The organism is Paenibacillus oleatilyticus (assembly GCF_018998565.1).
Classification (GTDB): Bacteria; Bacillota; Bacilli; order Paenibacillales; family NBRC-103111; genus Paenibacillus_G; species Paenibacillus_G oleatilyticus.
Genome location: NZ_JAHNZO010000041.1, coordinates 1 through 53,522 on the forward strand (window position 1 = coordinate 1; position 53,522 = coordinate 53,522).

76 protein-coding genes, 1 pseudogene and 1 riboswitch (1 of these 78 running past the window's edge) are annotated in these 53,522 nt (G+C 43.5%); of the genes and pseudogenes, 47 read left to right on the forward strand and 30 right to left on the reverse strand.

What is annotated here, in order from left to right; all coding sequences use genetic code 11:
- Window positions 1–224 precede the first annotated feature (224 nt).
- From KQX66_RS32930 to KQX66_RS32945, 4 genes are all read right to left on the reverse strand, one after another.
- Window positions 225–605 carry a VOC family protein gene (locus tag KQX66_RS32930; protein WP_216797756.1) on the reverse strand — a complete coding sequence of 127 codons (381 nt, stop codon included), beginning with the start codon at window positions 603–605 and terminating at the stop codon, window positions 225–227.
- A 1-nt stretch (window position 606) separates the two neighbouring features.
- Window positions 607–1,203 carry an SRPBCC family protein gene (locus KQX66_RS32935; RefSeq protein WP_253957598.1) on the reverse strand — a complete coding sequence of 199 codons (597 nt, stop codon included), beginning with the start codon at window positions 1,201–1,203 and terminating at the stop codon, window positions 607–609.
- A 71-nt stretch (window positions 1,204–1,274) separates the two neighbouring features.
- Window positions 1,275–2,240, reverse strand: coding sequence for a helix-turn-helix transcriptional regulator (locus KQX66_RS32940; protein WP_216797757.1), 966 nt, complete (start codon window positions 2,238–2,240; stop codon window positions 1,275–1,277).
- A 34-nt stretch (window positions 2,241–2,274) separates the two neighbouring features.
- Window positions 2,275–2,901: an HAD family hydrolase gene (locus KQX66_RS32945; protein ID WP_216797758.1), complete on the reverse strand. Its 627-nt coding sequence runs from the start codon at window positions 2,899–2,901 to the stop codon at window positions 2,275–2,277.
- A gap of 204 nt (window positions 2,902–3,105) precedes the next feature.
- A riboswitch (ZMP/ZTP riboswitch) is annotated at window positions 3,106–3,189 on the forward strand.
- 90 nt (window positions 3,190–3,279) lie between these two features.
- Between KQX66_RS32945 and KQX66_RS32950 the strand changes: the two genes are divergently transcribed.
- The 3 genes from KQX66_RS32950 (at window position 3,280) to KQX66_RS32960 (ending at window position 4,127) form a co-directional block, all read left to right on the forward strand.
- Complete coding sequence (locus tag KQX66_RS32950; protein WP_216797759.1) at window positions 3,280–3,417, forward strand: hypothetical protein; 138 nt, start codon at window positions 3,280–3,282, stop codon at window positions 3,415–3,417.
- Window positions 3,414–3,611 (forward strand): hypothetical protein, encoded by a 198-nt coding sequence (locus KQX66_RS32955; RefSeq protein ID WP_306665904.1) that lies wholly within the window; start codon window positions 3,414–3,416, stop codon window positions 3,609–3,611. Before KQX66_RS32950 ends, KQX66_RS32955 begins: the two co-directional genes overlap by 4 nt.
- 222 nt (window positions 3,612–3,833) lie before the next feature.
- Window positions 3,834–4,127: a DUF3817 domain-containing protein gene (locus KQX66_RS32960; protein WP_216797760.1), complete on the forward strand. Its 294-nt coding sequence runs from the start codon at window positions 3,834–3,836 to the stop codon at window positions 4,125–4,127.
- Between the two features lie 131 nt (window positions 4,128–4,258).
- Here KQX66_RS32960 and KQX66_RS32965 read toward each other — a convergent pair whose 3' ends face one another.
- On the reverse strand, window positions 4,259–4,864 hold the full coding sequence (locus KQX66_RS32965) for a DUF2087 domain-containing protein (protein WP_216797761.1): 606 nt from the start codon (window positions 4,862–4,864) through the stop codon (window positions 4,259–4,261).
- Between the two features lie 190 nt (window positions 4,865–5,054).
- Between KQX66_RS32965 and pdxR the strand changes: the two genes are divergently transcribed.
- A complete protein-coding gene (gene pdxR / locus KQX66_RS32970) occupies window positions 5,055–6,458 on the forward strand; it encodes a MocR-like pyridoxine biosynthesis transcription factor PdxR (RefSeq protein WP_216797762.1) in 1,404 nt (467 codons plus the stop codon).
- A 118-nt stretch (window positions 6,459–6,576) separates the two neighbouring features.
- On the opposite strand, the gene KQX66_RS32975 is transcribed toward pdxR, so the two are convergent.
- Window positions 6,577–7,554, reverse strand: a complete 978-nt coding sequence (locus KQX66_RS32975; protein ID WP_216797763.1) for a phosphotransferase enzyme family protein — start codon at window positions 7,552–7,554, stop codon at window positions 6,577–6,579.
- 305 nt (window positions 7,555–7,859) lie between these two features.
- Between KQX66_RS32975 and KQX66_RS32980 the strand changes: the two genes are divergently transcribed.
- Window positions 7,860–8,480, forward strand: coding sequence for a CmcI family methyltransferase (locus KQX66_RS32980; RefSeq protein ID WP_216797764.1), 621 nt, complete (start codon window positions 7,860–7,862; stop codon window positions 8,478–8,480).
- A gap of 23 nt (window positions 8,481–8,503) precedes the next feature.
- Here the strand turns inward: KQX66_RS32980 and KQX66_RS32985 are convergent, their stop codons facing one another.
- The 4 genes from KQX66_RS32985 to KQX66_RS33000 form a co-directional block, all read right to left on the reverse strand.
- The gene (locus KQX66_RS32985) at window positions 8,504–8,920 is read right to left on the reverse strand and encodes a bacteriocin immunity protein (protein WP_216797766.1); all 417 of its coding nucleotides are present in this window, start codon (window positions 8,918–8,920) and stop codon (window positions 8,504–8,506) included.
- Between the two features lie 22 nt (window positions 8,921–8,942).
- Window positions 8,943–9,569 carry a DUF3267 domain-containing protein gene (locus tag KQX66_RS32990; protein ID WP_216797768.1) on the reverse strand — a complete coding sequence of 209 codons (627 nt, stop codon included), beginning with the start codon at window positions 9,567–9,569 and terminating at the stop codon, window positions 8,943–8,945.
- A 14-nt stretch (window positions 9,570–9,583) separates the two neighbouring features.
- Entirely contained in the window at window positions 9,584–9,970 is a 387-nt protein-coding gene (gene imm48 / locus KQX66_RS32995; RefSeq protein ID WP_216797769.1) for an Imm48 family immunity protein, read from the reverse strand.
- 157 nt (window positions 9,971–10,127) lie between these two features.
- A complete protein-coding gene (locus tag KQX66_RS33000) occupies window positions 10,128–10,772 on the reverse strand; it encodes an SMI1/KNR4 family protein (RefSeq protein ID WP_216797770.1) in 645 nt (214 codons plus the stop codon).
- A 151-nt stretch (window positions 10,773–10,923) separates the two neighbouring features.
- Here KQX66_RS33000 and KQX66_RS33005 point away from each other — a divergent pair, with 151 nt between their 5' ends.
- The 5 genes from KQX66_RS33005 (at window position 10,924) to KQX66_RS33025 (ending at window position 13,585) form a co-directional block, all read left to right on the forward strand.
- Entirely contained in the window at window positions 10,924–11,178 is a 255-nt protein-coding gene (locus KQX66_RS33005) for a hypothetical protein (RefSeq protein ID WP_216797771.1), read from the forward strand.
- Between the two features lie 137 nt (window positions 11,179–11,315).
- Window positions 11,316–11,744 carry a universal stress protein gene (locus KQX66_RS33010; protein ID WP_216797772.1) on the forward strand — a complete coding sequence of 143 codons (429 nt, stop codon included), beginning with the start codon at window positions 11,316–11,318 and terminating at the stop codon, window positions 11,742–11,744.
- 358 nt (window positions 11,745–12,102) lie between these two features.
- A complete protein-coding gene (locus KQX66_RS33015; protein WP_216797773.1) occupies window positions 12,103–12,891 on the forward strand; it encodes a HEAT repeat domain-containing protein in 789 nt (262 codons plus the stop codon).
- Window positions 12,888–13,124, forward strand: coding sequence for a DUF6953 family protein (locus tag KQX66_RS33020; protein ID WP_010504029.1), 237 nt, complete (start codon window positions 12,888–12,890; stop codon window positions 13,122–13,124). Before KQX66_RS33015 ends, KQX66_RS33020 begins: the two co-directional genes overlap by 4 nt.
- A 14-nt stretch (window positions 13,125–13,138) precedes the next feature.
- Entirely contained in the window at window positions 13,139–13,585 is a 447-nt protein-coding gene (locus tag KQX66_RS33025) for a hypothetical protein (protein ID WP_216797774.1), read from the forward strand.
- Window positions 13,586–13,633: 48 nt separating this feature from the next.
- On the opposite strand, the gene KQX66_RS33030 is transcribed toward KQX66_RS33025, so the two are convergent.
- Both KQX66_RS33030 and KQX66_RS33035 read right to left on the reverse strand, forming a co-directional pair.
- Entirely contained in the window at window positions 13,634–13,948 is a 315-nt protein-coding gene (locus tag KQX66_RS33030; RefSeq protein ID WP_216797775.1) for a DMT family transporter, read from the reverse strand.
- Window positions 13,948–14,289: a DMT family transporter gene (locus KQX66_RS33035; RefSeq protein ID WP_216797776.1), complete on the reverse strand. Its 342-nt coding sequence runs from the start codon at window positions 14,287–14,289 to the stop codon at window positions 13,948–13,950. Before KQX66_RS33035 ends, KQX66_RS33030 begins: the two co-directional genes overlap by 1 nt.
- A gap of 131 nt (window positions 14,290–14,420) precedes the next feature.
- Here KQX66_RS33035 and KQX66_RS33040 point away from each other — a divergent pair, with 131 nt between their 5' ends.
- A complete protein-coding gene (locus KQX66_RS33040; protein ID WP_216797777.1) occupies window positions 14,421–15,275 on the forward strand; it encodes a LysR family transcriptional regulator in 855 nt (284 codons plus the stop codon).
- Window positions 15,276–15,288: 13 nt separating this feature from the next.
- Here KQX66_RS33040 and KQX66_RS33045 read toward each other — a convergent pair whose 3' ends face one another.
- Window positions 15,289–16,104, reverse strand: a complete 816-nt coding sequence (locus KQX66_RS33045; RefSeq protein WP_216797780.1) for a GNAT family N-acetyltransferase — start codon at window positions 16,102–16,104, stop codon at window positions 15,289–15,291.
- Between the two features lie 97 nt (window positions 16,105–16,201).
- Window positions 16,202–16,681 (reverse strand): hypothetical protein, encoded by a 480-nt coding sequence (locus KQX66_RS33050; RefSeq protein WP_216797781.1) that lies wholly within the window; start codon window positions 16,679–16,681, stop codon window positions 16,202–16,204.
- An 83-nt stretch (window positions 16,682–16,764) separates the two neighbouring features.
- Here KQX66_RS33050 and KQX66_RS33055 point away from each other — a divergent pair, with 83 nt between their 5' ends.
- Together KQX66_RS33055 and KQX66_RS33060 are read left to right on the forward strand one after the other, a co-directional pair.
- Window positions 16,765–17,214 (forward strand): macro domain-containing protein, encoded by a 450-nt coding sequence (locus KQX66_RS33055; protein WP_216797787.1) that lies wholly within the window; start codon window positions 16,765–16,767, stop codon window positions 17,212–17,214.
- Window positions 17,215–17,234: 20 nt separating this feature from the next.
- Complete coding sequence (locus tag KQX66_RS33060) at window positions 17,235–17,705, forward strand: aspartate-ammonia lyase (RefSeq protein WP_216797788.1); 471 nt, start codon at window positions 17,235–17,237, stop codon at window positions 17,703–17,705.
- Here the strand turns inward: KQX66_RS33060 and KQX66_RS33065 are convergent.
- Window positions 17,674–18,093, reverse strand: a complete 420-nt coding sequence (locus tag KQX66_RS33065) for an ankyrin repeat domain-containing protein (protein ID WP_216797789.1) — start codon at window positions 18,091–18,093, stop codon at window positions 17,674–17,676. The two genes, KQX66_RS33060 and KQX66_RS33065, sit on opposite strands and share 32 nt — an antisense overlap.
- A 205-nt stretch (window positions 18,094–18,298) precedes the next feature.
- Here KQX66_RS33065 and KQX66_RS33070 point away from each other — a divergent pair, with 205 nt between their 5' ends.
- Window positions 18,299–19,045 (forward strand): DUF1266 domain-containing protein, encoded by a 747-nt coding sequence (locus KQX66_RS33070; RefSeq protein WP_216797791.1) that lies wholly within the window; start codon window positions 18,299–18,301, stop codon window positions 19,043–19,045.
- 150 nt (window positions 19,046–19,195) lie between these two features.
- Complete coding sequence (locus KQX66_RS33075; RefSeq protein WP_216797793.1) at window positions 19,196–19,591, forward strand: hypothetical protein; 396 nt, start codon at window positions 19,196–19,198, stop codon at window positions 19,589–19,591.
- Between the two features lie 28 nt (window positions 19,592–19,619).
- On the opposite strand, the gene KQX66_RS33080 is transcribed toward KQX66_RS33075, so the two are convergent.
- On the reverse strand, window positions 19,620–20,048 hold the full coding sequence (locus KQX66_RS33080; RefSeq protein ID WP_216797794.1) for a hypothetical protein: 429 nt from the start codon (window positions 20,046–20,048) through the stop codon (window positions 19,620–19,622).
- Between the two features lie 221 nt (window positions 20,049–20,269).
- Between KQX66_RS33080 and KQX66_RS33085 the strand changes: the two genes are divergently transcribed.
- Genes KQX66_RS33085 through KQX66_RS33095 form a run of 3 tightly spaced genes read left to right on the forward strand, consistent with a single transcriptional unit; the run spans window position 20,270 to window position 22,237 of the window.
- Window positions 20,270–20,944 (forward strand): hypothetical protein, encoded by a 675-nt coding sequence (locus KQX66_RS33085; RefSeq protein WP_216797796.1) that lies wholly within the window; start codon window positions 20,270–20,272, stop codon window positions 20,942–20,944.
- A 13-nt stretch (window positions 20,945–20,957) separates the two neighbouring features.
- Window positions 20,958–21,542, forward strand: a complete 585-nt coding sequence (locus KQX66_RS33090; protein ID WP_216797798.1) for an SUKH-3 domain-containing protein — start codon at window positions 20,958–20,960, stop codon at window positions 21,540–21,542.
- 44 nt (window positions 21,543–21,586) lie between these two features.
- Window positions 21,587–22,237 (forward strand): hypothetical protein, encoded by a 651-nt coding sequence (locus tag KQX66_RS33095; RefSeq protein WP_216797799.1) that lies wholly within the window; start codon window positions 21,587–21,589, stop codon window positions 22,235–22,237.
- Between the two features lie 85 nt (window positions 22,238–22,322).
- On the opposite strand, the gene KQX66_RS33100 is transcribed toward KQX66_RS33095, so the two are convergent.
- Complete coding sequence (locus tag KQX66_RS33100) at window positions 22,323–22,604, reverse strand: hypothetical protein (RefSeq protein ID WP_216797800.1); 282 nt, start codon at window positions 22,602–22,604, stop codon at window positions 22,323–22,325.
- Window positions 22,605–22,704: 100 nt separating this feature from the next.
- Between KQX66_RS33100 and KQX66_RS38120 the strand changes: the two genes are divergently transcribed.
- The gene (locus KQX66_RS38120) at window positions 22,705–23,352 is read left to right on the forward strand and encodes a CPBP family intramembrane glutamic endopeptidase (RefSeq protein ID WP_216797802.1); all 648 of its coding nucleotides are present in this window, start codon (window positions 22,705–22,707) and stop codon (window positions 23,350–23,352) included.
- A gap of 60 nt (window positions 23,353–23,412) precedes the next feature.
- Window positions 23,413–23,841 (forward strand): DUF2262 domain-containing protein, encoded by a 429-nt coding sequence (locus KQX66_RS33110; protein WP_216797804.1) that lies wholly within the window; start codon window positions 23,413–23,415, stop codon window positions 23,839–23,841.
- 23 nt (window positions 23,842–23,864) lie between these two features.
- Here KQX66_RS33110 and KQX66_RS33115 read toward each other — a convergent pair whose 3' ends face one another.
- On the reverse strand, window positions 23,865–24,134 hold the full coding sequence (locus KQX66_RS33115) for a hypothetical protein (protein WP_216797805.1): 270 nt from the start codon (window positions 24,132–24,134) through the stop codon (window positions 23,865–23,867).
- Window positions 24,135–24,305: 171 nt separating this feature from the next.
- Here KQX66_RS33115 and KQX66_RS33120 point away from each other — a divergent pair, with 171 nt between their 5' ends.
- On the forward strand, window positions 24,306–25,085 hold the full coding sequence (locus tag KQX66_RS33120) for a polysaccharide deacetylase family protein (RefSeq protein ID WP_216797808.1): 780 nt from the start codon (window positions 24,306–24,308) through the stop codon (window positions 25,083–25,085).
- A gap of 17 nt (window positions 25,086–25,102) precedes the next feature.
- On the opposite strand, the gene KQX66_RS33125 is transcribed toward KQX66_RS33120, so the two are convergent.
- From KQX66_RS33125 to KQX66_RS33140, 4 genes are all read right to left on the reverse strand, one after another.
- Complete coding sequence (locus KQX66_RS33125) at window positions 25,103–25,891, reverse strand: class I SAM-dependent methyltransferase (RefSeq protein WP_216797809.1); 789 nt, start codon at window positions 25,889–25,891, stop codon at window positions 25,103–25,105.
- 62 nt (window positions 25,892–25,953) lie between these two features.
- Window positions 25,954–26,415: a GNAT family N-acetyltransferase gene (locus KQX66_RS33130; RefSeq protein WP_306665905.1), complete on the reverse strand. Its 462-nt coding sequence runs from the start codon at window positions 26,413–26,415 to the stop codon at window positions 25,954–25,956.
- Between the two features lie 112 nt (window positions 26,416–26,527).
- Window positions 26,528–27,100, reverse strand: coding sequence for a hypothetical protein (locus tag KQX66_RS33135; RefSeq protein ID WP_216797811.1), 573 nt, complete (start codon window positions 27,098–27,100; stop codon window positions 26,528–26,530).
- 52 nt (window positions 27,101–27,152) lie between these two features.
- A complete protein-coding gene (locus KQX66_RS33140; protein ID WP_216797856.1) occupies window positions 27,153–27,578 on the reverse strand; it encodes an NUDIX hydrolase in 426 nt (141 codons plus the stop codon).
- A gap of 232 nt (window positions 27,579–27,810) precedes the next feature.
- On the opposite strand from KQX66_RS33140, the gene KQX66_RS33145 reads away from it, so the two are divergent.
- Entirely contained in the window at window positions 27,811–28,407 is a 597-nt protein-coding gene (locus tag KQX66_RS33145) for a LysE family translocator (protein WP_216797812.1), read from the forward strand.
- Between the two features lie 6 nt (window positions 28,408–28,413).
- Complete coding sequence (locus tag KQX66_RS33150; RefSeq protein WP_216797813.1) at window positions 28,414–29,190, forward strand: AraC family transcriptional regulator; 777 nt, start codon at window positions 28,414–28,416, stop codon at window positions 29,188–29,190.
- Between the two features lie 69 nt (window positions 29,191–29,259).
- On the opposite strand, the gene KQX66_RS33155 is transcribed toward KQX66_RS33150, so the two are convergent.
- Window positions 29,260–30,474: a macrolide family glycosyltransferase gene (locus KQX66_RS33155; RefSeq protein ID WP_216797816.1), complete on the reverse strand. Its 1,215-nt coding sequence runs from the start codon at window positions 30,472–30,474 to the stop codon at window positions 29,260–29,262.
- Window positions 30,475–30,868: 394 nt separating this feature from the next.
- The gene (locus tag KQX66_RS33160; protein ID WP_216797820.1) at window positions 30,869–31,345 is read right to left on the reverse strand and encodes a hypothetical protein; all 477 of its coding nucleotides are present in this window, start codon (window positions 31,343–31,345) and stop codon (window positions 30,869–30,871) included.
- A gap of 168 nt (window positions 31,346–31,513) precedes the next feature.
- Between KQX66_RS33160 and KQX66_RS33165 the strand changes: the two genes are divergently transcribed.
- The 6 genes and pseudogenes from KQX66_RS33165 to KQX66_RS33190 form a co-directional block, all read left to right on the forward strand.
- The gene (locus KQX66_RS33165; protein ID WP_216797821.1) at window positions 31,514–31,999 is read left to right on the forward strand and encodes an NTF2 fold immunity protein; all 486 of its coding nucleotides are present in this window, start codon (window positions 31,514–31,516) and stop codon (window positions 31,997–31,999) included.
- A gap of 28 nt (window positions 32,000–32,027) precedes the next feature.
- Window positions 32,028–32,483 carry a 2-thiouracil desulfurase family protein gene (locus tag KQX66_RS33170; protein WP_216797822.1) on the forward strand — a complete coding sequence of 152 codons (456 nt, stop codon included), beginning with the start codon at window positions 32,028–32,030 and terminating at the stop codon, window positions 32,481–32,483.
- Window positions 32,484–32,752: 269 nt separating this feature from the next.
- On the forward strand, window positions 32,753–34,108 hold the full coding sequence (locus KQX66_RS33175; RefSeq protein WP_216797823.1) for a glycoside hydrolase family 19 protein: 1,356 nt from the start codon (window positions 32,753–32,755) through the stop codon (window positions 34,106–34,108).
- A 71-nt stretch (window positions 34,109–34,179) separates the two neighbouring features.
- On the forward strand, window positions 34,180–34,956 hold the full coding sequence (locus tag KQX66_RS33180) for a PdaC/SigV domain-containing protein (protein WP_216797825.1): 777 nt from the start codon (window positions 34,180–34,182) through the stop codon (window positions 34,954–34,956).
- 453 nt (window positions 34,957–35,409) lie between these two features.
- A complete protein-coding gene (locus tag KQX66_RS33185) occupies window positions 35,410–35,793 on the forward strand; it encodes a DUF2513 domain-containing protein (protein ID WP_216797826.1) in 384 nt (127 codons plus the stop codon).
- A gap of 948 nt (window positions 35,794–36,741) precedes the next feature.
- Window positions 36,742–36,822, forward strand: a pseudogene (locus KQX66_RS33190) (transposase); the annotation flags it as partial.
- A gap of 71 nt (window positions 36,823–36,893) precedes the next feature.
- On the opposite strand, the gene KQX66_RS33195 reads toward KQX66_RS33190, so the two are convergent.
- The 5 genes from KQX66_RS33195 to KQX66_RS33215 form a co-directional block, all read right to left on the reverse strand.
- Window positions 36,894–37,463, reverse strand: a complete 570-nt coding sequence (locus tag KQX66_RS33195; protein ID WP_216797828.1) for an SF0329 family protein — start codon at window positions 37,461–37,463, stop codon at window positions 36,894–36,896.
- A 584-nt stretch (window positions 37,464–38,047) separates the two neighbouring features.
- Window positions 38,048–38,767 (reverse strand): hypothetical protein, encoded by a 720-nt coding sequence (locus KQX66_RS33200; RefSeq protein WP_216797829.1) that lies wholly within the window; start codon window positions 38,765–38,767, stop codon window positions 38,048–38,050.
- Window positions 38,768–38,829: 62 nt separating this feature from the next.
- Entirely contained in the window at window positions 38,830–39,075 is a 246-nt protein-coding gene (locus KQX66_RS33205; RefSeq protein ID WP_216797831.1) for a hypothetical protein, read from the reverse strand.
- A gap of 259 nt (window positions 39,076–39,334) precedes the next feature.
- Complete coding sequence (locus tag KQX66_RS33210; protein WP_253957599.1) at window positions 39,335–39,676, reverse strand: low molecular weight protein tyrosine phosphatase family protein; 342 nt, start codon at window positions 39,674–39,676, stop codon at window positions 39,335–39,337.
- Between the two features lie 341 nt (window positions 39,677–40,017).
- The gene (locus tag KQX66_RS33215; RefSeq protein ID WP_216797833.1) at window positions 40,018–40,290 is read right to left on the reverse strand and encodes a hypothetical protein; all 273 of its coding nucleotides are present in this window, start codon (window positions 40,288–40,290) and stop codon (window positions 40,018–40,020) included.
- Between the two features lie 697 nt (window positions 40,291–40,987).
- Between KQX66_RS33215 and KQX66_RS33220 the strand changes: the two genes are divergently transcribed.
- The 6 genes from KQX66_RS33220 to KQX66_RS33245 all read left to right on the forward strand — a co-directional run bounded on the left by KQX66_RS33220 (window position 40,988) and on the right by KQX66_RS33245 (window position 45,617).
- On the forward strand, window positions 40,988–42,271 hold the full coding sequence (locus KQX66_RS33220) for a hypothetical protein (RefSeq protein ID WP_216797834.1): 1,284 nt from the start codon (window positions 40,988–40,990) through the stop codon (window positions 42,269–42,271).
- Window positions 42,272–42,287: 16 nt separating this feature from the next.
- The gene (locus KQX66_RS33225) at window positions 42,288–42,788 is read left to right on the forward strand and encodes a hypothetical protein (protein ID WP_216797836.1); all 501 of its coding nucleotides are present in this window, start codon (window positions 42,288–42,290) and stop codon (window positions 42,786–42,788) included.
- 295 nt (window positions 42,789–43,083) lie between these two features.
- On the forward strand, window positions 43,084–43,320 hold the full coding sequence (locus KQX66_RS33230; RefSeq protein ID WP_216797837.1) for a DUF6199 family natural product biosynthesis protein: 237 nt from the start codon (window positions 43,084–43,086) through the stop codon (window positions 43,318–43,320).
- Window positions 43,321–43,715: 395 nt separating this feature from the next.
- Window positions 43,716–44,258 (forward strand): hypothetical protein, encoded by a 543-nt coding sequence (locus KQX66_RS33235; RefSeq protein ID WP_216797838.1) that lies wholly within the window; start codon window positions 43,716–43,718, stop codon window positions 44,256–44,258.
- A 285-nt stretch (window positions 44,259–44,543) separates the two neighbouring features.
- Window positions 44,544–44,864: a hypothetical protein gene (locus KQX66_RS33240; protein ID WP_216797839.1), complete on the forward strand. Its 321-nt coding sequence runs from the start codon at window positions 44,544–44,546 to the stop codon at window positions 44,862–44,864.
- 174 nt (window positions 44,865–45,038) lie between these two features.
- The gene (locus tag KQX66_RS33245) at window positions 45,039–45,617 is read left to right on the forward strand and encodes an IS3 family transposase (RefSeq protein ID WP_284439875.1); all 579 of its coding nucleotides are present in this window, start codon (window positions 45,039–45,041) and stop codon (window positions 45,615–45,617) included.
- Window positions 45,618–45,962: 345 nt separating this feature from the next.
- Here the strand turns inward: KQX66_RS33245 and KQX66_RS33250 are convergent, their stop codons facing one another.
- On the reverse strand, window positions 45,963–46,421 hold the full coding sequence (locus tag KQX66_RS33250; RefSeq protein ID WP_216797841.1) for a hypothetical protein: 459 nt from the start codon (window positions 46,419–46,421) through the stop codon (window positions 45,963–45,965).
- Between the two features lie 377 nt (window positions 46,422–46,798).
- Here KQX66_RS33250 and KQX66_RS33255 point away from each other — a divergent pair, with 377 nt between their 5' ends.
- The 12 genes from KQX66_RS33255 to KQX66_RS33310 all read left to right on the forward strand — a co-directional run.
- Complete coding sequence (locus KQX66_RS33255) at window positions 46,799–47,743, forward strand: HNH endonuclease (RefSeq protein WP_253957600.1); 945 nt, start codon at window positions 46,799–46,801, stop codon at window positions 47,741–47,743.
- A gap of 51 nt (window positions 47,744–47,794) precedes the next feature.
- Window positions 47,795–48,112, forward strand: a complete 318-nt coding sequence (locus tag KQX66_RS33260) for a nucleoside triphosphate pyrophosphohydrolase (RefSeq protein WP_216797842.1) — start codon at window positions 47,795–47,797, stop codon at window positions 48,110–48,112.
- A 106-nt stretch (window positions 48,113–48,218) separates the two neighbouring features.
- Window positions 48,219–49,061: a hypothetical protein gene (locus KQX66_RS33265; RefSeq protein ID WP_216797843.1), complete on the forward strand. Its 843-nt coding sequence runs from the start codon at window positions 48,219–48,221 to the stop codon at window positions 49,059–49,061.
- A gap of 173 nt (window positions 49,062–49,234) precedes the next feature.
- Window positions 49,235–49,699 carry a DUF1643 domain-containing protein gene (locus KQX66_RS33270; RefSeq protein ID WP_216797844.1) on the forward strand — a complete coding sequence of 155 codons (465 nt, stop codon included), beginning with the start codon at window positions 49,235–49,237 and terminating at the stop codon, window positions 49,697–49,699.
- A 24-nt stretch (window positions 49,700–49,723) separates the two neighbouring features.
- Window positions 49,724–50,131 carry a hypothetical protein gene (locus KQX66_RS33275; RefSeq protein ID WP_216797845.1) on the forward strand — a complete coding sequence of 136 codons (408 nt, stop codon included), beginning with the start codon at window positions 49,724–49,726 and terminating at the stop codon, window positions 50,129–50,131.
- A gap of 264 nt (window positions 50,132–50,395) precedes the next feature.
- Complete coding sequence (locus tag KQX66_RS33280) at window positions 50,396–50,752, forward strand: hypothetical protein (protein WP_216797846.1); 357 nt, start codon at window positions 50,396–50,398, stop codon at window positions 50,750–50,752.
- A 41-nt stretch (window positions 50,753–50,793) separates the two neighbouring features.
- The gene (locus KQX66_RS33285; protein ID WP_216797847.1) at window positions 50,794–51,048 is read left to right on the forward strand and encodes a hypothetical protein; all 255 of its coding nucleotides are present in this window, start codon (window positions 50,794–50,796) and stop codon (window positions 51,046–51,048) included.
- Window positions 51,049–51,065: 17 nt separating this feature from the next.
- Complete coding sequence (locus KQX66_RS33290; protein WP_216797848.1) at window positions 51,066–51,431, forward strand: GIY-YIG nuclease family protein; 366 nt, start codon at window positions 51,066–51,068, stop codon at window positions 51,429–51,431.
- A gap of 49 nt (window positions 51,432–51,480) precedes the next feature.
- Window positions 51,481–51,756, forward strand: a complete 276-nt coding sequence (locus tag KQX66_RS33295; protein WP_216797849.1) for a hypothetical protein — start codon at window positions 51,481–51,483, stop codon at window positions 51,754–51,756.
- A gap of 321 nt (window positions 51,757–52,077) precedes the next feature.
- On the forward strand, window positions 52,078–53,001 hold the full coding sequence (locus KQX66_RS33300) for a hypothetical protein (protein ID WP_216797850.1): 924 nt from the start codon (window positions 52,078–52,080) through the stop codon (window positions 52,999–53,001).
- 101 nt (window positions 53,002–53,102) lie between these two features.
- Window positions 53,103–53,351 (forward strand): hypothetical protein, encoded by a 249-nt coding sequence (locus KQX66_RS33305; protein WP_216797851.1) that lies wholly within the window; start codon window positions 53,103–53,105, stop codon window positions 53,349–53,351.
- Between the two features lie 147 nt (window positions 53,352–53,498).
- Window positions 53,499–53,522: the start of a hypothetical protein gene (locus KQX66_RS33310; protein ID WP_216797852.1), read on the forward strand. Its footprint extends 543 nt past the window's final position; 24 of the gene's 567 nt are visible here — the first part of the coding sequence; it begins with the start codon at window positions 53,499–53,501; the stop codon falls past the right edge of the window.

Below are 53,522 nucleotides of genomic sequence, written 5' to 3' on the forward strand. Positions count from 1 at the left end.
CGAATGAGCGAGATAGAACGAGAAAACAGCATCATACTGAGGGAGGCGGACGTAAACTCTTACGGGATATACCCCACCTCTATTTTGTCTGAGATTTTCTACTTCTAGGTTTCTCAACACTTGGAGGGGCGGAAGCCCCTCTTTTTTAGGCTATGAAGAGGAGGCAGTGCGCCGTATGAGCGGCTCTGCGAAAGGAGATAGGCTCGCTCGAGCGGCGGACGGGCCTAGTTCAAGCGGTGAACGATTTCGTAGGCGTTGCCGCAAGGGTCCTCGAAATAGACCGAATAATAGGTCGGACTGATCGGGAACAGCTCCGGCCCGGCGGTGACGGTTCCGCCGCTTTCCTGTACGAGCTGCGCAATCGCGTCCACTTCCTCGCGGCCCTTCGCCCAGAACCCGATCAGGTTGCGGTTCGGCCGGTGCTCGGGGTCCTCGGTAATGGCAAAGTACGCGACGCTCGGCAATTCTCCTTCGGCGGCAAACACTCTCCAGTCCCCGCTGTGGTAAGTGTGCGTGAAGCCGAGGGCGGGAAGCAGCTTCTCATAGAACGGCAGGACGATTTCCATATGCGTTACCCGCAGGTCGATATGGCTGAATTTGTTCATGTCAGATTTTCTCCTCCAGCTTGGCGATGACTTGCTCCCAACGGTACTTCATTTCTTCTCTGCGGAATGCGTCTTCGAGCTTCTCTTGATGGAAGCTGATCCTCGTTTTTCCCGAGCTTGCCGGTAGCAGACGGATTTGAACGGTAGACGTATGCTCCCAGTCCTGAGGGTGCCAGGTCATACGGAGCTGGGACAGCGGCTTGAGCACCCGCAGTTGGCCGGACGTGCCGTCTTCGGTCAAATAGGCTTCTCCTTGCTGCGGGAGGGAGGATAGCCCGCCCAGCCACAAGCGCAGCCCTTCCGGCGCGGTCAGCAGCTCCCAGGCCCGTTCTGGGGAGACCGACAGCGTCCGGCGTACCCCAATCTGGAAGCCGGCCGAAGCCGTCATTCCCGCGGGCTTGCGGCCCCGCTTCTGCTCGAAGGCGGCGGCGATCGTCTCGCCCCAACGCGGCTCCACGTCATGCTCGTCGCGCAAATAGTTGACGATATCCTCGTAGGACCAGGCCTGGTCCACGGTTCTCTGCAAAATCATCAGCCACTCTTCCCACGTATGGCCGGTTTCGTCCGGTAAAGCTTGCTTGGAGATCGGGGTCGTCATCACTTTTTTCCTCCACAACGTTTGATAATCCTATTATAAACAAACTTCACTGACACGGACGGCCAGTGAAGTTATAAGGTTTCGTAATATTCGGCAAGCGCGGAGGCGATGCCCGCCATGCACTCTTTGAGGGGGAGGGGCTCGACGGCGAAGATCGATCCGCCGTAGCCGAGCAGCATGTAAGGCAAGCGGGTGTAGGCATACGACTCGGTGACTTGAAACTGCACATGATCGGCCGACCGTTCGACGAGCGTGTGACCGAGCAGCCAATGGTGGCATAGATCGTTAATCGCCTGCGGCTGCCCTTCGAGACGGACGGTCATCAGCGCTTCTTGCGTTTCGGGGCCCGGCAGCAGATCCTTCAGCAAAAACTGCCGGGCGGAAAACCCGCCCGGCCGCTCGAAGCTCTCCTCGGTGTGCGTCCAATCGCGGATACGGTCGACCCGGAAGCTGCGGATTTCCCGGCGGAGCCGGCAGTAAGCGACGATATACCATGCGCTCTTCCAATGGACCAGCCCGTACGGATCGATGTTCCGCTCTGTAACGTCGGATTCGTAGCCCGATTGATAGGCGATCCGCAGGGTAAGGCCTTCGGCGGCGGACTGCTCCAATACCTGCAGAACCGACTCGAGCCGGGGAGAGGCTGGCGGATGGATGACCTCCAGTCCCGATTCGCGCCGCTCCAGCGCATGGAGCTGCTCCTCGTTCGTGTATCTCTTGAGCTTGGCAATGGCCCGCTCCAGCGCTTCGCCGTAGGGATAGCCCGCCTGCTGGGCGAAAGCCGCCGCATGGACGAGCGCCGTCTGCTCCTCTAAATCAAAAAACAACGGGGCTTCGTTGAACGATTCGAGCAAGCTGTAGCCGCCATGATGCCCGGCGTCGGCGACGACGGGAACCCCGCTGGCGCACAAAGCGTCGATGCACCGGTAGACGGTGCGCACATGAATCTCCAGCTCGTCCGCGAGCTGTTGGGCGGTCATGCGCTTCCCCTTTTTAAGCAGCCACAGGATCGATAACATATTGTCCGCTTTGGACATAGCTTGATGCTCCTTTTCTAAGCGGCGGAAGAGATTATGGAAGCGCGGCCTCCATGATCGTCAGAATATCCTTCGGATGCCGCAGACGGTAATTGGCCGCAATTCCGGCATCGTACGCTCCCCATAGCGCCAGTCCGGAGGCGACGCCCGCTCCGGCCGCGCACTGCATATCGTAGATGCTGTCTCCGATGTACATCGTGTCCTTCGGCTCTGCCTCAAGCCGCTTCAAGGCGGTCACAATCGGCTCGGGATGCGGCTTGTGCCGGGCCGTGTCGTCGGCGCAGACGACGACATCGAAGTAAGGGTGCAGATCGAACCGGGCAAAATCTTTGATATATTCCGTGCGGGTCTTGGAGGTGACGATGCCGGTCCGTAGCCCGAGCTCTTTGACCCGGCGCAGCATCTGCTCGATGCCTTCGAATACGCGGATTTGGTAGTCATACCGCTCCATCAGCCGGTTCCAGCGTTTCGCGGCTTCCTCAATATCTTGAATCCCGAAGCGGGGGAGCGAGCGGACGCTCGGTATCCCGAGCACAAAGGTAAGATCCTCCGGCTCATAAGGGATGTTCCTTTCCCGCAGCAGGTCCGACAGCGAACTAAGAATCGCCTGCTCCGTATCGAGCAGCGTGCCATCTACATCGAATAATAGACAAGGATACATGAGGAATCAATCCTTTCGTTATGAATGATGCAATATAACTTAATTATACTTATAATAACTTGTATTAACAAGTGATAGTCAACGAATATAAGTAAAAATGCCTAATAATGATAATGAATTGTGCGTAATTTCGTGATTTATATGCATTCGCAAAATCAAGGTTTCCATACACCGTTCTTTCGGCTACACTATCAACAACAAACGAAAGCCGCATGCGACTGGCGAAATGAGTGGATAACCACAAGGGAGCATGCGGTCGGAATCTTGCCGTTCGCCTGGGTAAAAGTATTTGCCGAAGACTCGTTGGAGGAGCTTTGGCGAATGCTTTTTTCGTTTATGTACCCAATTCTAGTGAAAACACATTGGAGGTCGAGTCGTATGGCGCAACTGCTGAAAGCGAAAGAGGCGGCGGATCAAGTATTTGAGCGGATTCTCAAGCGAACGGAGGAATGGAAGGCTGGGCATCTCGTTTCAGCTGAAAACGTTCCCAGCCTGATGCGCAGGAAAGCGAAGTGATAAGCCTGATTGCGAGTGCAACGCCGATTCCGCCGTTCGCGGAATTATGCTGGAGCTTCCGCTGCCAACGAAACGGCGGACGGAAGCATCGCGGCGATGTATCCGCAGGTGCGGCCGAAGCGGTGAAGGCGGTGTCTCCGGTGCCCGGCGGCGTCGGGACGCTCACGACGGCGATTTTGCCGGAAATGTGCTGAAAGCGATGGAGCTCCGTTCCTTCCGCCCACAGCCGGACCGCGGGGCATTGACCAGGCGCTGGTGCCAGCGATTTTGATCGCAGGCAGGTGTTTGAAAAAAGTCACAATTACCCAATACTTGGCGGATTCCGGCAGTTTATAATAAAGATGAATCTTTGGGCTCGTCCAATGCGGGCCTGAAGACAGCGGTTACATCCTATTTCGTACTTTGGAGGTCATGCCATGTTGAATCATCCCATTGGCCGCTTGCGCATCGTCGCTTTTATTGAGGGGATGTCCTATCTCATTTTGCTGGCCATCGCCATGCCGCTCAAATATTTTCTGGACATGCCGCAAGCCGTCAAAATTGTCGGATCGCTCCACGGCCTGTTGTTCGTGCTGTACGTGCTGGCCGTCATCCACGTCACCTTCGCTCACCGCTGGACCGTGCTGAAAGTGCTGTTCGCCATGCTCGCCGCCTTCATTCCGTTCGGCAATTTTATCCTGGATTCGCGTTTGCTGAAAAACAGCCGCTAGGCGACCCGAAAAAGGCAGCCGCATAGAGAAGCTTGCAGGTCTGCCTTTTGCTGCCCGCCTATAACAATTTTGTCCGAAAAGACTCCGGTAAGGAGTTTTTCTTGTTTCTTTCCTCCTGCAAGTTCCTCTGCTTAGGTTAGCTTATCCCACTTGGCCCACATTTTGCGCGGATTCAGCTCGTATTCTTCGTTGTCCCGGAACATGAACCGGTGCATAATAAATTCCCGGCGGATCGTCGCAAAGTCCTCGTGATACTGCCGGATAAAGTCGTTGATTTCTTGCTCCGTATACTTTCGTCCTTTTTCCAACCCGGAGACGATATGCTCCAGGACGATCAGCTTCTTCTTCAACTGGGCAGGCACGTGCTTTAATTTGCCTTCGGAGGTGAAGAAGTTTTTCAGAACGGATTGCTGCAGACGTTCGGCTTTGTCCTCGGGCATGGAAGGCCCTCCTGTCTCGTTGGAATGGGAGTAGATCAGCTCTACCGAAGCGGCGGCGTTCGCCTTGATGAAGTGATGATTCAGCGAAAAGTAGATGGTATTCTTCACCCGGCGTTCATAAAGCAAGGCGGCTTCCCGAAGCTTGGCGGCGTGGTGGGTAATGGTTGCAGGGGTTACGCCTAATTTGTCGGCGAGCACCTGTCCGTTCAGCTCCCCGTCCGCCAGGAGGATAAGGATGCGGATTCTTGTCGGGTCGGCGAGCGCTTTGTGATAGGTGACGATCTTATCCAGCTGCATGGGTTGTTGATCACCATCCATATTTTTAATGTGCATCTAATTTAATATTTATCTAATTAGATAATATTCAAATTAGTTTCTGCTGTCAATGAAATCCAATAAATTTACTGTAGCATGGGCGAGTGGTTTATAATAGTGCCAATGAAGCTGAATCTGAATGGAGCCACTTTGGCAAAAAGGGGAGAGATCTATGCTGTGGATTCCGATTGACCGGTCGCTTGACATGCCGCTAATTGGGCAGGTGTACGGGCAAATCCGCGACCGCATCTTAAAGGGAGAGCTTCCGTCCGGCGAGAAGCTGCCGTCCACACGGGAGCTTTCCGGGGAGCTAAAGGTATCGCGCAATGTCGTTCTGGAAGCTTACGATCAACTGCTTGCGGAAGGCTTTCTGATCTCGCGGAGAGGCTCGGGGACGTTCGTGGCGGAAGGCGCCTATCTCGAACAACGCAGGCGGGTGACGGAAGCGATTGCGCCGAGCGCGTATGATAACTTGCCCCGGGGCGAGGGCATCGTCAATTTCCGGTCGGGCATTCCGGCCTTGGACCGCTTTCCGCGCAGAATATGGGCGCAGCTGTCTTCGGCCGTCTGGAACGAAGCGTCGTCTGCGGTGCTGGGCTACGATGCTCCCGAAGGGCGTCCCGAGCTGCGGCATGTGTTGGCACGGTATTTGCTGAAGAGCAGGGGAGTGCACTGTCATCCGGACCAGCTCGTCATCACTTCCGGCGCTACGCAAGCGCTGTCTCTGGTGTCCAAGCTGCTGCTGTCGCCGGGCGACGAAGTGATCATGGAAGATCCGATCACCTGCGATATCCAGGCGATGTTCCAAGCCCAAGGCGCCTCCATCCGCTTCGTACCGGTCGACGAGTACGGGATGCAGACGGCTTTGCTGCCCAAGGCAAGTTCGCCCAAATTCGCATTCGTTACGCCCTCGCATCAATATCCACTTGGAGGAGCGCTGCCGATTCAGCGGCGTATTCAGTTGATTCAATTCGCGCGTACGCACGACTGCTACTTGGTCGAGGACGATTACGACAGCGAATTCCGCTACGAAGGGCCGCCTGTCAGCTCCTTGCAGGGGCTGGAGCCGGACCGCGTCCTCTACATCGGCTCGTTCAGCAAAATTTTATCTCCGGCGTTGCGCATGGGTTACCTGATTCTTCCCATGCCTCTTGTCGAATCCTGCCGCCGGTTGAAGTGGTATGCGGATCTGCACAAGCCTTCGATGGATCAGCTTATTCTCGCGCGTTTTATGGAAGGAGGTTATCTGGAACGGCATATTGCGAAGATGAAGAAGCTGTACAAAAGCCGCAGGGATTGTCTGATCGAATGTCTGCGGTCCGCTTTTCCGGGCCAGGTGAACATCATCGGCGATTCGACCGGACTGCATCTCGTCGCGGAGTTTCCCGGACGCCGGTTCGACAAAGAGGCGGTTCGGGAGATCGAGCGGTGGGGAGTAAAGGTGTATCTGGTGGAAGAGCACGCCAACGACAAAGAAGCGCACCGCAGCCGGCTTATTTTGGGGTACGGTCATCTTCCCAAGGAGGATATTCAGGAGGGGATTACCCGGCTTAGCCGGGCTCTGCTCGCCATGTAGCTCCGTGCGCGCAAGTGTACACGGAGGGCGGCATTACTCGAACGAGCGAGGCCGGAATTCCTCCCTCCTAGCGGGAGATTCCGGCCTCGCTTCAAGCTTTAATCCATAGGTCTAGCATTTACCACGGCTTCGAAAAATCCTGACGCATTTCGTCGCAGTACTGTCGCAGCTCGGTCTTCAGCCCGTCCAACCACTCAGGGGCCTCCTCCAGCTCGCTGTTTTCCAGCGAAACAAGCAGTCTGGCGAAGCTGTACAGTTCGGCGAATCTCCGAAACCGCGGGAAGGCCTGCACCATAGCCTCATCCAACGGTCTGACGGAGCGGTACCCGCGCACAAAAGCCCGAAGCTGCGCCTCGCCTTCCGGGCCCCCGTCTTCCAACTGATCCGTAAGCGCCGCCGCAATATCCATAGCGAACCAATGGTACATGGAATCATCGAAGTCGATGACGCTCAACTGCCCGTTTTTATCCTGCCAAAAGACGTTGTCCGTCTGAAAATCGTAATGAATCAGACCATAAGCTTCTTCCGCAGCCGGCATCGATTCCAGCCAAGCCTTCACTCTGGCAAGCTCAGCCATCGCTTCGTTCTCGTGAGGATGTCTATGCAGGACGTTCTCCGCGAACAGGAGCGCTTCCCGCCAACTCCGGCGCCTTTCGCCCGCCGGTTCGTAAGTCTGGGACAAGGCGTGCAGAGTGGCCAGCGACCGTCCCCAAGCCTCGCAAGGCAGTTCGTCAACCTCATACAGCGGCACTCCGTCGGCTTTGCTGAACACAACACCGGAGTATCGCCCTTGCGGGAGCTGTACGGATTCGATGAACCTGCCGTTTACGGACGGAAGCGGAATGACGCAGGGGAACCCGTGCCGATGCAAGTATTGCATGAATTCCAGCTCCGCTTCGATTTGTTCGAGCGGGGTTTCCTGCTCGAATGAGAATCTTAGAAAATACGTTTTCCGTTTGCGTTTAACGGCGTACACAAAGGTCGAGCTTGCTCTCCAAAATTTTAATGTCCCTTGGTCATGCTCCCAGTGGGTGATCAGCTCCAGAGCGACCGCGTCGGACTCCAGGCCCTGCACCATGTTTCGTAAATTCATCATTGTGGATCTGCCTCCCGTCATACCATGCGGGAGAACAAGGCCCGGTTAAGCGGCGAGTCCTCCCACCAGTATGCAAATTTGAAGTTCACTCTTCAAAATCGCGTCACTCCTTTCCTGAAGCTAAGGTATGAACCGGCTTATAAGCCATGGATAGATTACCATAAACCGGAAGCTAGGTGATGTGGCTTTTTAAATTATAACCAAATTCGCCGCAAAACCGTTTGGGAAGGCTGGTGTACGAACCCTTTTGCAGGCTGTACACATACAATGGCTTTTATAAATGGAGAGGAAGAGGAGAGGATGGCATGAGTGATTTCATCGACCAATTCCATCGGCATTACTATGATAGCCTGGTATGGCAAAATACGAGGTGGCTCGGGGTGCAGATCCTGAAAATGCCGCTGGATTTGATGATCTATCAGGAAATTATTTATGAGGTAAAGCCGGATCTTATTATCGAAAGCGGAACGTTTAACGGCGGCAGCACGTTGTTTTTCGCCTCGATGCTCGACCTGATCGGGAAGGGGAGGGTCGTCTCCATCGATGTCTTGCCGCAAGCCGACCTGCCGGTTCATCCTCGAATTACTTATGTCCGGGGCTCTTCGACGGATGGCGAGGTCATCCGACAGGTGAACGCCATGAGAAGTCCCGGGGATGCCGTTCTCGTCAATCTGGACTCGGATCATTCTGCACCGCATGTTCTTAGCGAACTGAGAATCTACAGCCATTTTGTGACGACGGGAAGCTATCTCATCGTCGAAGATACGAATGTTCACGGACATCCCGTGCTTCCGAGCCACGGTCCGGGCCCGATGGAAGCCCTGGACGCGTTTCTTCATGAAAACGACCGGTTTGCGGTCGACGAAAGCCGGCATAAATTTTTCGTAAGCTTCAACCCGAGAGGCTATTTGCGCAAAATAAAATGAGGCGCTATATCCTGCCTCATTCCCTACAGGAGGATCGGCTTATAGGCCAGGGCCTTGTCTACAATCTCCTCGGCCGACAGGTCTTCGTCGCTCCAAAAAATATAATTGCTGATGCCCGGGTCTGCGACCGAGCTCGTAATCATATTCAGCCAAATGTCGAGTTCCCACTCTTCTCCCGAACACTGCATCACTTGTTCCACAAGCTCGATCAACTCTTCTCTGCTCAAATCGCCCGGCAGGACGGATCGGTGATGGAACAGTCTTCTGGCGACAAACTCGGTGCCTTGGTCGGTATGCAGCAGCAGCTCTTCGACATCCGGATAGGTGACATTGGCCTTGAGCAGCTTCAGCTTTTCTTCGTACGGCTTCCCGGCATCATGGGCATCCTGTATTTCCTGCACCAATTCGAAAATTTTCTCGTAAGACAACGTTTGCTCCATCTCGTTCACGTCCTAAGCGATTTTAGATATGAGAAGATTTTTGCCTTGCAGTCGATCTCCAATACGTCTTCGTTCCGTTGCATACAATGACCGCTTTGGAAGGGACTTGAATCCAGATCAGTATCCAATTCAAGATGTCCAAAGAAGACGACAATGCGTTTAAAACGATCAAAAATAGGATAAAAAGGGAGAGCGCCCCCAACAGGCCCAGCAGGGCCGGAAGTATGATGGATATGACAATAAAGGGCAATAGCGTAATGACGATATATCTCGTTTTGGATACTTGTTCTTCCGTATACACATATCCCCCGAACAAGGTAATGCCGACATACGTGCTCTTCGATGCGATAAAGTTCGGAATCAGGATGAGGTGCAGCAGCTCATGAACCAAGAGCAGCGATACAACTCCCAATATACTCTTCAAGTCGATCGTGATCAATATCGATTCCGGCAAATAATTTCGGAGAGGGACGGCTGAAAACATACTTGCGATCCCAAGGGTCACGATGAGATTGATGATCATGAATGGAACGGACAGGACTAGAGCGCGCATGGGAGATTTGGGCTCTTTCAGCAAGGCCCAGCCGTTGCGGATGAATTCCGCATGCTTTTGTTTATCGGTTTTCGGAAATCGGTTCCGTATCTTCATCGATTTCACTCATTTCACTCGCTCAACGAATTTAAAATATGAAGCAGATTTTGACGCAAATCTTCCATTTCTTCATTCACGTATTCGTAGTGTCCGTTGATGCCCCGATGAATGATGGTGTTCATCGTCGGATGATGATCCCGGTCCGTCGCTTGGATCAGATCATGGGCGAAAGCGGCGGCTTGATGCTCGCTATAGTGAAATGCGCGCATCAGCATCGCGATCGTCAGCGCATGCGTCTGCGGCTGATCCAGGTCATCCCGGACCGCAACCGCCATCACGGCGCCGAAGCTGAAAGCGGCGATCAACTGCCGTTCGAGCTCGGTCGTTTCGGCAAAAGGAATCTCGATCAGATCGAACAGCCTGTCCGCGAATTCCGTAATTTCAGTGAGTTGTTCCATGGGTGACATCCTTTCCTGCCGGCAAATTTATCAGGGTGGGTCGGCGATAGCGTTCCATCCTCTGGTATATACGTAATAAGACGGGAAAAGGAAGCAAAAAACGGCATGAAGATTCACCGGACTTTGTACGGGAGTGGTTCCCGAGCTCCGTAGAAACTTACTCCTCCGTGCCCTCCGTTACCGACTCCTGGCTGCACAAAACCGTCATCATTTCCTTGAACGAACCGAAGATCGGTCTGACGTAAGGCACGAGATGTTCCCTGTTCCTCGACGCCTCTTCGCCTAACTCGTGCAAATGATCGTGCAAGAACCATACAATGGGACAGTCTCCGTCTTCTTGTCGCCGCATCGTATCGAAGCATACCGGACCTTGGCTGTCTTCGCACTCGGCAAAAGGCACATAGCCTGCCGACAGCAGAGGTTCCCAGGCACTTATTAAAAATTCCAAGGACTGAAGTTTTTCTTCCGAGGACAGCGAAGGCATCTCTATAAATTGACAATCGCCTATGTATTCTCCGTCTACTTCCACATTATCGAATTGCAGAGACACGTAATGATAGCTCATCAAGAACGCTTTGAACAGCGGCGGAAATTCGACCGCATATTCGCTCTCCACCGCCCGGATCTCGTCTTCGCCGACGGTCGAATCGAGGGGCTTCCATTTTACCCAGCCTTCCTCGTCGACTTCTCCGTCCCGCATCTCCTGCGGCACTTTTTCTTGCACATGCATAAAGGCCATATCGACGGCTCTGGAGAAATACGGCCCCAGATGCTCTTTGATCCAATAAACTTTTTCTATCATCGTTTAATTGAGCTCCTTTTCCAGTTCCATTCCCGGGAATCTCGCATTATACCAGTTTACGAAATTGGCGAGGCTTATCCGGACCAGCCCGCACTTTTGTTCGTAGAAGCACATAGAATATACCATGTCCAACAAGAAAGGATGGTGTGCTATGTCAGCCATTCACGAACATTACCATACCTGTAAGAAATATATTAACAAACGGGTGCGAGTCATGACAATCAGCGGAGCCTCGTACGAAGGGCGGATCGTCAAAGTAGATCGGAACCGCGTTTACCTGCAGATGGGCTCGAACAACCGCGATAAGGCTACCGTTTCGTTTTTTCCGTTTATCCTTCCGCTCGTCTTGTTTGACCTGTTGGCTATCGTACTCCTCGACCGGCCTTTTCGGAGATGTTTTTGCTAGTCGGATCGCTCCCTCACCCCGGGGGATTTCGGCATGTCCGCGGCCCGGTTCCGGCAGGGTGTGATTTAGATCATATCTTTGGCCCCGTATAGACGTTACCATAAAAGTGTAAACGATCTACGGGGAGGTTTCCAATTATGCCATTCCAAAAAGTGCTGGTTGCTTTTGACGGTTCCGAGCTGTCCGTAAAAGCTCTTCAAAAAGCGGTAGCTATTACTCAGGAAGATTCGGCGGAATTAATCGTCATCCATGTATATCAATCTCCGGTTCTTGCTTATGGGTCCGCCTTCGTCACCGTTCCGGCCACCCTCGATCAGGACTACGAAGAGTATGCCCGGTCCGTGCTGAAAGAAGCGGAAGGGTTGACTGCCGGCGTGTCCGGAGTGAAGCTCGTGCTGCAGCAAGGGCAGCCGGCCGTTACGATTCTGGAGTATGCGGAAGAAAACGGCGTCGATCTTATTATTATGGGAAGCCGTGGACTAAGCGGGCTTCGCGAGTTTGTCCTTGGCAGCGTCAGCCACAATGTCGTTCAGCACTCGAAAGTGCCGGTGCTCGTGATTAAGTAGCGGCAGCGGTAAGCAAAGCACCTTACAGGTCAGAGCGTTAAGAAAATAGGTTATTACAAAAATAGAGATGCAAACGGAGGCGGGGTATCCACTGGAGAAGCGATAGCGGCCGCCTTTGTCTTCGGGAATTGTCCGCTACTAAGCGGCTTCCAATCAAATTTCCTGAAGACAAGAGTGGTCGGAAGTGGATACCCTGCCCCCCTCGTAACCTCTATTATCTCAATTGACCACTTTCTCAACAACTCGGAAAGCACCTTAACGGGTGCTTTTTCATTTTCCATAGAGGCTCGTTTCCAGTACAATATGATATAATTTGAGAAGCAGACCCTGCGGGGGATTCTAAAGCGAAAGGTGAACTATGCCCGTATTTGTACATTTAACGCCGGAGCAATCGATCGCGAATATCGTTCGAAACGGCATCAAGCCGAGTGAAGTGCATGTGGACGGGGTCGGAGACGGCGTCTTCTGCATGCCGTTGATTCACGATTTTTACGCGTCGCATCAATGGCTCCGGGAGCTGAGACGGTTTAACAAAAAGAACATGACCGCCGTTTATTTTAAACTGAGTGATGAGGAGAACGTCTTTTTCGGCGATTATTTCCAGAAGCACCGGCGGGGAAGCGCCGGGCAGGCCGTGAAAGCTTTTTTGGATCGGGAAGACCGGATGGGCTTCCAGGTGATCGTGCCAAGAAAAATCGCCAAGAACGAAATCTTGCGAACCAAAAAGCTTTCTCAGACGATCGGCTGGCGCTTTTATCCGAAAGCGAAAGGAACCAGGAGGTGCCTCTGTCCCGGGTGCCTGCGCGGCGGTGAAGCGAACGACAACAAGCAGATTTTGAGAAAGTACGAGGAGCTGCTGTCCCAACTAAGACAAGCTGAGGAAAAAGAAATCCCGTCGATTCTGAGGTCCATCTGGGTGCTGAAGATCGATCACGACCGCCGTATCAAGGACTTTCGGCCGTTGTTGTTCCTGAAGGATTCGTCCAATCCGGACATCCTGATCGAGTTTGTCGCGGTGATCTCCAAGTTTCGGGGCCCCGAAATCGATGGAATTTTGCAGGAACTGATGGAGCATCCTAACCCTCATGTGAAGGCTGCGAGCGCGGAGGAATGGCTGCGATTCCAAGGAAGGGGAGATCAGGAATGAGTTTTACCGCCAATGAGGTTGCGGAATGGATGCTGAATGAGGTGAAGTCTGCGGGCATTCTTTATCAAAGCGATGCCGTGCGACATATCTCCGCTCATTTTGGCGAAGCGTTTATTTATGTCAACGAGAACGGGAACGCGTCCATCGATAAGGAAGTGAAGAAGGCGTTCAAGAAGCTGCACAAGGGAAGGGTAGCCTGGGACCGGGACGCTTTCTTCTGGGGCTGGACGTAGGAGGACGCATGCTATTGCCTCACAGGTTCAAAAAAGACGGAGAGATCGAGAGGAAGCTTATCACGTATTTAACCGAACAGGAAAGCTACTACCTAGTATCGGACGGCGTGGCGCTGTCTGCAGATCAGCCGAGGCGCTTCACCCACGACGAATCCGTGGAGATCTACAAACGGTTTGCGGAAGCGGACATGGCCTGGATGGGTGTCAGGCACCGGGAGCCGATGATGTACCATTTTGCGGTACGGATCGATCCCCGGGAAAACAAGGCGTACTTAATGGAATATCTCGATATTTTCAACGAGGAAAAGAACCTTCACTTGAAGCATATGGTCGAAATTTTAAGTTGGGAAGAAGGCATACGGAGTTTACACGTTCCGTTACAGCTTACCGAGACGGAGGATGATTATATTTCCGTCGAACATGACCGGCAGGACCATACGATCTTGGTAAAAAAGGCATAAGCTCCGGAAGGAGGGCAGCTCCCGCCAGGAGAAGCAGCCCTCTTTTTTCTATGAAATCAGTTTAAGTCCGATGGCGGACGCGAGGATCAGGCCGATGAACAAAATCCGCCTCCATTCCTTCGGCTCGCCGAAGGCGAACATCCCGAGCAGCGTGCTTCCTGCGGTTCCGATGCCGGTCCATATCGCGTAGGCGGTGCCCATCGGGATGTGATTCATAGCGAGCGACAATAACGAGAAGCTTGTTCCGAGCGTGACGATGAGGAACAAGTACGAAGTCCAATGGCGGTTCTCCGTCACGCGTTTGAGGGCAACAACGCCGATAACCTCGCACAGCCCGGCGGCCAGCAGAGCAGCCCATGCCATCACGCCTCACCGCCTTTTGCCTCGGCATCCTTCGTAACGAGCTTAAGCCCCAGAACGCCGGCAGCCAACGCAGCGATGAGCACGAGTTTGAGCGGATGCGCCGGTTCTCCGAAAAGCACAATTTCGGTAATGACCGTACCGGCCGTGCCGAGCCCTGTAAACATCACGTACACCGTACCGATCGGCAATTTGGCCGCCGAATCCAGAAAGGCTTTGAAGCTAAATACAATAAATACGAGGGTGAGCACCCATTCCCACCACGCCGTCGAATGCTTCAGACCTGTGACCCAGACGACCTCCGTCGCCCCGGCCAATAGTAACAGCCACCATGCTTTGTTCATAACTTACTTTTCTCCTCCTTGCTTGCATAGAAACGCTTGATGTCATTGTAATTCACTAGGGGCATATCGTATAATGATCAATATTGATAAAGGTATCATTATTTTTGATGTCATAAACGGAGGGATGTCCGGTGGAATTGACGGATCTTAAAGTGTTTGCTGTCATTGCCGAGGAGGGAAACATCTCCCGCGCCGCAGAACGGCTGGGCTACGTCCAATCGAATGTGACCGCGAGAATCCGGAAGCTGGAGTCGGAGCTGGGGGTCCCGTTATTTCATCGGCATCCGAAAGGCGTTGTGCTGACGGAAAAAGGCGGTGCCTTTCGCGATTACGCCCTCACGATCTTGAATTTGTCCGAGGAAGCGGTGAGATCGGTGCGGGAGACGGATTATCCGAGCGGCCCGCTGGCGATCGGGGTGGTGGAAACCGTAAATTGCCGGAATTTAATGAAGGTTCTAGCGGATTTTCAAACCCGGTATCCCGGCGTCTCTCTCTCGATCACGACTGGAAATTCCGCAGATTTGCTTGCCAAATTGCTGAATCATCAGCTCGACGGAACGTTCGTTACCGGCGAGATCGGTTCGTCGAAGCTGGTTTTCGAACATACGGCAAAAGACGAGCTCCGGCTGCTGACCCGGACAACCGGGGAGACATACCCGGATCTTGCCCATATGAAATGGGCCGTTTCGCCGAAGGGCTGTCCGTTCCGGGCGGTTCTGGAAGCGTGGCTTCACAGCGAAGGAATTCCTTTGGCCAATACGCTCGAAGTGAGCTCTCTGGAAACGCTTCTGAGCTGCGTCCGTTCCGGGCTTGCCGCTACGCTGCTGCCCGAATCCGTACGATCCGGGGAGTTCGAGGAGCTGGGAAGCTACCCGGTTCCGGAAGCGTTCCGCTATACGACAACAAGCTTCGTCCGCCGCAACGACGGATTTTCCAGCAAAGCCTGTGCCGCTTTCGTAGAGATGGTAAAGGTGAACGGGCTGTAACCGCCCTCTGCTTTTATTCAAACAGATGCCGGTTTTCGTAAACCGTTACTTCGCAGACCGGCTCAAAGCCCGATCGCTTATAAATATTAATGCCGTCCGGCGAAGCCTGGAGTACGCACCATCCGGCGCGGTGCTTCCGGGCTTCCGCAAGCAGGAAGTTGAACATGGCGGACCCGAAGCCTCTTCCCCGGCATTCCTGCCTCGTGGCAATGTCGTAGATGCCGACGCTATCGGGAGCGAAAATGAGGCAGCCCGTAGAAACGACGTCATCCTGAACCGTTCCGATGTACAGCTTCATGACGGAATGGTTCAGCAGGAGGGAAGCGGGCACCCTCTTATAATATAACCGAACGTTAGCGGCTTCCGGCGATTCGCCGAATAAAGAAGCCAGCACGTCTGCGTATTGTTCGATTTCCCTAGCAGACGCTACCTCCTTCAGTCTCAGCTCCGCCGGGCAATTTGTATCCGGCTGCAGCGCGTCCAAGTCGGCGTACATGGCGATATTGATCTCCGCTTCGTTCAGCCCCAGACTTCTTAACGTTTCAAACGTGCAACTGCTGCGATCCTCCCATGACCACAACGCCATAGGGTATTGCTTCTTGTTGAAGTATTCAACGGTTTCTTCGATCAGACTTGTGTCCGACGGCTTCACCTGCTCTTTAAGCCATACCGAATTATTGAACGTATCGGATGGTAGTCCGCAATCCACTCGAATAAAATCCGCCGTTTCGCGGACATTCATCTCGCCGGAATCTTTCGCCAGGCAGGCGGATCTGGTTATAAAATTCGCCCGAACGAGTTGGGCCAGCTGTTTAAGTTCTGTTTTCATTGGAATTCCTCCTTGTTAAGCATTTGCCGGAGAGGGCTGTGGGAGCTACCATGATCGTACCATTTTTTACCTATGGGTTCATATTGCCAAGCGATGACTACTTCTCCGGCGCGAACACGACCAGCGGTCCGGTCATCAGATCTTCCAGAGCGCTGCCACCGTTTAATGCATTATTAATGGCGTTAAATTCCGAGCTTTGGAATAGGATGTTTTGAATTTTCCCGTTGTCGATCTCCCCGCTGAGCTTGTCCGCCACTACGCTTTGAATGACCTCATAGACCCGATGGTTGGAAAGCAAAGCCTTCTGCTGCGTGTCGTCAGGGAAAATCACGATCATCTCGTTCGAATATCGAACCTCTTGGACGATCATCCGGCAATAGACCGATGGGATCAGGCAGTACAGCTCCCACGCCAAACGCTCGTCCTTAGTGTATTGACCGATCTTTTCGATAATTTCCTCGGGGCTTTCCGAATCGGCATGCTCCATGATTTCGATCGCGTGACGGATGGATTGGATAAGCTCATTTTCTTGAACTTGCGGTTGCTGTTTCTTTTTGAACAAATCGAAAATTCCCACGGTAGCTCCTCACCTCATGAAAAGTTATGCTAGTATTATATCGTCTGGATGGAGATTCTTGTTAACCGAAGGAGAGGGTTTGCGTGGCAGTAACGATCATTGTGGGAGATTTGCTGGAGGCTAAGGAAGACATCGTTGGCCATCAAGTCAATTGCCAAGCCGTGATGGGCTCGGGAGTAGCGAAATTATTAAAGACGAAATATCCGAACCTGTATACATCCTACTTGGATTATTGCAAAGACAAGACTCCGGAGGAGCTTCTCGGAACCCTTCAGCTTGTAGCCGTGCAAGGGAAGTTCGTCGCGAACATCTTCGGTCAATTGAGCTATGGCCGATCGAAGAAAGTATATACGGATTATGCCGCACTAAAAGAGGCCCTGCTCTCGTTAAAAAACTATGCGCAAGAGCACGGTTTAACGGTGGCGCTTCCCTATGGGATCGGCTGTGGGCTAGCCAACGGATCTTGGGAGATTGTGGGGAAGATGTTGGAAGAAACGTTCGACGATTACGAAGTGACGCTTTATAAGATTTGACACTTTCGCGGAGCGCAATGATGAAAATTTCAAACAATTTGGTCGGTTCTACGGGTGAATATTTTGTATGTGGAGAGCTAGGTCAACGTGGAATATTAGGGTTAATTACACCTAAAAATAACCCCTTATACGATATCGTCGCTACCAATGAGGGGGGAATCCACACCGTTTTATTGCAGGTTAAAACGATGGCAAGCACCAATAAGCAGGGATGGAAGTTAAACAAATCAATTTGTGTTAAAAAGAATATCGAGAATTTATTTGTCGTTCTGGTATTATTAAACGGCATTGGGCAGCCAATTGACTATTTCATTTATAAGTATGATGATTTGGCGGAAATCGTGGAACGAAATTATAATCGATATATGTCTGTACCTAAACGAGACGGAAGTTCGAAAAAGGACACGGATATGCGTTGGCTCAACATTAAAGATTTTACGAAAGCGGACTGGGATTGTCTTAATCATTGGGATGTCCTGGGGTTCGGATAGAACAGAGCATGAGAAAAGGAGCGGTGCTTGTCGCACAAACGCTCCTTTCTTTAACCTTGCTGTCGAAGATATTCGTTCGGGCACCGCGGGTCAAAAGCAGCCGGATGACCTGCAGGTCCCGTTCCCCCGCGATCGCGGCATAGCGAGGTATTCGAGGGAATGTAGAAATTTTGGAATGCGACAAGGCATTCACGTCCGCACCATAGTCCAGGAGAACCTGTACGGCAGCTTTATTGCCGAAATGTGTCGCGAACCCTAAGGGAGTCAGCCCGTCGCCATTTCCCGTATGGGCGAGGCTCAGATCAGCCTCCAGCATGTCTTGCAGCCGCGAGGTATCCCCCGATTGTGCCGCTTGAAATACGTCGTCAATGCTTGGAATAAGCTCCATTTCATTTTCCTCCATTTCCGCAGGTGGTCCGTTCTGTTCTTAACTTATGTTTTCTCGGCCATTCGTGCCATCTCCTGCTTCAAAAAATGTGTGAAAATTTACATAAAAATGGAAAAGTTCGCATCCGATATATGTACCATGAGATGACGCATGTCTACGAGATTGGGCTGCACGAAAAACTTTTCAGAAAAGGTGTTGTAAAAATATGAAGATTGTATTGATCGTCATAGTGTGCATCATCGCGGCCGTAGGCGCATTACTGCTGTGGAGCAGCCACCTAACCGCCAAAATGAATAAGGAAAGAAAAGAGCTGGAAACCAAATACGAGCTGTCCAAGGACAAGCGGCGATTGCTTGCTTATGGCGCAATCCTTGCCCTGTACCGGAGAGAATCGACGCGGGTTCTTCAGATCAAAGGCGATCGCGAGGAACTGAGGCAAGGTCTGGAATCTGCTTGGGGAATCTCCGGCAGAGATGAAGCCATCGATACATTGGAATGGTTAATCAACGAAGGGCATCGAACAAGATATAACGAAGTCTATGCGGCCTTGAAATCCGGCGACCCGATTGTGGAAGAGGAGCTTGGCAAATCCAAGTCGTGCTATGAAGAAGCGAAACAGGTCATCAAAAGCAAGCTGCAGTTTACCGACGAAGACTTCAACGCGATTGAAACGATTGCCGCATGGGATTACGATCGCGCGATCAATATTGCAAGATGGAGCCATGCCTTGGATTACATTACGGAGGAAGAGGCATGGGAGTATATTGAGGAGGCGGCTAAAAAAGCCAGCAAAACGTTTCTGGACTGGAAATATTACTATATCTCGTTTGCTTTCGGCAGGGCGATTGCTTACGAAGGAAGTATCTACGATACGGTATGGGAGGCCAAAAGAGAGCTGTTCGAAGACCCTAGCAGCGTCTGGAATGAATTCCCGTTTAGGCTGAGCGCTTAAGATAACGTGCCTCGACCCCGGCGTTGAATCGAAAAGAGACCCCAGCGGCGGGCTTTTTTGTCATTTGTCATAGCTACGTAGTGAACAGTTGTAAAAAGTCCAACAATTGGATATATTTTTGTAAAATGCAACCGCAAAGGGGTTGAGCGCTTGAATCGAAGCAGACCTTTGGGCATCGTTTTAATTGGGAGTTTTTATATCTTTGGTTCTATTGTTTTGTTGTTATCGTTATTTGTGTATGAGCTGCCTTTCGAAAAGTATGGGATCGCAGCCAGATTCGCCCTGCCAGAAGTTCCGGAGCATCTTGCCCGATTTCTGGTAGGGGCTTCCTCGCTCGTCATGGCTTATGGGTACTTGAAGCTCAAGCGTTGGGGATATTGGTTCATGGTTGTGTATTCCATTTATTTTTTGAGCGTAAGTGGTTACCTGTTCGTTCTGTACAAGGACCAACCCTTTTTAGGAAATATCATTTGGTTGGTGATCGTAATAGCTTATAGCTACACCAGGAGAAGCCGATTTAGAAGCCCCGATGTCATTCGTAGCTGATACTTCGCCAAATTAGCAGCAATCTGCGTTATACTCCAAAATAAATTTTGGCAGCGGCGATGTCGGCATCGTATTGAGCCGTGATCCGATCCAGTTCGAACTGATCGAAGGCATGATTCCAATCGTATGTCAGCAATTTGTCCAGCTCCGCTTTGTACGAATCGAACGTTTTGTAATGTGCCAGATTCAATCGCGGCTCGCCGTATCCCATACCTTTAAAATAGACGGTCGCCGTTGCGATATCAGCGTAGTATTGTTTATAGTGTTCGTCGAGCTCCCATTGATCGTAGGCATGGTTTAAATCAATCGTCAGCTGCTTGTCCAACGCGGTTTTGTAAGTTGCAAACGAATGATAGCTGTGCAAATTGACCAAAGGATGAGCAGAAGCGGCGGACGTAACGGCAAAAAGGGACGCAGCAACTACAGTCGATAATAGCAGCGATTTAAAAGTTTTCACTAGGAATACCTCCAATAATTGTATAATTTTGCTACAATGCAATCATATAGTACGAGAGAAGCAGAGACAATATATTTACCAAAAATTAACAATGTGTGCAATGGAGCACAGATGCGCTAAAATGAAGACTGGCCGACGAGACGGACAATTCCGATAAAATAGAGAACGAGTCTATTGAAATTTTGTGAAGGCTGGGGAAAGGCCAACCTACGGTGACTTAGATGAAGCTGCATTTCATAAAGAAAGAAATCAACCTGCCGGCCAAAAATTATACTGTTTTCATCCCTAACGTTCCTACGGATAACATGTTTGCTCTCGAGCATAGGTGTGGAATTTATATGTTATTCGGAGACCAGAAATCGCTGCAATATTTGGCATGCTTATTTCTTGCTGCAAGTATGCATCGGGACAAGATGATCTATGTGCCGGTCACAACCCGGTTGCTCCCCCAAGATTTACAGCATTTCTCCGCCTATAACAAAAATCTGGACATGGTATTCATGCACCACTCGATCCAGTTCAACACGAAGCTCTGGAAAGAGATGAAGCAAAGAATGGTTAGAACCAAGGGGGAGCTGAAAAGCTTCGAGTGCAATCCGCGTCAATTTTCAGATTTGGGATATGAGGATTACAGCCCGTTTACCTATGCGGAGAATAAAGACAAGATTTTGATAAAAAAATACGCCGACACCTTGTTTTTTTACGGGAGCAAGAAAGCATTTGAGTTTGCTTCCGGAGGCTTGGAGCCGCTGTCCAGAACCGGGGCTTCTTATTTTATACGAAACGGCGGGCATGATCACGATCATTTAGACCTTTTTACACCAAAGCATCAGGGCTTGTGTGTTGATTTCTACGATGAGGCGTTATGGAGGAAATTGCAGGACGAGCGCCAATAAGAAAGGAAACCGAATGAAACCAGATACTCATGAACTCGGCAGACGGGAACAAATGATATTGCTGCTGAAAAAAGCGGGATGGTATGAAGGCAGACATGTAGATATTTCAGGCTTTGAGCTTCGTTGCAAGGAAGCGGGCATCGATTTGTTTGATAGTGCGAAAGCGTTCCTTCAAGAGTTTTCCGGAATTGACGACAGCGTTTATTTTAAATATCATCCGGACGAACCGAATTGCCGTTTTGCCGATGATTGGCATGACTACACGTTCCATTTCATTCCGGATGCCCTTAAAGAAATTGGCCGCTATGAGGATTATAGGGCTATTGTGAGCATTGCGGGCGAGGATTGCTTTTGTCTAGGCGAATCCGGGTATTATTACCCTGCTGTCGTGGCGATTGGGCGATCCGGCAAGCTGTATTTTAAGCACGACTACGAGGGCAAGGTTTATGTCTTTGATACGCTGCTCGACAGCATGGAGCACGAACTCGATGGTCATGATCTCGTCATCTCGACACTGTACGACAAAAATGAAGTTCTGCTTCCCACCTTAGGGGGAAAGCGAGTGTTTCCTGTCAAACGACCGAATCCTTTTGTCTAAGTGTTGTACGAATACGACTACTACTTAACTTACGAGGGTGAATTATGCGAAACCATGTTCTAACTAAAATTTTATCTGCGATCTTATCCCTATTCCGAAAAAAAGTCACTCTTCAGATCCCTTACGAGGTCGATCTTGAAGAGGTACAAACCTTTCACTTCATCAAGTTTGTAGATGTTTCCTACGATGAAAATAAGCTTACTGTAAAATCCAAGGATGCCGGGAGCCTGTGGCTTGACTCCAAAGGCCGGTATCGCGCCGAATATACCGAAGGACCTATGCAAGGGCATATTTGGGTGTGGGACGGGCACCTGTTGCAAAGGTACTCCCCGGAAACGAAAGAATTGAGCGTCCATCCTTATGATTCCTATCCGACCCCTTATGCTTTTTTTGATCATGAAGCGTTAGAAACGACGATGCGAAATATACAGAACAATAGCTTTGTGCCGACAAATGAGCCAAGAACTTACGAGTCGGTTACGACAAGCAATTACGTGAAAGTTCGACTAAACGAAAGCCAAACGTTGATTGAATCCATACGGCAATATAGCGAGGAGACATTAACAGGGGAATATGAGGTTGTAGCAGAGGAGCATGTTCTAAAGCCCAATTCCGAGATGTTTAAGATTAAATTATCGGGTGAATCTGAAGTTGTGTATTATGGTAAATACCCGCCGCAACAAGAGCGAAATTAGCTTCTCCGGCGGGGCTGGTCCGACCCATTGCGGAACCCAGTGGCTTAGGTATATTCGTAAAAAGAGGGGCTCTCGTAGCATTACCTTATTGCATGACAAGCTTAACCACGCTATTGTAGAAGCTTTCTGTAAAGAAATATCCTAACTTGCTCAGCAAGACACCTTCCGTTGGAGAGTGCAAATGATTGAATGATTCGAAGCTCTCTTTATTTCCAATCTCGTAAACCGTGCACTTTTCCCAGGCCTGATCCATGGACAGGAATTTTTCGCATGGGATGACCAGCACTTCGGTCTTTCCTTCCTCTTCGGCGGAAGCCATCAGAATGTAAAAGTAATTATTTTTGTTGAGGTAAGTAATGTCCTGCACGGCATTGGCCCTCCGCATATCTTGATTATGGACGTCCCGAAACCCCGGGATGTGGTATAATTTTACTACAAAAACAAATCCATAATAAAGGAGTTTGTCGGTGAAATCGGAGGCCAAGATTCGACTGCTACTGTTGGTCAGCATTTTACTCATTACCATTTTTCCGCTGATCGTGAATTCCGTATACCTGTTTGCAGGCGTAAGAAGCGGCACGCATCCCAATTTTATTTATAGCATTTTATGGGAAACGCTATCGCTGAGCCTGCTTTATTTTGTCCTGCGTAGGCAAGGACGCAGCTTGAAGGACATTGGTTTTCAATTTCGTAAAACGGATATCTTTCATGGGGTATTGCTTTATCTGGTTTTGTATTTTGTTGTTATTATCGCCGTTACGATTTCCCCCAGTTTTTTGCAGGCTCCCCAAAACGTCGATTTTCTACGAACGAAAATGACCGTAAGCTATTTTGCATTCATTGTTATCAATGCTTTTTTCGAAGAATTAATTGTTCGAGCTTATACGATGACTGAGCTGAGCTTCTTGATCAAAAAAGAAGAACTAACCGTTCTGGCCAGTACCATCATTCAGACTTCGTACCATCTGTACCAAGGCTTAATCCCGGCGCTGTATACTGGAATCATATTTTTTGTGTTTTCAATTTACTTTGTGAAAACGAGGAAGATCGTTCCTGTCATCATGGTACACTTGATCTTGGATCTGACGGCGATCACGCAACTGGGGAAATCGTAATAACGCGGTATTTTATCGATAACTTTACAATCAAATTTATAAAACAGGAGAAGAGAGAATATGAACAATGTAGAGATCCGCGATGAATTCTGGGGAATTATCGTCAAAGACCGGGATATTGATTTATATACATGCCGGAAGCTTTTGAAAGGGGAGGAGATCGAGGTCGCCTTCATGCCGGATGAAGACGATCTGCAAGAAATCATAAAACATGCAAAAGAAATTTTTACTCGAATAGAAGAGAACGATATGGTGTTTCGAGAGTATGCCGCCGATGAAATACTAAATCATTATCGCGAATACATAGTGGAGGGGCCAACGATAACTAAAGCAGAGATAGTGAATCGAATGTGGATCGAGTCTTTTTCCGTCGGTTCAGGGAAAAGCTTTGACCTGAGCTATAACGACGACGGTATTTGCGGGAATCATATCATCATGGTGTTTGTAGACGAACAAGGGGAGCCTTGCGGTGTAGATATTGCTGGATAAGGGAAGATGGAAGAGGGGCTTAATCAAGAAAAGTACCCCATGACCATGTCCACTGCCATGTACTCGAGAGCAACAACGGCGAGACACAAGAAGATGTACATCTGCAATTTGAAGGTCCCCCATTTGTCCTGCCAGTACTTCCCCCTGAAAAAAGAGATAAAATCAGGAGTAAAAGAAAACTTGACCGACTCGTCAAAATCTTCCGGATCGGAAAAAATCAGTTTATAAATGAAACGATATACCGGGAAATTAAGAATGACCAAAACAATAATGAATATGGCGTGCCAATCCATTTCACCCCTCCGTTCCTTACAAGTTATACGAGAAAAAGGAAGGAGGGGTTACATATTTCTACAAACGTCCAACCAAATTTTAGGTATAATATATTTAACTTCCAAGATTTCGGGGGAATCTGAACGTTTCTTGCTGCTCGTTCTTAAATGAATTGTGGGGAGTGATATGCAGTGTCTCATGTTTTTTATCGGGATCAAGTCGCTGTTTTAATGTATCATCATGTACACGCAACGGATGAGGGAGGAATTACGATTACCCCCCAATTATTCAAAGATCAGATCAGTCATTTGCAGAAGCTGGGGTACCATTTTATTCGTTTGCATCAATTCAAACAATATCTGAACGGCAGTCCTGTTCCTCACAATGCGGTATTGCTTACGTTCGATGATGGCTATGAGAGCGTTTATGAGAACGTGTATCCATTTTTAAAGCAGCAGCATATTCCGATGGTGAACTTCATCATGACGGAAACCTTACCTCAAGTACCGCACCTGCCTCCGACGATGACCACGCAGCAATTATCCATCATGAGCAAAGAAACGGATTTGGTTGAGAACCAGAGCCATACGGATGCTTTGCATCACAAAACGAACAACGATGATCCCGATGGAGACGCCTACTTCACTTCCAAGCTTCCTACTTCAAACGGAACGATCGAAACCGACGAACAATACCATACCCGGATTGTAGAAGACGCAAAAAGAAGCAGGCAGCAATTGCATCCTGTGAATAAACATGCAGTGGATGTCGTAGCTTACCCTTTCGGTATTTATACCGATACAGCCATTCAATATTATCAAGAGGGCGGGTTTAACTACGGATTTACCATCGTTGAGGCCATGGCAACTCGTCATGCCGATTCTATGAAAATCCCGCGTATTAACGCAGGCAGCCCTTGGATCGCCCCGTCAGATTTGCACGGCATCATTCAAAGTAAAATTGTTTCGTAAACGACGAAAGTGCAAGTTTAAACTGTGACCTGCACCAGATAGCGTTCAAACGTGACGGGTAAGCCCTCGTTTACGGCGTTTATTTCGAATATTCGCGTAACTTCGGTGAGGCATTTCTCCACTACCCATTCGTAAATGGAGGGTGCCTGACCGAAGCAGAGCATCCGGATCACATCAACAGGCTCATGGAAGTATTCCACACTTCTCATCGTTTCAATCTCGGCATGTCCCAGACCGCCTTGTTCAAGGCGATGTTTGAGATTATCCAGAACGGGAGTCCCTGCCGAAATCGGCTCGAACAAGTTCGGGAACCATTCCGAGAGTTCCGCCGCTATACCGTCCCCCGGATGCAATCCGAGGATCTTTCCTCCTTTTTTCACCACTCTGCCAACGTCCAGATAAGAAGAGGTCGGCCCTCTGCGATTATACGCAGCATCAAATTCATCCGACTCGAAAGGGAGTCTGTGTTTCGTATTTCCCGTAATGAAAATCACGTTGGATAGATTCGCTTTATTCCCTGTTTTGATGAAGTCGTTCGTAATATCCAGACCAGTAATATGTTTAACGATGGGACTCCATTGGATCGTAAATTCCCCGTGTCCGCATCCGATGTCCAATACTTTCTTGCCCCGAACCGCTCGCGCTACTTCTTCAGCAAATAGGGCTTCGGCATTAGGCGCGGTGATTGTGGAGTGCCACGAAAACGAATACTGCCCTTGTAATTTTCCGAGCTGCGCATACCATTCGATAGAATGAGGACGCAACCAGTCCGGGTGGTTTCTAGGGTCTACTAAGCTTTCGTTCATAAAGCACCTCCGAATTCGAGTGTGAACCTGTTTTTAACAGATGGAGTTGGAGGCGCGGCAGCTTAAGCACCCGTCATTCCAACGGCAAAAACTTTAAAGTTCCTATTTTCATAGTACGGCACCAGCTCTTCTTCACAAAAAAATTGCAGATGCAGGTTGTCTTTTTTACAATGCTCCACGAGTAAGCGGAAAATTTCGGATCCAATCCCGTTGCTTCTATAGTCCGTGTGGACCCCCAGTCCGCACAAGTAAGCATTGATCATCCCATCGGAAACGATTCTGCCGGTACCAATTAAGTGATTGTCATGGTATGCATAGATGGCGTACCAGCTTTGTTTCATGGCGGTCAGTAGCTGTTCTTTGTTTAGCTGCAAATATTGATTCCAATCCAGGTTCTCGTATAGTTCGTATATACTGTCTTCTGTCGGTAATTCGGTATCATATCGTATTTCCATATGATGGTCTCCTTTCTTTTTCAACCAATCCCGCGCCGCGGTTACAAAACGACGGGATTTTTCATCCAATCTTCGATCGTATCCTTGATCTCATACTTTATTAAAGCAAATAGCGTAGCCCATAGGGATTCTTAATGGCATTAACGACATTTTGTAACCTCAATTCAGATTTGAATTCGCATCAGGTCTTGATCAATATATACTGCTTATCTTTCAATTCAAACTCATCGCCAAGCTGAAAGGTCTTTAAATCAATGATTTTGTGCAATTGCTCATTTTTTCTTTGCTTTTCCTCACCGTCCCAGCGAGTGTATAATTCAAATTCTTCGTGGTCCGAACCGTATTCTTTTATTAGATCAAATAGTTCGCGAATACATTTTACATGCGCTTTGTATTGTTCAGGGAAATTTTCTTTCAGGTTGGGATGTAAAGAAAAACCTCCCCAATTCGCTGCAATTTGATACACAAAAGGATTTTTGAAATGCCCCCGTATTTCTTCACTCCATGCCCCTAAATCTTGAATATAAATTCCCGCAGCATCTTCCATCGAATCATACACTTCAATTTCATCTTCTTGGATATGAGAAAGATCGACGATTTGTTCAAGAGGAATGGATCCCTCGGGCAAATGGGCAGACCGGAATTGAATTGCTTTTGTTAATTTACCGCTACTCTTATCGGCGGAGGACTTTCTTCCTCCTCTTTCCCCTAAAGGAAATTCTTTACTCGATCCGATATAATGATACAAACTCATACCAACAGCCTCATTTCGGCGCAACATGTTTATAATGCAAAATTCTGGTCAGCTATTTCCTGGCCGCCGCCGCTCTTTTTACGCTTTCTTTTGTCCAAGGAGGAGCTTGGGGATGATTCATGATTTCCTCGTAGGTCATCCAGTGTACGGCTTCAACCTCATCGGGGCTTTTGCGATGCGCTGTGCCGCTATCATATTCGCACAGGAAGACCGCATTGATCACGTTGGAACCATCCTCTGTCACAAAGGAAGAACTGTATACAAAAGTAACCGCATCTTTTATTTCGATGCCGATCTCTTCGTAAAGCTCCCGTTTTACCGTCCGTTCCAGAATGTCGAGCGTATTTCCTTCGATGTCTACTTTCCCGCCTACAAGAGATAGAGTACCGCCGGCATGTTCTTCCTTCATACTTCGCGTAATGAGAAGCCATTGATTATCATCCCTGCAGACCGCACCCTCTACGTTTACAATAAACATGGCGTCACGTCCTCCCCAAAGATTGTATAGTGCTAATTTAGCATGATTTTCCTGACAAGGGAACGTGGTCACCAGAATGATGTAATTCTCCCATAGACTGAGATACGGGGCGTTTTGGAGGTCCCAATGGAAGAGCGCTGTTTCTGGTGAGTCATGAATCTGCAATATCATACTATACGCTAATGAAATGTAAGATGTATCATTCATGGGAACACGCCTAAGGAGGTTTCTCATGAATATTACATCTTTTCTTATATATTGTATTATTGTAACATTCACACCCGGGCCTACGAATATTGCGATACTGTCTATGTCGCATCATGTTAAGATGAAAGAGGCTTTTCGATACATTTGGGGAGTGACTGCCGTCTTCGGTGTGTTGCTTACGGCTTCAGTGATGTTAAACAGTGCGCTGATAGAGGCCATGCCAAAGATTTTGCTTTTTATGCAGGTCGTAGGCAGCTTTTATATGCTCTATCTTGCGTATCAAGTGTACAAAATGGATATAGCAGGGGATTCCGCCAAACAAGCGGCTACTTTTATGAACGGATTCCTCATGCAGTTTGTAAATCCTAAGGTCTGGCTGTTTACCATGACGGTCATTCCGAGCTATGTTATGCCTTATTATAAATCGCCGTTTGTCTTGTCGATATTCGTGCTGATTATTACCATTGTTGCCTTTTTAGCATTAGCCACGTGGGCCATTTTCGGTATGGTTTTCAAGAGCTTTTTGCAGAAGCATCTAAAGGTGACCAACATCGTACTAGCGCTATTATTGGTTTATTCGGCAATCGAGGTATCGGGTATCGTGGAGCTCGTGAAGAGGTGAGTGGATATGGACAAATTTGTATATAAAAAAACAGCAGGAGTTACGGCATTATCCGCAAGCTTTAGCGATTTTGAATATAAAAAGCACAGCCATGAAGAATATGCTCTGGGAGTCACCTTGCGCGGGGTTCAGCAGTATAACCTGGATGGGAGCTTCCAGTCCTCCTATCGCAACGGGGTGATGCTTTTTAACCCGGAACAGGTTCATGACGGAAGGGCGCAGGATAAGACGGGTATTGATTATGTCATCGTTTATATCCATCCCAAGCTTTTTTTGGAGATGCTGGAAAAAAAGGATGTCATGTTGTTCTCTTCTCCCATTGTTTATAATCGCAGGCTTCAGCAAGGCATCTTAAATCTGGTTCATGCGATATTCAGCAATAAAGCCGAATCGCTGTGCAGCGAGCTGCTTCTGGCTCTTGCGGACAACTTTTCCCAAACGGAAATGAACTACGTGTTCAAAAAAAACAATGTGCTTATGAAAAAAGCGAAGGAAATGATCTACTTCAGTCTGGATCATGTGCTAAAGCTTGATGACATATGCAGAGAGTTGGATATGTCCAAATTTCAGTTCATCCGGGCATTTAAGGCGGATACAGGCATTTCCCCGTATCAATTTTTCTTAAACTGCAAAGTCGAGCATGCCAAGCGGCTCATCGAAAAAAACAAGGATATTTACGCCGCGGTAACGGAATGCGGATTTGTTGATTTATCTCATATGAACAGGCACTTTAAAAGCATGTATGGCATAACGGCATTCGAGTACATGTCAGGCATAAGCTGATCGTTCATGCGATGGAATACAAAAAAAGAACCTCCTCATTTCAACCAGGAAGTTCTTTATATAAACAATTTAGTTTACTTTGGAAAATAAGGACATGATACGGCTTGCGGCTTCTTTATACCCGCCGGCGTTACGTAAGGAATCCCCGATCTGCTGAGCATGTTCTTTGTAAGCAGATTCGTTCAACACTTGCAACAAAGCGGACTTCAAAGCTGCAGGCGTAAGCTGGCTTCGATCTAGAATAATACCGGCTCCTAGCTCCTCTACCCGTTTCGCAACAATAGGCTGGTCCGAGCTTAATGGAATCATGACAAGCGGCACGTCGTAATATAAACCTTCACTTGTACTGTTCATCCCGGCATGGGTAATAAAAGCATCGGCTTGTTGGAGCACTTCCAACTGGGGAACATACGGCTCAACGATGAAATTAGAAGGAATACGGTCGCTTAGCGAGTCCATATTCGTGTCTTTCCCGCAAGATAACACAAACTGAGCCTGGACATCTCGAAAGGCTTCAAAGCAAAGCTTGTAAAACTCCATATCTTTGGTCAAAATGCTGCCCATGGAAATGTATACGACTTGGTCATATTGCGATCGAAGCTGTTCAGGGGGAAATGAAGGAACGTCAAGTCGTGGTGTAATCGAAGGTCCGGTAAATATATAGCTATCGTCAAGCTTATCGGCATCGGGTTGAAAATCCCGGCTTGTAAATACAACCTTTAACTGACCATACTGGCGGGTAATATCTTCAATGGCAGGTACAGCTACGTTATATTCCTTAGCGATGCTTTGCGCCGTCATTGTTAATCTTTCATAAAGAGCTTCCACATCGAAATCATCGGCATCAAACACTTCTACAATCTTGCTTAGCGGTTCAGCGAAAGCCAGATTTGTCACGGAGCAGATCGTCGGGATGCCCAGCTTTTCCCCTAAAATAGCCCCTCCCCAACCGAACAAGGAATCAAAAATCAAGTAGTCAAAAGAATCGTGTTCGATCTGCCTCAAGATTTCCGGAATGTGAGGTTCAATAATGCCTCGCAGCATAAAATCAGTGAACTGAAGCGGGTGTTTAAGTTCGGTCGGATTAAAGCCAAGCTCTCGGAATACTTGTTCATCCAGTTGATAGGCCCGGAATTGCGCCCCGGTCTGGGCAAGCCTGGCCCGATATTCTTCCGAGCACATGTAGACGACTTCTTCACCGTTGTCGACTAACTGCTTGACCAATCCTAAGGTAGGATTAACGTGACCTTCTGCTGGAATCGTTACATACAGTACGCGTGCCACTTATTACACCTCCAATATAATACTAAATATGGAATACTCCACCATTCGATTATAGACGAGGGAGAACGCAGGTTCAAGCGACGTTGAAATTCTGTCAATTTTTCCTTCGGAGTAGAGGTAACGTCTTGGTTAACAAGTGGCTGCGGAGCCGTTCGCATATCGAAGCGGCCCATGCCGGGGAGTAGGGCGCGGCTTTCTGTTGTAGCTTCCGAAGCGCGAAAGTTGGCGAAGAGCATACAAGAAGCCGCGCAGGGGATTCAAGCTACCGTTGAGGGGATTTCCAGGCATGTTGATCGAGTGCGATAGAACGAAAGCCTCGCAAAAAACCATTGTCGATAGTCAACGTCAAATTCAGCAAGCCGTAGAAGAATTCGCAGGGTATTATCCACTTCCATTAACGGTATTCTTTACCTTGATATATGACGAATCCTACAGGCTTGTGGGTGAAATGAATAACAGGAGATTGATCCCTGTTGTCTTCTGTGGGATATGCATGATTATGATCGATGTATTCGCCTTGCAATTCAATCTCTTGCCCCTCCGTAATGCCCTTTATCGGCTCTGCTAATCCCATATTATCTCCATAGCGGACAGCGACAAAAGTATCCAAGTTCTTATCAACCAGAGAAGCAGCGGCCCCTTTAATGCTAATGAGCTCATTAATTTTTACATCAAAATGCTGGTGCATCGCTCCTCTTCGTTCCCGATCAGGATATACTTTTACAATGGTAGCCTTAACATGTACAACTGGAGCATGAAGGGACAACGGATGGAGTTGATGACCATACGAGTCATTGGTGATCGTATGGCCGAAATGAGGGTGCTTCAACAGGTTATGGTGATGGCGATTGAGCAGATATTGACTTGACATATTTTAATGCCTCCCTATAAATAGTTATGCAGGTATTTTAACCAAAATTTAACTTAATAATGCGTCTTAGCTGTAAAAACTAGATGTGTATGCGCACTCCCATTGTATGTCCTGGTTACTTGTATGTTAATATTAGTGTGACCGTAATAGACAGGAGAGTAACGTAGAATGAATGAGCAGCAGTTAAAAGAATATCTCGTTAAGTTGGCGCAGGAATACGGTTCTAAATGGAACGAATACGAGGACAGTATTCGAGAACAAAGCGAGGCTGAAACGGCGGCTATGCCTGAGTTTGCCGATGCGGAAGAACAGTTTGCATGGTTCAAAGAGAACAAGCCGACGGATTGGCACGAAGAATTGAGTAAATGGGTGGGGCCCCTTTTTGATCGTTACTGTACGGATAAAAAAAGGGTGTACGGTGGGAAAAATGTACGCAGCTTCGGGTTTCCCGCCAAGTTTAACGGTATTGGCAGCCCTGTCGAAACGAGTGTCGATTTAAAGAACAAAAACCGAGCCGAGGTTTATTTTAAAACGGAAACTGCCTTTCAGGATGAATATTTGTTCGTATTGCTGCGCAAGGCCGGTCAGTGGAAGATTGACAGCTACAAAGGGCGCAGATTCGGCGATGAGAAGTGGGATAACAGAATTCTTTGACGGCCGTCATAAAGAGGGGGGGGATTTTATGATATTAGTGAGTTCTTGTTTAGCAGGATTGGAAGTAAGGTATAACGGTACTCATTGTTTAAATGAAAAGATAAATAAACTAGTAGAGGAAAATAAGGCGGTAACGATCTGTCCTGAATTGCTTGGTGGCTTATCAACTCCGAGAGAACCCGCCGAAATAGTAGGTGGAGATGGAGATGACGTACTGGATGGAAATGCTAAAGTTATTGGGAAGTCTGGCAAAGATGTCACGGAGTTTTATATTAAGGGAGCGTATGCTGCTTTAGAGAAAGCTAAAGAAATAAATGCAACAATCGTCGTTCTCAAAGAGAACAGTCCCTCTTGCGGTAGTTCTATGATTTACAATGGTCAATTTGTTGGCCAGAAAGTGGTTGGTAACGGAGTAACTTCAGCTTTACTTAAACGAAACGGATTACAAGTAATTTCAGAGGAACAATTTATTAGGGATATTTAACAACTTCCGATAAAAAGGGAACCCAATGTATTCGATTCTGGGCTTCCCTTTTTTTGTATAAAAATCAACCCCGCACTCCACATGACTCGAGCCGTCAAGAGGGATGGCATCGCGGCTGCTGCTCATTCCTCGAAAATTTGCTGTTCCCATATATCCAAAAGTGTGTGAGAATTTACATTAAATAGAATATGATAGTGTCCGATATATATTAAGATAAGGAATGGGTTATAGAAAGCTAGGAGTAGTTATCCAAAAGGGAGATATGCAGTATGAGTATATTGTTGAGGATAGAACGGGAATCCGGTGGCCAGTCGATTGAGCTTGGTGATGGACAAATTACTGGCTATAGCTATATTAACACAAGCCCGGCAGATTTTTTTGCCAAAGCCTATAACGCGGACCACTCGATTCAGATCCGGGGTGAGATTCCACTTCGACTGCTTCCCCCTGTGGAACAAGATGCGGACAACTCCAATACGCTGTATGCCTGGGCTCTTACCGAGTATAGGCCGGACAATGATTATTATCGAACAGTTACCGTACAAATCGTGAGACACGAGAAGACGATTCGAGAGGTCAAATTTACACACGCATATGTTCACGTATATCAAGAACAGGTTAATGGCTTGAAAGGGATATTAGAGTTTGAGCTTGTCGTAAGACAGAGACGGGATCAATTCGATTGTATTCAGTTTGGTTCAATAGAAAAGAAGCAGCTTAGTTTTACAAAAGAAAAAGGAAAACCTGTAACAATCTTGTCTAGGGCACCGAAGCCTAGTGATTTTGCAATTAGAAGAGACCTAAACCAAATCGCTTGGTATGAAAAGATAATAGCCGATGGGAGCTTGGGAGACCAGCAATGGGCACAAAGTATGCTGGATTCAGGAGCGTATTTTATAGACATTAATTACTATGTGCCAGGGGTGTATCTTACTTTTAAAGACCTGGAAGCCAGAGGGATAAACATAGGGCTAGTTAGAGATATAAATGCACCGGGAATCAATACACTGTTAAATCCGGAGCAAAGCTCCGGTGCTAAGGCTGCTGCGAAGAAAACCTATGTTACTGCCAAGCAACTTGAGGAACTTGGATGGCACAATGTTAATGATGATATGGTAAATGGCCTGAATAATACTTTAGAAAAATATGATATAACTAGTACTGAGAGGATAAGACATTTTATAGCACAGTGCATGCAAGAATCCGGGTTGGGGGAGTATACCAGAGAATTAGCTCCTAAAAATAGCGATCCTGAGGAACATTTCAATAAAAAATATGACGGCCGCACAGAGCTCGGAAATAAAAATAAAGGAGACGGGGCCAAATTCAGAGGTTCCGGATATATACAAATCACGGGCAGGGATGTATACCAAAAATTCGCAGATTTTATGGACGATCCCAAAATCGTGGACGAAGGTTTTTCTTATGTTGAAAAAAAATACCCTTGGGAAGCTGCCGGATACTTTTGGGGGAAATATAAAAACTTAAACCCTCTTGTAGATAAAGGGGCTTCGGTGTTGGAAATTTCAAAAAAAGTAAATGGTTTCAACAAAACTACAGGATTACCGAACCATCATGAAGAAAGAGAAAAGTATTATAAGCTCTGTAAGGAAGTTATTAAATAGCCGGGAATAACTATCGTTACATTAAGAACAAAACAAACGCATAATTCACACAAAAAGGAGGAATTCATAAGTTGAAGAAAAACAATTTGCCGACCTTGTTTATACTTTTTGCTTTATTCTTAACAGCATGCAGTATTAGCGATACCGCTAACATTAATGCCAAGAACATGTTATCGATGAAAGATACGCAACAAATGGGGGATTTAGTCGAAAAAAACGACAAAGCGTATGAAATCACTAAAGCAAGCTTTGCAGATAAAGGCATCCGGATCGAATATCCTCAAATAATAAATATGAAGGATAGTAATAAGCAAAAAGCCATAAATGAAATCATAGCAGATGGTGCCTACGGTTTTTTGAAAAACTATTCACTGGAAACCGAAGAGTTTAGCATGGAAATCCAGTATGAAATCAAATGGAAAACCGACCACTTTCTCAGTATCCAATATTCTGGGATAAGCTACGATAAAGGTACGGCTCACCCCACTAATAATTTTTATACAACAAATATCGATATTAATAAAGAAAAAAAACTAAAGCTAGCGGATCTTGTCACTATTGACGAAGGATTTGTTAAGAAATTCATAGGTGGAAAGTTTAAGGAAACAATGCCCGAGCACAACTATATACATAATATCTTTACAACTAAGGAATGGCTAACAATGCTTAATAAAGCCGATTCGAACGAAACAGAAATATGTAGTTACTTCACAGAGAATGCACTGGGTATTAGCGTTGGCGTTTCTCATGCCGTAGGTGATCATGCGGAATTTGAAATAAAATATGAAGATATACTAGAAAATATAAAGAGCGACAATGAATTATGGAAATTATTCCCGAAAAAGTGAGTAACGATTCAAGCAAGAAAGCCTGGGAGAAATGAGGAGGTCCCATTATGCAATGGAACCAAGATGGCTCTTGTTAATCGATTCTCTGAGGAATTAGATTTAACTTATAGGCATCTTAATGATCTCAGGGTACTAATCGATAAAACAAGATTCGACAGATAAGAAAAGGACTCTTTCATGGGAAGTGAGCGCTGTGACAACAAGATGTTCTTATTGAGTGCTTTGATAAATTATACGATAGTGAGTATAGATTCATTGATTCGTTAGATGAAATTAAGGTTGTTGAAAAGTAAGTTTATAGGGAAATACATACATCTTTAGCCCATATAAATTTTGTGGAGAAACGCTGACTAGGGAGCAGAAGAACCGTATCTTTAACTACGCTGCATTCCTGATGACATTTGCAAACAATGAATCGAGCAAATAACGGTTTTATAAGTAGGAGGTATTTTTATGAAAAGAGATATGGAATTAGTAATAAGAATTTTGAAAGTTATAGAGGAATATTATACATCGCGTTCGATATCATTAAGTTTGGAAGATGAAGGTTATGGGGATATGATTGTTCAATATCATTTAAGGATCATGGCGGAAGCTGGTTTAATTGTTATTGATGACGTTCCGACATTGGCTAGTGGACAATATTATATTAATGGTATGACATGGTTAGGACATGATTTTTTAGATTCTGCTAGAAATGAAAAGGTTCTAATAGCCGCAAAAGAAAAAGCCGAATCCAGGGGGGTTGATTTTAAGAGTTTACCTATCGATGTTATCAAAGAACTTCTTACTGAAGGCATAAAGAATTTATTGGAATGTAATGAAATAAAACGATGAATTCATAGGGAGAAATATGAGAGTAGTTCTAAAGCAAATCTCAGTAAGAGCATATGAAATTGTGGAATGTCCGGAGTTTATTAAAATAGAACTTTTCAGTGGAGTTATTCAATTGGGAAATCCTAACGTCGAACCAGAATTTATTCATCCAGCTTGGTTAAGTAAGATTACTGAATTATGTGAAGAAAATAATGTTGAACTAATATTTCAATAAAATATCGTATATGTTTTCAATGGGAGGTTATTATTCATGAGCGAATGTCCCAAATGTAAATCCCGTGAATTTTCTAAAGGAATTCAAATTGGCTTAAAGAGCATTTTTAACGCCATAAGCAGCATTTTTGTTATGGGATAGCAGATGAAATGTAACTTTTAAAGGGCGGATATTTCTTTGATTTCTTATCCATAAATTTTTTTGAAGACCATTCCAGCAACAAACATATACAAATCAATTCCAAGCAAAATCACAAGGCCCACGAGAAAATTTAACGTAATATCGGAGTGAAAAAGAAATCCAAGCACAGGAAATACACTCAATACAACGATATGTGAAAGTATTATATTCCGTTTCGATCCCCAACTAATTTCATTCTTTACATCAGCTTAGAGAGTCCCGACCAAAAGTGCTACAAATGAATATAGTGCAAAAAAGTTCCAATCCCCTTTTCCGTTATCCAAAAATGAGAATGCAAAATACCAAAAAGGGCCAAGTATGGTTAGCTTAAGAAAAAACAGAAGGATTCTCTGCTTAGCAATTTGCATCTTCTCACCTCACGCAATAAAACAATGATAATTACATTCAAGATAATAATACCAACAATGTACAAAATAGTATATTAAAAATAGAAAGAAGATGAAAAAGAACCTCCTCTTCAGGAAGGTTCCTCTGCGATCGTCAGGGGGAATTCGAGCCCTTGATCGTGAATAAAGACGTGCTGGGGCATCTAGATCGGGGAGAATGAGTCCTCGAAGTTCTGGCTGAGTGTCTTAAACGACCTCAAAAACCGCGGCGTACAAGAGGGTCTCATCACCTAATCTGTCAGTAAGTATATGATAGCATGAAAAAACCTCCCGATTGGAGGTGAATGAGTTATTTATTTTCATAACGTACTAAGCCGTAGTTCATAAAAATACTGCACAATTGGATGCTTTAACTTCATCTTCTCGGTCATGTTTAAAATTCGCTTTTTTCCAACTCGTCTGTCCACCAAAGCAAGAATATTCAATAAGATATCATTGCTCTCTAAGCTTTCCTCTATAGAAATAGATAAAAACTTAGTAGCTACAACGACAAAATTTGATTTACTTAATGATGTTTGTGCTGACAAAAGCTCCTTTGCATATTCTGATATTTTTCTACTTCTTGCAATTACTTTTAGACGATCCTCCGGAACGATCCCTTTGGTATCTTTTCTGACCGCTTCAATTTCTTCATTGTTGATAGGAATTTGGATATCTGAATCATTCTTAATTTCCAGCTCCGTCTGATACCATCTGATTAAGGTAGTTACATCATTCATATTGAATACGTTCTTTTTATCTACCGCAATATAACAAAGTCCTGCTTTATCAGGTAAATAACGGTAGCCGGTTGCACGGTATTCGACCCTTCCATATAACGCAGGACAGAGAAAACTCTCCAGATGTTGCTTCAATTTGCTCCAGGCCATGTAATCCTCCTATGTTCTATGTTCTATAAATACCTATTGAGGTAGTCGTTCTATTATCTACAGTAGTAGTAACGACTCCCAAGAATTTAATGTGGTATATGAATATAGAAAATCTCAATTATATTCCTGCATCATCTCTCGAAATTATTGTTAGCAGTCTTACTGAAACGAATATTTATCAGGCTATTGAAAATTTTTCACAGGGAGATGCGTTTTGGTTAAAACTATATTATCTTACTAGTGTTTCAAAAACGATTTAATGATGAGTTAGAAAAATATTAGGTTCTTAACCCAGGAGCAATTATTTGGTAAGGAATGTACTGGTGGATGAAATAATGGGAATTTCAACATTTTTATTATTTAAACGTGGAGAAATTATTACAGTAAACGACCTATTATCGAACATAAAAAAATGTGTGTAAGGGAAAATCTTTTCTCTGGTAGTGACGAAGAAAAATTCAACGACGAAGGAACACTAAAATATTCCCGAGTGTATATTAGTGGCTTATTTGGAAAAAATGTTTCCATTCACAAATGCAACTTTGTTCTTGGTTATAATGAAAGATTCATTTCATTTTGAAATATCATGAGAAATTTTTATTAAAACAATCATCAGATTCACATTTAATTTTGTACCATTGATAACCATATTCAGTTATGTTTGATTGAATCAATAATCTGCTGCTACAGCGAATACAAGTATATTCTGTTTGACTACCTCTTTTATGCTCTGCCAGATACGCTTCTGCGTGTTCTACCTCATTCATTATAAGTTTAAGAGCATAATCACTTATGTCAAAAGGTTTCTTGTCGCCTCTTCTTGAATCAATTGAACGAGAAAAAGCCCCAAATCCGCCAACAAGTTCATGGTGATGTGTGCTAATCTGTCCACCGCCTCTTTCAAACATTTTGATCATCGGTTCATATATGTCTGGAAATTGCAATGCAATCAAGTTGCCGCTATCAAGCAGAGAACACCATCTTAAATAGTGGATGCTAAATAATTTCATAAGCATAATATCGATTTCTTTAAAATTTGGAAATTTTACCGGAAAGTTATCCCATTCATTTTCATCCATTTTATAACCAATCAGCATGTCCATTCCCACATAAATACTTGTGGCTTCGATTGATAAAAACTGTAAAAAAACTCCGACTCTGCGATAATATTCAGCGATTAATATAGAATCTGCTTCATATTCTCCTCTAGATCTTACCTCTTCATATCTTTTTTTTAAAATTCCAACGTATAGATTGGGGTCGATACTCTTAATTCTCTCAGCAGCCTCTTTGTAATAACTCATAAAGCATCCCCCGATTTAGTGTTCATGTCCAAATGAAAGACTCGTTTTATTCCTTTTTGCCTTTAATCATTATCATAAACAATTTGTGTTCGGTAATTTTGCCGTGCAAAATGCTGATATAATTTTAGTTTTGAGTAGTTTCTTTTATAAGGAATTTCATAGTCATCTAGTATTCGATAAATAACTTCTTTATTAACGTATGAAGTGTTTACGTAATCAAATAGTTCTTCGGATGTACAGCTCTCGAATGTTTCAATATGTTGCTTCCAATACAAATACTCTTTTTGTTGCGCTTCTTCCTCAATCATAAAAATATCCCCCTTAATCACCTTACAATCTCCAAGGTGCTGTAAAGTTGATGTAATCTTGGAACTATAACATCATGAAAATGATTGACTTCTCTAGTGCTTATATAAAGCACCATACCGTCACACTCGTCCCCATGTTCTTCAGTATAATCTAAAAAGTAAGTAAATTCCTCAAACTTGCTATTCAGATTGATTATGACACACTTGAACCACCAATTAGCTGCAATTTGACCTTATGAAAGTATTATTTCATCTGTATTCACTCAGGAACATCAATGTACTCCGACACTCTAGATTGAAGAATTTCAATAAGATCTTCATCCATATACTGATAATCATCAGGAATATCTAAACAGATTATTTTCTTATTCAAGAGTTCATCGTTAAATTTATCCCTCAACCTGCGCACATGCTTCTTCTCCATTACAAAGATAATATCTGCCCAACCAACATGACCGCTTGTAACTTTAATTCGTGCACTATCTTCTGTTCCAGCAGATCTAACGATATAACCGTTGATTCCATAAAATATCTTTTCTGCTGTCAAACTACGCCACTTGTTTCTGCTACAAACAAAAAGTAACTTAATCTTCTTCACCATCCATACTTCTTATGAAATATTTGATTTATCGGCTAGCAATATAAGCAAAATCAATTGTCGAGATGACTTCTAATTTACTCACTATCTACCCAATTAAACTCTATACTTTCGCAATTTAATCTCTGTCTTACCCATGCCTCAACTTCTCTTTTCGAGTAAAGGTTAATTGAAGAGGTATATACTACCTCTGACTTTTCCCTAATCTCAACTTCGAATAGAAATTCATCATATGATGGGGAATAAATACGATTTACAGTAATGGTATAAGGAATGCTATTTACAATAACCCGAGAAGTCCATTCATCCATTCTAGCACCTCATATCACATTGAAATTGTTGTTTTATTGTCTCTCTAAACTCTTAACGAACTTTATCATCAATACACCATCTTGCAGCTCAGCAGAATAACAATTTTCGTTTAAATTTTCAGTTGAAAATTGATATTCGAGAATTGCATCTGCCATTTCTTGAGTGAGTCTCCCTTTAAAATACGGTATATTCAACTTAGCTCCAACTTGAAAATCTTCATCACAACAATTAATATCAATGTGTTCTATTATCGTTTTAACTGAATCGCTTAAATCAGCCCATTTTAAATTACATTTATTATTCACTACTTTCATCTCCCTTAAAATTATCTTTTTAATGTAATTGAATTAGATAAACAATAAAACTATTCCCTAAGTCGCGCACCTGAAAAAAAACTAACTATTATTTGTTAAACCCATTTGCCAGTTTGTTTCTCTGTTATTGTTTTACTAATCTTAATCTCATTATAGGATATTTTCTCTTTCCGCATAGTCTTAATAATTCCATCGCGTGAAGCTTCAAATGAACCTGCACCAGTTCCTCTTAAAATTCTCTCTTCACCTTTTACTGTAGCATGAAATCCGCAGTTTACAATTTGAAATCACTCCTTTTTAATATGAAATTAACCTTTCACTCGAATTCCTGAATACTTCTTAGCCGTAAAACCTAGATGAGTAACGCACAGTTTAGAATTAATGTTCGTATTAGTCATGCAAAAAAAGAACCTCCTTTTCAGGAAGTTCTCCATATAAAAAATTCAGTTAAGTAACTTCAATCCTCCCGATATATCCTTACCACGCACTCCACATGTCTCGACCTATCAAGAGGGATGGTGTCGCGGCTGCTAATCATTCCTCAAAAATTTGCTATTCCCATATATCCAAAAGTGTGTGAGAATTTACATTAAATAGAATATGATAGTGTCCGATATATATTAAGATAAGGAATAAGGAATCGGTTATAGAAAGCCAGAAGTAGTTAGCCAAAAGGGAGATTTGCCGTATGAGTATATTATTGAGGGTAGAACAAGAATCCGGTGGTCAGCCGCTTGAACTTGGCGATGGACAAATTACTGGCTATAGCTATATCAATACAAGCCCGTCAGATTTTTTTGCCAAAGCGTATAATGCGGTGCACTCGATTCAGATCCGGGGTGAGATCCCACTTCGACTACTTCCTCCTATGGAAAAAGATGCGGACAACTCCAATACGCTGTATGCCTGGGCCCTTACCGAGTATAGGCCGGACAATGATTTTTATCGATGCGTTACCGTCCAAATCGTGAGGCACGAAAAGACGATTCGAGAGGTCAAATTTACACACGCATACGTTCACGTTTATCAAGAACAGGTTAATGGCTTGAAAGGAGTATTAGAGTTTGAACTTGTTGTAAGACAGAGACGGGATCAATTGGATAGTATTCAGTTTGGTTCGGTTGAATCTATAAAACAAAACTTTACAAACAACAAAGAAAAACGTGTTACGGTCTTATCTAGTCCGACGAAGATCGAGTTTGCAAAAGCGCAAGGACAAATGATATATGCGTATGCGGAAGAGATAGAAGGTGATAGCTTAAGTACCTTAAGTGAAAGTGAGGCTATTGTGCTTAGCGGAAGTCATCGAAGTATAAATGCAGCCCGGCAGTTTATTGAACCCGCAATTAAACAAATTCGTGACATTGCAACGTATACTAATGAAAAAGATATTGTTTGGATTATCACAGATTCTGGATACAGCGATACTGATAAGAATCTTATGAGAGATGCTGTAAATCAAATTCGTATTGTTAAAAATGTTACGGTAACTATGCTATTTGCAACTAGTAAACAACAGATCATAGACCACTTTAACTATGGTAGAAATAGAAGTGTGGTTAAAATATCTATGCTTCGTGTATTTTCTCATGGTGTGAAAGGAGAGTTATCACTAGGTTTAGGTACAGATGAAAGTTTGAGTATTGGGATATCGGATATTTCATATTTTAATTCAAGCTCTTTTTCGTCTACTTTTAATACAACATTTTACTCGTGTAATACTGGAACTGAAATTAGTGAAGGAAGGAGTTTTGCCCAAAGTTGGGTTAATCAAACTGGTGGTTCTGCTCTTGCAGCGACAGATGGTAAAACAACTTATGAATTCATAAACAAGGATAGAGGAACGCTATGGGATTTAAAGGATAGTATGAATATTAGAATAGGCATCAATATAGATAATACGGGGTGCAAGTACTATCCTGTACTTGACCCTGAGACTCCTGACGTATATTGGAAAACTTTCAACAAATAATAATTTCGGGGGACTAATGAAAAAGCTAAAATTGATTCTGGTATTCATTGCTGTAATTTTGATAGCATTTATTTTCATTCAAGAATTACCAGTAAAACATGCAATATCGGCTGAGTTTGATTACATTCCTAAAGGCGAACTTCCTTTAGGTGAAATTGAAATTATTTGTGAGCATTCAGACGTATCGGGAGCGGATTGGAAAATACTTGGATACAATAATCATTTGTTCCCTTCCACTAACGGCTATATGTATGTTGAAGGTATAAACCCATTGAATGAGTTGAGCGAGTTCATAACTATTTATGATAATGGTGTAGCAGGATATAAAAAAAATAGATTTATCATTAAGGGAGTGTTAGAGAAACGAGAAGGTCCTCGTTATAACGAACAAGATGGAAATTTGGTTCTTATTTCAAAGGGATGGGAAATCCTTTCCCCGATTAGCAGAAGAGATTTTTTCAGGCCTTATGCTTCAAAATCATATCTGTCAAAATGGGATTATAAATCATCGAAGTAGCTTTAGAATTAAACCCTAGCTACTTCCGAGCAATCCCTTTTCCAATAAGGAGCAAGAAGAATGAGTGGCAAAATAGTTATTTCGGTTTTTCTATTTTTGATGATGGCATGGGGGCTTTTTATTATTTTCAGATCTGAAGTTAATCTGAAATATAACTTTGGGGAATATCTTCAAGAGTGTTTCTCATAATAATCATGATTAGTTTCTATGTGTATGCTATCAGTACAATAATATAGCTCTGACCTCGAAATATTGATGACCAAAGTCAGCCTTGTCTTCGGAAAGCAGGTCTCGTTTGGAAACCATAATTTTTCTAATCATCTTTTTGGGCGCTTCTTTTTCTTATGGGCTTGTTGCTGTACTAAATCCAACGTGGGCATGGAAGCATGGATTTCGTACTAGCAAGGTACGTGAACCCAATCAGGCAGATTTGCTTATGACCAAAGTTATGGGAGTATTTTTAATAATAGTAATGATCGTTATACTGGTCGTCGTCATTATGAATTTAAATTTTATAGATTTGCAATTTTAAGAAGTGCTCGCTTCGTCTTTAAGCTTTGCTGATCCTTTTGGGCAACATACCACTAAAAAAAGACTTGATGCAAATTAAGGAAGGCTGTTAGAAATGGCTGACAAAATTGTCCTTACGTTCTTCACAATGCCTATCATAGCTTGGGGAGTGTTGAGTTTACTAAAGCCGGAACTTGCATTAAAGTATACCTTAGGTATGTTGCACAAACACGTAAAACCCAATCTATACTTTATTTTTAACACTAAATTTTCAGGGATACTTTTCATTATAGGAGCTGTATTTATTCTATTCCTTATCTGGACAGCTAGAATGGGAGCTTGAAAGCGCGGCGGATAAAAAACAAAAGGTAGCATTATCGTCATCGCTAGATGAATTGAAGGAGCCATTAAAGTAGTATGGGGACACCAGCAGTTATATTAACGAAAAAGGAAGGATACTCCCCTGAAAAATTATTAGCAGATTCAATAGTTGCAACTTTTCATGCGGGTGTTACTCTTTATTTCCATAATAATCAACAATATGATGAAAAAGGACATTTTTCTTACACAACACTAAATATTAATGAAAGACCCTTTAATGATAGCAGCAATAGTTCGTTTCTTTTTTATATTCATTCTAAAAAAAGTCCCAGCAGCAATAGTTCGTTTCTTTTTTATATTCATTCTAAAAAAAGTCCCAGCATAGATTTTTATTATCATGAAGATTTAGGACTAGACACTGAGTTGGAATTAAGCCAAGTAGGACATATTGAAGATATCTATGGAGTACAGAAGCTCATTTTCATTTTTATTTATGAATATTTAAGAGTAAACCCTAATGATCTTTTCTGGATCACCGATTATGGTTGGATATATACTTGGGAGGATATGCAAAAATTAAAATCATTACCTTATGACCCTGACTGGTGTTATAAAGACCCGAAATTATTACCTAAGTGACCACATGATTGCTCAATATAGCAGGGAAGATACAGCCAGACCTAAAGTAATATAATTATTCAGGAACTTAACAGTAAAAGTGTTAAAATTATAAATTCACCAGAAGAGTTAGAAGGCGTATTGAAATAATGGGAATATCAACATTTTTATTATTTAAACATGGAGAAAGTATTGCAGTAAACGGACCTACTATCGAACATTAAAAATCTCTGTGTAAGGGAAAATCATTTCTTTGATAGTGACGAAGAAAAATTCAACGACGAAGGAACACTAAAATATTCCCGAATGTATATTAGTGATATTCCATTCAGAGAAAATTATTCAAGACAACTTTGTTTTAGCCTATATGATGAGCCCTATGAATATCAGATAGTTAGTTTTAAGTGGGATAATACTCATAGTAAATATTTCAAAGCAATGGCTTCTGATGACTTTTGTGATAATGAAGATTTATTATTGCGAGTTGCATATGGAATTCTTAATATATATCCAACTGCAAAAATATGGATAGAAGAAGATTGGTTTTATACTTTAGAGGATTTGAAAAAAATTGTGAACACTTCATACAATAATAACTGGTGTTATGAAAATCCAAGTAACTTATGACATAACACCACCACCGTCAAAATAGTGGGTGAGGAAGGAAAAAGCCAAGGAGTTTCATAAAATTCATGAGTACTACACATGCTTCTACTGATTCGGCATAATGTCAGTCATATAATACGTTGTGCTGACCTTGCTCGGAATAGATAGACACATAGAAAACCTCTATAATAAATAATGGAGGGATTTCGCATGAGGCAAGGTAGAAAATACGACAAGGCATTTAAAGAACATAATCTTCCGGTGGCCGATAACATCATAAATCAAAACTTTGAAACGAGTAAGCCTAATGAGAAATGGCTCTCCGATATTACCTACATACCGACGGGTGAAGGCTGGTTATACCTTGCCGGTGTCATGGATCTCTATGGCCGCAGACTCGTGGGTTGGGCAATGGATAGTCGCATGAAGACGGAATTAGTCTCCTCTGCACTCCAGCAGGCCATCGGCCGAACAGGCGCAACAGAAGGGCTGATCGTGCATTCAGATCGAGGCGTTCAATATGCCAGTAAGGAATACCAGAAACTTTTAAAGAAACACGGATTCCTCTGCAGCATGAGTCGCAAAGGCAATTGTTACGATAATTCGCCATTGGAATCATTTTGGGGTAAGCTCAAAATGGAATGGCTCAACGATCGCTCTTTTAAGACTCGAGCTGAGGCTAAGAAGGCGGTATTCGAGTATATCGAGTTGTTTTACAATCGACGGAGAACTCATTCTTCCAACGGTTATGTACCGCCATTTAGGCTAGCTTAGGCTATCTAAACTATTAGGCTAACAGGTGTAACTGAGGCTTTCTATTTGTCTACTTTTTCAGGGTAAGATCAAATTGAAAGAAACCGTTGATGACTACACAAAGAACCCCTATATCTTAGGGGCGACTAAAAATGATTGGTAGGGATTGAGGTTTTTGAAAAGAAAAATTGACGAAGTGGATGGCTATAAGATTCATTTATGCAAATAAAATTCGTAATTCATTGGATTAGTGGTGAAAACAATGCATTAATTTCGAATTATGATGAGTGCATTTCTTGAAATAAAATAGGAATTTGCCGCTCCCTAGAGAATGGTAAATTCCTATTTTGCCTTGATTTGAATCTACTAGTTGCCCAAAGTGATGTATATGTCAGCAGTCGATCTTCCGATATTGTCAATAATAACAAAATATGTGCCTACATCAAGATTGACACGATGCGCTTCACTTGCTCGCCCGTATACGGTTACTGAAGGATAACTGCCACTGTAATTAGCCTTGAGAACACTATACCTAACTATTGGATCTTCTTCGTTTGAATAAGTTGCTCTTTGATTAATCCGTAGAATCGCCGTATGAGGGGAAGTTGATTCATATATTCCCTCAGGCCATGTTGATACCGATGCCCCCCGAGGAAGAGCAGGTTCCTCAGCCCACATATTACCTAATGCAGCAATGCTCTTTACCTGTGCTTCTGGCTGTTTCTCAGGGAATACTGCTGGGCTGGTTGCTGCTAAAGCTGATTGTGCCAAGAGTGCCATACTACCACCGATAATCAGAGTTGGTACAATTTTTTTTAACTTCATTCAGATACCTCCTAAATTTTTTAGCGAGTTTGAAGTGAAGTGACAACCAAAATATACCATATAATGAATTGCATGTAAATAAAATTTGTGATTAAAGTTCTGAAGCATACAATAAAATCCGCATTTTATATTAAATAGAAGGGAAAGAATCTGTAGAGTACTATGGTTGGATAATAAAAAGGACACATTAAAAAAGTGTCCTAAGTAATGCTATCGGTGGATAATTGCATGCATTGTGCTAAAAATTTGAACCCCTCTTTAGACGTTTGGGTTCTATTTTCTGTTTTTTTCTACCTTTTTCGACTTCTGTCTTTGAAAGATGTGGTATAATTTTACTATTAAGACAATTCGAAAACCAAGACTATAGAGGGAAAGATATGACATTCCTTGAGAAATGGCTCTATATTATCCGCAACTGTTCGTTTGATAACAGTTATAAAGCAGCATGGGCCAAGGCAATCACCGAAATTGCTGTAGAATATGATTTTCACCAACCAATTGGAAGCACGATGCAAATTGGGCTTGAAGACATTGCTAAGAAGGTGATTAGATACTACTTCGAGCAAACGATCTTTTTTGATTTAAAGCAAAGCCCTAACCCTAATAAACCGCCGAAGATCGTATCCTTAGTGAAGGAGTTAATTGCTGAGTATCAGAAAGTAACGCAAAGCGCTCAACCGGTTAAATGGTTTCGGTCTAACATTGAGGTAATTTGTAAGATGCAGCTTGAAAAGACGGTAAAGCAAGTGAAAACCGCTTTAAAGGTTGACGTAAGTTACCGCTTTTTGACTGTTGAAGGAAAAGTGGTTGAAGATGTTTACAATTATGAACGGAACGCAGATTTCTTATATATAGCTGCTGATAATATGAGAGAACTGAAAGAGAATAGTTTAATCGTATTTGACGCGATCAATTACAGATGGTCGCAAATGCTTGAAAATTTCAATCATTCGCCGCGCATATGCAAGAAGGTAAAGATTATTGATGAAGATAAAGTCAGACGCAAACCGTTGACTAAATTTTTTCAACTTATTGCTGCGGAAAATCCGGACCATATTTGTTTTCATTGTGGGAATAAAATCATTGATGAGACTCCCGCTATTGACCATGTAATTCCTTGGTTGTATTTATATAGCGATGACTTATGGAATTTGGTCTATTCTCACCAAACATGCAACTCAAGCAAATCAAATGTCATTCCAAGCGAAATAACGATACAGAGATTGGAAGAAAGAAATTCAAAGTTACTCGCCATTTTTATGAACCAGGGACAAAAGAATAAGCATGTTTCAGAGCTTGAAATGGCTATTACAATGGCCTAGTCAGAAAGTTTTGGATCTCATGCCAAGGGTAGTCAGAGAGGAGAACGTAGGATGATTATCTACAACAAACTCGTAAGAGATAAGATACCGCAGATTATTGAATCATCAGGGAAACAAGCTGAAATTAGAGTTTTAGATGACGCCGAATACAAGAGGATGTTGAATATTATGCTTCAAGAGGAACTGGATGAATTTATCGAGGCTGGAGAAGATGAGAAAATACCGGAATTGGCTGATCTGGTCGAGGTTGTTTATGCAATATTGGAGCATAAGGGGATCAGTATAGAGGAGTTTGAACGAATAAGGAAGGAGAAGAAAGAGAAGCGAGGTGAATTTGGAGAAAGATTATTGCTTGTTAAAGTTGAGTAACCTGCGAGGTCTACATGGAAAGATGATACACTTTTCCGTTAATGGTGTTGGATTATCTTGGAGAATAAAAGTCTGATTTCATTTTGAATTAAAGGGGATTCAAAGTATGAAAGAAAAAAATGAATGGTCAGAACCTGATAGTTTTGGTGTAGTGTTTCGTTGCACATCACAAAAATATGCTGAAACCTTATTGAAAAAAGGTGAAATCAAATTTAGTACTCCAAGTTCTTGGGTCAAATATGCTTTTGAGAAAGGGGAAGGACGTGGAGATAAATTAGAAGGCACAATAGCAACATGTAATGCGTTTGATCTTGATCAACTAATTAAACTAAACCAGAAGTATAGTAAATATTCTGATTTGGTACGCATGTCCATTGGTAATCGTGTCTATTTAAAGAGGTCTCGGAATATGGAATTGCCATGTTATTGCTTTTATGTATTAAAGCAAAGCATGTTTGAGTGCCCAGAAGTTGAGGGGAAGCATAAAATAAAAACAGTAGTACAAGCATCATATTTTAGAGATTTCATGGATGATTTAGACCCTCAAATTGTAGATCAATTAGATCCAAAAGATAAACCCGCTGTTGTATTTATCAATGATTATAAGGAATTTCAACAAAGGATTGTTAATGCCTTGACGGCATTAGGGTTAAAAAAAGAAGAAATAATTATTACAACTGTTACTTATATTGATTTTAATAAATATGATGAAAATGGTTGGTGGGATTTTGGACAGAAATCCCCATTGGAATTGGCAATTAAGCATAGTCGGTTCGAAAATCAAAGTGAGGCAAGAATTATTATAAACACTGATAATGAAGAAATTAAACGTAAACTAGAAAAACCTATCAAAATAGGATCTTTAGAAGATATTGCAACAGTAAGCAATGAATATTTTCACGAGGGAATAGCTGTAGAAATTACTGTTGATATGGAATCGATTCAATAAATCATTTTGAAGTCATTTCAATGACTAAAACAACATTTGATTGTCATAAGCGTTGAATTAGAATCAGTATGAAACACGGATTTCATGAGGAGTGAATAACTATTATCACTGTAGCTAATTTTCGTGTTTCTGCAAGAAATACATATGACAGAAAAGAATGTTGCAGATATAGTATGGTTCGGAGTTGGGACGCGACAAAGGACAAAGCGACAATTATAATGTTTAATCCAGCAAGAGTTAACCCTGTGCCGTTTAGGCTAGGATCAACCTTGAGTAACATTGAAATACATCTCGAAAAAGAGAATATCGGCTCATTTGAAGTGGTAAATCTTTATCCTTACACTGCAGATAAAAAAGACTTGCTACCAAAAGATAAACGTAAATTTGATGAAAATAATTACAAATATATTGAAGAAGCAGTGAACAGTTCTGATATTGTGGTGCTGTTTTGGGGAAATGATAATATAGCAAGTAGAAACCCTAAGTTTGTTGAATTATTAATGCGGAACACAGAAAAGCTTAGATGCTTTAGGGTGACTTCTAAGAATTGTCCTGATTATATATATGGACTTAGTTCAGCTCATTCTTTGCAAAAATGTGTAATAAGTGAAAATGGAGATGTTGCAATAAAAAACTGATTTTATGGAAAGTGAGTTGATATTGTGAAGTATAAGGCAATTATCAATGACATAGACGGCTATTCGATAAGCGCTGCATATGTTACAGATAGAATTAAAAAATCTGATCAACCACGATATGATAATTCGCCCGACTATGTAGGAGGGAATGGGTTATACATTGCAAATAAAGACCGTGAACATTTAGGGACAGTGTTGTATTTATACTTATATATTTTCGATCTTGATAAAAAAATCAAAATAGATATTCGAGACTATGTACTTCAAGAAAATAAAATGAAAAAGGTGTCGGATAAATTATTTGAATATATCTACGAGAAAAATGTTAAAAACAAAGTGTATGTTACAAACGACAGCGGTCACTGGGAACTGTACGATTACAGTCAACTTGAAATTGTTAGACCAAAGAAATCCAAAAAGAAAAAGCAATAAAACGGAGATTTCATTGCCACGAAAGGAGAATCTGATACATTGGATAATAAATATTTAGTCGAATATGAGTATAGGAAGTCCGATGAATTGGAACCAAAGACAGATCAGACTGTTGTAGAATCCTTTTCTGAGAGCGATGCCCGAAAACAAGTTATAGTAAAGGCAATAGAAGATTTGAATCGTTCGGATATTAAAATTCTGTATGTGCGACAACTAAGAAAATCAGAATTAAGATAAAAGATTGGTTTTATAAGGGGAAAACAAATGCTAGTTATTCTCGGCAAAGCTGGTAAATCTAGAATACTTGAAAGAGAAATGAAAGCGTATAGCAAAGAGAAGGTGCTTTTGATTGATCTTGTAGGGGTTCCAGCATTACAAAGTCACACAGCATGGACAACTTCAGTTGAAACTTACCAAGATGTGATTGCATTGCTAATGGAAATAGAACAGAACGAAAATTTCAATGAAGTGGAAATGATTGTTCTGGAGTTTAATGCAAAAATCGAGGTAGCACGTTATTATCTGGGCTGGGAGAAGCGTCTAGGAAAGAAATTTGTTATTACTATTCAAGATACCGAAGTTGATGATTTATTCGTTTTCGAAATGACAATGCCACAGTAAAGTGTCGATAAAATACTAGTTTTATGGGAGGTAAGAATAGTATGGATAATAATGTGGTAAGTTTTCCAATAGGTTTTTATCAAATGAAAAAGAATGAACTAGGGGAACGATTTCTTCCATGTGAAGTATCAGGCAGATGGATGGAAATTGTAGGGGGTTCAAGAGATAATAAATTTATTATTGCAAATGTAATGACATTGGGCTCTGATGATGAGGAACGAAAAATATGTGAACTAATTCTACATACAAAGGATATTATCAATCTTGCAGAACATTTAAAAGAGAATAAAAATTGACTTTCATGGGGGAACCTATGCCGATCGAAGAAGACAAATCTGCCGTAAGATTTGTATATGCCCTTAAACTGGAGCACGGGAAGTACTATGTAGGCCATACAACTACTGAGAAACGATTAAAAAAGCATTTCAATGGTAAAGGTTCTGTTTGGACTAGACAACATCCTCCGATAAAGATTGTTGAAAAAATCCAATTAGGTGAGGTTACATACAGTAAGGCTGAAGAAGTTGAAAACGAAATTACCTTAAAATATATGAAGAACTATGGATGGAAAAATGTTCGTGGTGGGTATTTTATTTATTCAGATGTGGAAGAGACTAGAAGGAATCTACAAGGTCACAAAAAGAAACAATCCTTAAATATTGATTTTGAGTTGGATTAGATCACTATGAAAGTTCACTTTTATTTGCATTTTAATGGAGGTTAGATTATTGACTACAACAATTGTTGTATTTTTAATAATTATAATTATTATTTCCTCAATCTTTGGCGGTTCAAATAAGCGTCGATATAGACAAACAGGATATTCTAGAAACTATGGTAGATACAATGAAATGAAAGAGCAGAGAGAACAGGAAAGAGCTCTTAGGTACTTAGAAAGACAGCAAAAGAGCAGTCAGGGGTATTTAAAAGGAAATGGGGCAATCTTTAAATCACAATCCCAAAAATCACAATTCACTCAATCGTATAAGAGAAGGTTCAAATAAAAGGTCATTTTATGCAAATAAGGAGAAATATTTATATGCGGCCGCCATCTTTGGAACGCCTTATTGAACATTTTGAACTTTACAGGACAATGGAAAACGATGAAATAGCAAAGAACCAATTAAACAAATAGCATTAATCAAGAATTATGAATTTACCTCTGAACTGGTAGAAATCTTGGTGCGGTTTGGAAATGGAATATCTCCTGAACAATTTCGTGTACTAATAGATCCGCTGAGAAATGCAATATGTAAATAAGATATCGTTTTTAACGGGTAACATTAATAAAGTTACAAAGAAATAATGACGCAGAGGTAGATAATATGATTTATTCTTTGGATTATGCAGCTGAAACTATATATGATTCCAAAACGAAAGAATACTTCAAAGAAGCATTAGAAACTTATCAAACTGGAAACTATAGGTCGTCCGTTGTTATGCTCTATACTGTAGTTCTATGTGATTTGTTGTATAAATTACAAGATTTACGAGATTTATACTCCGATGATACAGCGAATCAGATCCTCAAAAAAATAGAGCAGCACCAAGTAACAAATCCAAAGTCTCCTGAATGGGAAAATATTTTGGTTGATGAGATAAAACAAAGAACAAGTCTCTTAGAGTTAAGCGATTTAACAAACATAGAACATTTGAAAAATCACAGGAATCTATGTGCGCATCCAGCAATGAATATTAATTTTCAATTGTACAGTCCGTCAAAAGAAAATGTTAGATCCCACCTTAGAAATATGCTAGAAGGAGTCTTGACTAAGCCTCCACTTCTTTCTAAAAAAGTGTTTAGTGAGTTTATTCAAGAGATATCTAGAATAAAAGACAGAAGATTGACAGACGAGGAATTAAAGAAGTACCTTGATTCAAGATACTTTAAAAACTTAAAAGTTGATGTTAAAAAAGAAATATTTAAGAGTCTTTGGAAATGTGTTTTCATCTTAAAAAATGTAGACTGTGATGAAAACCGATCGATAAATTGGCAAGCCTTAAAGGTAATGTTCCAGTATGATAAGTTTATTCATATAGAGCAAATAAAGGCTGATAGTCATTATTTTGGAAACATTAATCAAGATTTGGGATTCACATGGATTAATGAATTTTTGTGTGTATTCCCAGAAGTATTTCAAATATTATCAGATTCAGCTAAAACATTAATTAAAGCAAGTTTAGATGACAATGATCAGATTTTAGCGTTTTATCTTTCAGATAATATTGAAACGCATATTGAACGATAAAAAGTATTGAGGATAATTTATCATATAAATTCAATGAAAGTAAATTATTCCAATTGTATTCGTTGTTATATCCAGACTTTAAAGGAGAACTTATTGATCTAATGGTTGAATTATTTGAAAATAGCGGAAGTTATGCCGAAGCGGACGCTCGCTATGATATTTTGATTTCACCGCAGTTAATTGATTTCAATGAGTCGCAAACAATTAAGTTGCTTGAAGCGATTGAAGGTAATTCCCAAATATATAGAAGAAGAGACTTTAGTAAGACTCTTTCAGAAATAAACACACATTGCAATAGAATTTTACCTTCAAATTTTGACTATTCCCCCTATTCGAAGTTAAGAAGATAGCGTATATTTCCAATTTTTTATTTTAATTGAGCATTTCATTGAATAGAGAAATAAAGAGAAACGAGTTCCAGTACTAATTTAAGTACACGATAAAATGAGGAATGACAAAACGAGATGGATAATTGACAGAAATAGGAGAGTTTTAAAATGAGCATGTATGAATATTTCAAA

Coding starts and splice junctions, on each gene's coding strand:
- imm48 (WP_216797769.1), bottom strand. CDS start 9,970: ATGGAACAACTCACTGAAATTACGGAATTCGCGGACAGGCTGTTCGAT.
- KQX66_RS32975 (WP_216797763.1), bottom strand. CDS start 7,554: ATGATGAATTTACGAAACATGGTGCAGGGCCTGGAGTCCGACGCGGTC.
- KQX66_RS32980 (WP_216797764.1), top strand. CDS start 7,860: ATGAGTGATTTCATCGACCAATTCCATCGGCATTACTATGATAGCCTG.
- KQX66_RS33260 (WP_216797842.1), top strand. CDS start 47,795: ATGATTATCTACAACAAACTCGTAAGAGATAAGATACCGCAGATTATT.
- KQX66_RS33300 (WP_216797850.1), top strand. CDS start 52,078: ATGATTTATTCTTTGGATTATGCAGCTGAAACTATATATGATTCCAAA.
- KQX66_RS33065 (WP_216797789.1), bottom strand. CDS start 18,093: ATGGAGCTTATTCCAAGCATTGACGACGTATTTCAAGCGGCACAATCG.
- KQX66_RS33305 (WP_216797851.1), top strand. CDS start 53,103: ATGGTTGAATTATTTGAAAATAGCGGAAGTTATGCCGAAGCGGACGCT.
- KQX66_RS33270 (WP_216797844.1), top strand. CDS start 49,235: ATGGTTCGGAGTTGGGACGCGACAAAGGACAAAGCGACAATTATAATG.
- KQX66_RS33140 (WP_216797856.1), bottom strand. CDS start 27,578: ATGTTTATTGTAAACGTAGAGGGTGCGGTCTGCAGGGATGATAATCAA.
- KQX66_RS32940 (WP_216797757.1), bottom strand. CDS start 2,240: ATGTCCAAAGCGGACAATATGTTATCGATCCTGTGGCTGCTTAAAAAG.
- KQX66_RS33150 (WP_216797813.1), top strand. CDS start 28,414: ATGGACAAATTTGTATATAAAAAAACAGCAGGAGTTACGGCATTATCC.
- KQX66_RS33250 (WP_216797841.1), bottom strand. CDS start 46,421: ATGAAGTTAAAAAAAATTGTACCAACTCTGATTATCGGTGGTAGTATG.
- KQX66_RS33245 (WP_284439875.1), top strand. CDS start 45,039: ATGGAGGGATTTCGCATGAGGCAAGGTAGAAAATACGACAAGGCATTT.
- KQX66_RS33010 (WP_216797772.1), top strand. CDS start 11,316: ATGCCATTCCAAAAAGTGCTGGTTGCTTTTGACGGTTCCGAGCTGTCC.
- KQX66_RS33020 (WP_010504029.1), top strand. CDS start 12,888: ATGAGTTTTACCGCCAATGAGGTTGCGGAATGGATGCTGAATGAGGTG.
- KQX66_RS33165 (WP_216797821.1), top strand. CDS start 31,514: ATGAATGAGCAGCAGTTAAAAGAATATCTCGTTAAGTTGGCGCAGGAA.
- KQX66_RS33005 (WP_216797771.1), top strand. CDS start 10,924: ATGTCAGCCATTCACGAACATTACCATACCTGTAAGAAATATATTAAC.
- KQX66_RS32930 (WP_216797756.1), bottom strand. CDS start 605: ATGAACAAATTCAGCCATATCGACCTGCGGGTAACGCATATGGAAATC.
- KQX66_RS33085 (WP_216797796.1), top strand. CDS start 20,270: ATGAAGCTGCATTTCATAAAGAAAGAAATCAACCTGCCGGCCAAAAAT.
- KQX66_RS33265 (WP_216797843.1), top strand. CDS start 48,219: ATGAAAGAAAAAAATGAATGGTCAGAACCTGATAGTTTTGGTGTAGTG.
- KQX66_RS33235 (WP_216797838.1), top strand. CDS start 43,716: ATGGGGACACCAGCAGTTATATTAACGAAAAAGGAAGGATACTCCCCT.
- KQX66_RS33035 (WP_216797776.1), bottom strand. CDS start 14,289: ATGAACAAAGCATGGTGGCTGTTACTATTGGCCGGGGCGACGGAGGTC.
- KQX66_RS33255 (WP_253957600.1), top strand. CDS start 46,799: ATGACATTCCTTGAGAAATGGCTCTATATTATCCGCAACTGTTCGTTT.
- KQX66_RS33205 (WP_216797831.1), bottom strand. CDS start 39,075: ATGATTGAGGAAGAAGCGCAACAAAAAGAGTATTTGTATTGGAAGCAA.
- KQX66_RS33175 (WP_216797823.1), top strand. CDS start 32,753: ATGAGTATATTGTTGAGGATAGAACGGGAATCCGGTGGCCAGTCGATT.
- KQX66_RS33110 (WP_216797804.1), top strand. CDS start 23,413: ATGAACAATGTAGAGATCCGCGATGAATTCTGGGGAATTATCGTCAAA.
- KQX66_RS33135 (WP_216797811.1), bottom strand. CDS start 27,100: ATGAGTTTGTATCATTATATCGGATCGAGTAAAGAATTTCCTTTAGGG.
- KQX66_RS33045 (WP_216797780.1), bottom strand. CDS start 16,104: ATGAAAACAGAACTTAAACAGCTGGCCCAACTCGTTCGGGCGAATTTT.
- KQX66_RS32990 (WP_216797768.1), bottom strand. CDS start 9,569: ATGAAGATACGGAACCGATTTCCGAAAACCGATAAACAAAAGCATGCG.
- KQX66_RS32965 (WP_216797761.1), bottom strand. CDS start 4,864: ATGCAGCTGGATAAGATCGTCACCTATCACAAAGCGCTCGCCGACCCG.
- KQX66_RS33000 (WP_216797770.1), bottom strand. CDS start 10,772: ATGATAGAAAAAGTTTATTGGATCAAAGAGCATCTGGGGCCGTATTTC.
- KQX66_RS33160 (WP_216797820.1), bottom strand. CDS start 31,345: ATGTCAAGTCAATATCTGCTCAATCGCCATCACCATAACCTGTTGAAG.
- KQX66_RS32985 (WP_216797766.1), bottom strand. CDS start 8,920: ATGGAGCAAACGTTGTCTTACGAGAAAATTTTCGAATTGGTGCAGGAA.
- KQX66_RS33145 (WP_216797812.1), top strand. CDS start 27,811: ATGAATATTACATCTTTTCTTATATATTGTATTATTGTAACATTCACA.
- KQX66_RS33290 (WP_216797848.1), top strand. CDS start 51,066: ATGCCGATCGAAGAAGACAAATCTGCCGTAAGATTTGTATATGCCCTT.
- KQX66_RS33015 (WP_216797773.1), top strand. CDS start 12,103: ATGCCCGTATTTGTACATTTAACGCCGGAGCAATCGATCGCGAATATC.
- KQX66_RS32945 (WP_216797758.1), bottom strand. CDS start 2,901: ATGTATCCTTGTCTATTATTCGATGTAGATGGCACGCTGCTCGATACG.
- KQX66_RS33225 (WP_216797836.1), top strand. CDS start 42,288: ATGAAAAAGCTAAAATTGATTCTGGTATTCATTGCTGTAATTTTGATA.
- KQX66_RS32960 (WP_216797760.1), top strand. CDS start 3,834: ATGTTGAATCATCCCATTGGCCGCTTGCGCATCGTCGCTTTTATTGAG.
- KQX66_RS33060 (WP_216797788.1), top strand. CDS start 17,235: ATGAAAATTTCAAACAATTTGGTCGGTTCTACGGGTGAATATTTTGTA.
- KQX66_RS33030 (WP_216797775.1), bottom strand. CDS start 13,948: ATGGCATGGGCTGCTCTGCTGGCCGCCGGGCTGTGCGAGGTTATCGGC.
- KQX66_RS33170 (WP_216797822.1), top strand. CDS start 32,028: ATGATATTAGTGAGTTCTTGTTTAGCAGGATTGGAAGTAAGGTATAAC.
- pdxR (WP_216797762.1), top strand. CDS start 5,055: ATGCTGTGGATTCCGATTGACCGGTCGCTTGACATGCCGCTAATTGGG.
- KQX66_RS33200 (WP_216797829.1), bottom strand. CDS start 38,767: ATGAGTTATTACAAAGAGGCTGCTGAGAGAATTAAGAGTATCGACCCC.
- KQX66_RS33285 (WP_216797847.1), top strand. CDS start 50,794: ATGGATAATAATGTGGTAAGTTTTCCAATAGGTTTTTATCAAATGAAA.
- KQX66_RS33095 (WP_216797799.1), top strand. CDS start 21,587: ATGCGAAACCATGTTCTAACTAAAATTTTATCTGCGATCTTATCCCTA.
- KQX66_RS32935 (WP_253957598.1), bottom strand. CDS start 1,203: ATGACGACCCCGATCTCCAAGCAAGCTTTACCGGACGAAACCGGCCAT.
- KQX66_RS32950 (WP_216797759.1), top strand. CDS start 3,280: ATGGCGCAACTGCTGAAAGCGAAAGAGGCGGCGGATCAAGTATTTGAG.
- KQX66_RS33240 (WP_216797839.1), top strand. CDS start 44,544: ATGTATATTAGTGATATTCCATTCAGAGAAAATTATTCAAGACAACTT.
- KQX66_RS33185 (WP_216797826.1), top strand. CDS start 35,410: ATGAAAAGAGATATGGAATTAGTAATAAGAATTTTGAAAGTTATAGAG.
- KQX66_RS33125 (WP_216797809.1), bottom strand. CDS start 25,891: ATGAACGAAAGCTTAGTAGACCCTAGAAACCACCCGGACTGGTTGCGT.
- KQX66_RS33195 (WP_216797828.1), bottom strand. CDS start 37,463: ATGGCCTGGAGCAAATTGAAGCAACATCTGGAGAGTTTTCTCTGTCCT.
- KQX66_RS33115 (WP_216797805.1), bottom strand. CDS start 24,134: ATGGATTGGCACGCCATATTCATTATTGTTTTGGTCATTCTTAATTTC.
- KQX66_RS33070 (WP_216797791.1), top strand. CDS start 18,299: ATGAAGATTGTATTGATCGTCATAGTGTGCATCATCGCGGCCGTAGGC.
- KQX66_RS33280 (WP_216797846.1), top strand. CDS start 50,396: ATGCTAGTTATTCTCGGCAAAGCTGGTAAATCTAGAATACTTGAAAGA.
- KQX66_RS33210 (WP_253957599.1), bottom strand. CDS start 39,676: ATGGTGAAGAAGATTAAGTTACTTTTTGTTTGTAGCAGAAACAAGTGG.
- KQX66_RS33220 (WP_216797834.1), top strand. CDS start 40,988: ATGAGTATATTATTGAGGGTAGAACAAGAATCCGGTGGTCAGCCGCTT.
- KQX66_RS33090 (WP_216797798.1), top strand. CDS start 20,958: ATGAAACCAGATACTCATGAACTCGGCAGACGGGAACAAATGATATTG.